This window comes from Mesorhizobium sp. M0698 (assembly GCF_040320455.1).
In the GTDB taxonomy this organism is placed as follows: domain Bacteria; phylum Pseudomonadota; class Alphaproteobacteria; order Rhizobiales; family Rhizobiaceae; genus Mesorhizobium.
On record NZ_JAMYPQ010000001.1, the window covers coordinates 162,342 to 220,012 of the forward strand.

Consider the following 57,671-nt stretch of genomic DNA (forward strand, 5'->3'; position numbering starts at 1 on the left):
TACATAAGCGACAGCTCATGCTTGTTTATTATGTATAATATGATAGTTTTTGTGGGACTAGCCGGGCAGCAAAGGAGGGGATCGGGTCGGCATTCGGCCACCTGAACGCGCGACGGGTACGGCGGGAGGTGCCGGGCCGGAAACGCGCAAATTCATCGGCGTAACAACAAACAAAACTGCAACTGGGAGGAATATCGATGATCAAGTCACTCGTTGGCGGTATCGTTGCCGCCACTGCTTTCGTCATGCTGAGCTCGTCGGCGATCGCCGATCCTGAAATCGTCAAGGGGCCATCGGCCGAGCCTGACTGCTTCGCGCCCTGGTCGGCCGATACGCAGTTCTTCAAGTTCCCCAAGAAAGACGGCCCGTACCGCATCGCTCTGGCCAACGGCTATATCGCCAACACTTGGCGCATCCAGATGGTGCAGACGGCAAAGGCCTATGCAGCGCAGCCGGACGTCGCGGCCAAGCTCAAGGAATTCAAGGTGGTCTCGACCGGCGAAGACGTGCCGGCCCAGATTTCGGCGATCAACAATTTCATCGATTCCGGCTATGACGCGATTGTCGTCAACGCCCAGAACCCGACCGCATTCGGTCCTGTCATCAAGCGGGCCAAGGAAGCCGGCGTGGTGCTGGTCGCCTTCGACAACATCCTCGACACCAAGGATGCCATCAACGTCAATGTCGACCAGAAAGGCCTTGGCGAATTGTGGGCCAACTGGCTGGTCAAGCACGTGCCGAACGGCGGCAAGGTGCTGGAAGTGCGCGGCGTCGCCGGCACGTCCGTCGACACCGATCGCCATAACGGCATCCACGAGGTTCTCGACGCTTCCGGCAAGAAATGGGATGTCACCGAGGTCGTCGGCAAGTGGGATGACGGCGTTGCGCAAAAGGCTACGGCCGATGCCATTGCCACCAACGGCCCCTTCGACGGCATTACCGGACAGGGCGGCGATACCGGCATCGTGCAGGCGATGATCGATGCCAAGCATCCGTTCGTGCCGTTCGGCGGCGAGACGGAGAACGGCTTCCGCAAATTCTGCGCCAAGTTCGCCGCTGACGGCCTGAAATGCTCGTCGGCCGGCACCGGCCCGGCTCAGGTCGCGGTTGCCATCAAGACGGCGATTGCAGCACTTGAAGGCCAGGTCGTGCCGCAAGCGGTCAAGCTGCCGCTGGCGATCGTCGAGGATCCGAACTTCAAGGCAGGCCAGGATTTCTTCCCCGATCAGTCCGACAATTTCTTCGTCGGCAATTCCTTCCCGACCTGCGGCATCAATTTCACGGCGCAGGAAATCATGGGCCAGAGCAAGGAAAACCAGTAAACTCCGACAGCCCGACGCCGCGGGAATCCCGCGGCGTCGGCGCTCGACATCCTGATTGCCAAGCGCCTGGGGAGGGCCGATGGACGGTGCGGTTCCGCTCTTCCGCATGGAAGGCATATCCAAGCGCTATGGCGGCGTGCGGGCGCTGGAGAAGGCCGAACTGTCGGTCACTCCAGGCAGCATCCACGCCATTCTCGGCGAGAACGGCGCCGGCAAATCGACGCTGATCAAGGTTATGGCGGGGGTCGTTGCGCCCGACGAGGGCCGCATGATGCTGGACGGAAGCGAAGTTACCTTCGCTTCGCCGGCCGCTGCCAATCAGGCCGGCATCGTCTGCATCTTCCAGGAACTGTCGCTCGTCCCCGAACTCAGCGTTGCCGACAACATCGTCATTTCCGATCCGCCGAAGCGTTTCGGCATGATCGACCGCAAGGCGCAGCGCCGCATCGCCGAAGAAGCCCTTGCTCGCGCCGGCGCTTCCGATATCCATCCGCTGGCGCTGGTCAAGGATCTTCCCCTTTCAAGAAGGCAGATGGTCGAGATCGCCAAGGCACTGGCGCGCAAGCCACGCATCCTGATCCTCGACGAGGCGACCTCGGCGCTGACTGCGGCTGACGTCGCCAGAGTTTTCGCCGTGTTGAAGCGGCTGCGTTCGGAAGGGCTGGCGCTGCTCTATATATCGCACCGCATGAACGAGATCGCCGAGCTGGCCGATCAGTGCACGGTGTTCCGCAATGGCCGCAATGTCGCCAGCTACGCGGCCGGCACCAAGAGCGACAATGAAGTCGTCGAACTGATGATCGGGCGCGAATACAGCCACATCTTTCCGCCCAAGCCCGCACGGGCGGCTGCCGCAGCCGCGCCGGTTCTCGAGGCGCGCAGCCTGTCCTGGACGGATCGGCTGCACGATGTCTCGCTGTCGGTCGGGGCGGGCGAGGTGGTCGGCCTTGGCGGCCTCGACGGCCAGGGTCAGCGCGAATTGCTGCTCGCCTTCTTCGGTGTGCTGCGCGGCCTGTCAGGCCAGATCCTGATCGACGGCAGGCCGGTGGCGATCGCCAGCCCGGCCGCCGCGCGCGATGACCGGATCGGCATGGCGTTGATCCCGGAGGACCGCAAGACGGAAGGGTTGATGCTGCCGATGACGGTGCGCGAAAACCTCTCCTTTGCCGCCCTCGACCGGCTGTCCAGGGCCGGCATCATCGATCGCGCCGCCGAGCAGCGGCTGATCGACGACATGGTTGGTCTCCTGGCGATCAAGACGGCCGGGCTCGACATTCCGGTCGGCGCACTGTCCGGCGGCAACCAGCAGAAGGTCGTCATCGCCAAATGGCTGATGCGGCAGCCGCGCATCATCCTGCTCAACGATCCGACGCGCGGCATCGATGTCGGCACCAAGCAGGAGCTTTACCAGTTGATGCGCAAGCTTGCCGACCAGGGCGCGGCGATCCTGTTTTATTCGACCGACTATGACGAGCTGATCGGCTGCTGCGACCGCGTGCTGGTGCTCTATGACGGCGCGGTCAAGCGCGAACTGGTCGGCGCCGAAATCACCGAGCGGGCGCTGATCGCCAGCGCGCTCAACATTCACGAAGAGATGCCAAAGCAAGGAGCGGACGCGTGAAGGATTGGCGCTACTGGCTTGCCGAACAGCGCGGAACGCTGCTGGCGTTCGGCATCTTCGTTGTCATGTTCGTCATCTACACCTCGAACCATCCGGCGGGCTTCACCGCCAACGTCGTACAAACGGCCTCGAACAAGGGCGTGCTGCTCGCCTTCGTCGCCATGGCGCAAACGCTGGTGGTGATCACCGCCGGCATCGACCTTTCGGTCGGTATGATCTTCACGCTGACCAACTGCCTGGCCTCGTGGCTGGTCGTCGGCACCGGCATCGAGACCGCCTTCGGCGTCCTCGCCGTGCTCGGCACCGGGCTGCTGTGCGGGGCAATCAACGGTGCGATCGTCATCTATGGACGCCTGCAGCCGATCGTCGCCACCATCGCCACCGGCGCGGTCTATTTCGGCATCGCGCTGCTGCTTCGGCCGTTTCCCGGCGGCTCGGTCAATGAAGGGCTCGCCGATGCGCTGACCGGGCGCCTGTTTGGTTTTGTGCCGGCGAGTCTGGTGACGCTGCTGGCGGTCGTGCTCGTGGTCTGGGTGCCGTTCAGCCGTTCGGTGCTAGGCCGCGCCGCTTATGCAGCCGGCTCCTCGGAGATGGCGGCCTACATGTCCGGCGTGCCGATCCGGCGTGGAAAGTTCGCCGCCTATGCGCTTGCCGGTCTGCTTGCCGCGATCGGCGGGCTGTTCCTGACGTTCTTCACCTATACCGGTGATGCGGCCTATGCCAGCGGCAACGCCTATACGCTGTTTTCGATTGCCGCGGTCGTGCTTGGCGGCGTGTCGCTGTTCGGGGGCAAGGGCAGCGCCATCGGCGCGATCTTCGGCGCGCTTGCCTTCCGCACCATCGGCGACCTGCTGTTCGTCTTCGATTTCGATCCGCTCTGGCAGCCCCTGTTCCAGGGCGTCATTCTGCTGATCGCGGTCAGCCTCGGCGCGTTCGCTCTGTTTCGGGTCCGCAACCGGCTGGAGTGGTTCCTGTGAGCGAAACGACTGTGAGTGGTCTCGCAGGCCGCATGCCGAAATTCCTCCGCCGCGCCGACCCGGCGGTGCTGACGGCGTTCGCCTGTATCGTGCTGCTGCTGTTCCTCGGCAGCCTCTATTCGCGCAGCTTCCTGTCGCCTGAATACCTTTTGCAGCAGCTCAAGGTGGCGTCGTTTCTCGGCGTCATCGCGACCGGCATGATGCTGGTCATCCTGCTCGGCCAGATCGACCTGTCGGTGCCCTGGTCGGTGGCGGCCGGCGCCATGATGGCCTGCGCCGCGGCCGCATACGGTACCGTCGGCGTGGCGCTTGCCATTCCGTTCGGCATCTTCTGCGGTGTTCTGATCGGCATCGTCAACGGCATCGGCGTCGCCTATCTGCGCATTCCCTCGATGATCATCACGCTTGCCACCAACGCCGTCGCGCAGGGGCTGATGGTGGTCTACACGGGCGGTTTCTCGCCGCAGGATTCGGCGACCGGTGCGATGCGCTATCTGGCGACCGGCTTTGCCGTTCCTGGCGTGCCCAACGCCGTCCTCATCTGGGCGCTGATCGGCGCCGCAATGGTGTTCGTGCTGACCCGCACCGGCTTCGGCCGCACCGTCTACGGCATCGGCAATCGCGAGCGTGCCGCCTATCTTTCCGGCATCGATACAAGGCGCGTGGTGATGATCGCCTTTGCGGTTTCGGGCGGGCTCTCCGCCTTCGGCGGCGTGCTGTTGGCCGGCTATGCCTCCAAGGCGGCACAGTCGATGGGCGATGCCTATCTGCTGCCGTCGATCGCCGCGGTGGTGCTCGGCGGCACCTCGATCCTCGGCGGGCGCGGCTCCTATCTCGGCACCGTCGCCGGGGTAATCCTGATCACCCTCTTGCAGTCCATTCTCTCTGTCATGCAGATGCCGGAGGCGGGACGGCAGATCATCTACGGCGTCGTCATCGTAGCCATGCTGCTGCTCTATGGCCGCGCGCCGGCAAGCCGCTGACCTGCATGACCGGTCAAGACGTGGCATATAAGCCGGCGAGCACTGTTCGAACGACACCCGCCATCGTGGTGATGGGCGTCGCCGGCTGCGGCAAGTCGGTCGTCGGCGAAGCGCTTGCAGCGGCATTGGGCGCCGTCTTTATCGAAGGTGACAGGCTGCATCCGCCCGAAAACGTCGCGCGCATGGCGAGCGGGCAGCCGCTTACCGACGCGCTGCGCGAGGGCTGGCTCGACGCGATCGGCCAGCGGATGGCCGCGTCGGTCGCAAGCGGGCAAGGTGTGGTCGCCGCCTGCTCGGCGCTGAAGCGCAGCTACCGCGATCGCCTGCGCGGCTTTTGCCCGGATATCGTTTTCGTTTACCTGGAGATCGACCCGGCAACAGCAAAACAGCGCGTCGGCAATCGCAAGGGTCATTTCATGCCGGCAAGCCTGGTCGACAGCCAGTTCGCCACGCTCGAGGCGCCAGCGGCGGACGAGGCGGCGATAACCCTGGATGGCACGCGTCCGGCCGCCGACACCGTCGCGACTGCGTTGAGCCTGCTCGCGCGCTAGATTTGCGACGTCAGTTCGACCGGGAAATCGTCATTGTCGGCGTCGCGCATGGCCGCGAGGCTGCGGTTGTCCAGCACCTCGGCGATCGCCTGCCGGACCTCCAGCATCATGTGCCGAACCTGGCAGGTCGCCTCGTCGCAATCCTCGCAGCGCTGGTATTGCGTGCGGCTGGCGCAGGGGATCGGCGCCAGCGGCCCGTCGAGGACACGCACGACATGGCCGATCTTGATGTCGGAAGCCGGCCGGGCAAGGCGGTAACCGCCTTCCTTGCCCTTGCGGCTCTGGACGAAGCCGGCGTTACGCAACTCGCCCAGGATGGCATCCAGGAATTTCTTGGGGATGTTATTGGCGACCGCAATGTCGTTGACGAATGCGAGCTGGCCGACCGGCAGGCCCGACAGATGCACGAGGGCCTTGAGGCCGTATTTGCCTTTTTTGGTAAGCATGCCCCGAGTCAACCCATGAAGCCCCAACCACCCGCGTCTGGCGGCTGTTTGTGTGCAAATCATGACGGTTTGATCACGCGAAGCCGTTCGCGAAAACAAGCCGTCCGTTCTCACGGTAGGCACAAACGCGTTGATTCTTTGTAACGTTTTGGACGGAATGCGCCCGGAAAGTGCCAGAAATCACCTTTCGCGGCGCGAAAGCAAAGAAGCCGGCAAAGCCGGCCTCTGTCAAAGTTGGAAGATCGCCTCAGCGGCTGCCATAAGTCTGCTCGAGCAGGCCGCCCGCTGCAAAGTGGTCGGCCTGGACCTTGGCCCAGCCGCCGAAGACGTCCTCCACCGTCAGCAGGCGGACATCGGGAAACTCAGCCTTGTATTTGGCGGCGACCGCCGCGTCCCGGGCCCGCAGGCCGTTGCGGGCGGCGATGTCCTGGCCCTCCGGCGTATAGAGGAAGTCGAGATAGGTCTTGGCGAGATCGCGCGTGCCATGCTCGTCTGCAACGGTGTCGACGATCGCCACCGGAAATTCCGCCAACAGGCTGACCGAAGGCGTTACCTGCTCGAACTTGTCCTCGCCATACTCCTTGCGGACGCCGCGCGTTTCCGACTCGAAGGTGATGAGTACGTCGCCGATTTCGCGCTGCACGAACGTGGTGGTCGCGGCGCGCCCGCCGCTGTCGAACACCGGCACGTTGTTGAACAGCTTTGTCACAAACTCCTTCACCTTGGCATCATCGCCCTTGAAGGCTTCCTTGGCGTAGGCGGTGGCCGCAAGATAGGTGTAGCGCGCATTGCCCGAGGTTTTCGGATTGGGGAAGATCACCTGGACGTCGTCGCGCACGAGATCGTTCCAATCCTTGATGTGCTTCGGATTGCCGGCGCGCACCAGGAAGGACGGCAGCGAATAGAACGGCGAGGCGTTGTCGGGAAAGTCCTTCTGCCAGTCGGCGGAGATGAGGCCCTTCTTGACCAGGAAGTCGATGTCGATGACCTGGTTGAAGGTGACGACGTCGGCGCCGAGGCCTTCGGCGATGGCACGCGCCTGCGCCGACGTTCCGGCATGCGACTGATCGATGGTCACACCGGGGTGCCCGGCGACGAACGCTTTGTTGACCTGCGCAAACAGTTCGCGGCCGACATCATAGGAAGCATTGAGCAATCTGTCGGCCGACCAGGCTTGGGAGGATGCGAGGACCAGGCCGGCCAATGTGGCGACGCCAAGCAAAAATCGCTTCATGAAAACAGGCTCCAATGCCATGAGCTTAATGCCGGACCATAGCGGCAAGGCATCGTGCGCGACGAGGCACGCAGAGCGGCCGCTCCACGTTGTCGATAGAAGAAATATTCCCGCTGTGGTCGATTTCTAGTTTTTTCTTTCAAGCAGAGTCTCAGGACAGCTTGGCAGCGGCGCCGATGCCGTCGGCGTTGCGTCAAGAAAAGATCAGCCAAGTTGCACAAGAAGGTCGAGGAATTGCTGGCTGAGATTCCCGTCTTGCCGCTCGATGTGCCGGTGGATGCCGAGTACGGCGCGATTCGCGCAGAACTGGAAGGCAGGGGCCAGACCATCGGCCAAAATGACCTTTTTATTGCTGCCCACGCCCGTGCGCTTGGAACTACCCTGGTGACCGCCGACACCGGGGATTTCAACCGGATCAAAGGCCTGAAGGTCGAGAACTGGCTGGTGTAGCGCCTGATAGAGGATCAAGCAGCCGGAAAAAGCTTCCAGCGCCGCGGCCGAAAAGCCACTCGAGTTTTCTGCGCCGCCGGATGGTCGACCGGCAATTCGATCTCGACCCGCTGACGTTCGCCGCCGATTTCGAGCTCGACCCGCCTGGTGCCGGCGACGCGGCGGCTGGCGGCGACCGTGCCGGCGATGCAGCCGTTGCATTCTTCCACCAGATCGACGTCGTGCGGGCGAAAGAACAGCGTCGCTTCGCCTTGCGGTGCGTGCGGCGCGGAAAGCCCGATCGGCCGGTCCGCGATCCAGACCTGGCCGTCCTCGACCTTGACCGGAAGCGAACTCGATTCGCCGATGAAGCCGTAGACGAAGGGCGAGTTCGGAGTGTCGTAGATTTCGTCGGCGGTGCCGACCTGCTCGATGCGGCCCTGGCTCATCACCACGACGCGGTCGGCAAGCTCCAGCGCCTCTTCCTGATCATGGGTGACGAAGACCGTGGTGTGGCCGGTGGCGTCGTGGATGTCGCGCAGCCAGCGGCGCAGTTCGCGGCGCACCTGCGCATCGAGCGCGCCGAACGGCTCGTCGAGCAAAAGCACGGCCGGTTCGATCGCCATGGCGCGGGCCAGCGCCACGCGCTGGCGCTGGCCGCCCGAAAGCTGTGCCGGATAGCGTTTTTCCAGACCGGAAAGCTGAACGAGGTTGAGGAGTTCCGAGGCGCGGCGGCGGATTTCCTTCGCCGACGGGCGTGACGGCCCGTGCCGGACCTTGAGTCCGAAGCCGATATTGTCGGCGACCGTCATATGGCGAAACAGCGCGTAGTGCTGGAAGACGAAGCCGACATTGCGCTCCTGAATCGACTTTTGGGAGGCATCCTCTTCGCCGAAGAAGATCTTTCCGCGGGTCGGTCGCTCCAAGCCGGCAATCAGCCTGAGCAGCGTCGTCTTGCCGGAACCGGAAGGTCCCAGCAGGGCGATCAGTTCTCCCGACTTGATGTCGAGCGAAACGTCGCGGAGGGCCGGAAACCGCTCAAACTCCTTGCGCACGTTGGCAACGCGAACTTCCATGCAAATCCCTTTTGTAGTTGATGCATGCCGTTATCCCAAAACCGGTTCCCACTTTTGGGCGACATCAAATCTTTATTTTATGCATGTCGTTGTCCAAAAAACGCTACACACTTTTGGGCGACATGCATTTGTCAGTGTCCGCGCGTCGCGGCGATCTCGGCGCCGTAGCGCATCTCGAGAAGTGTTTTCAAGACCAGCGTGACGAGCGCCAGGCCGGCAAGCAGCGAAGCGACGGCAAAGGCGGCGGCGGCATTGTACTCGTTATAAAGGATTTCAACATGCAGCGGCATGGTGTTGGTTAGCCCGCGTATGTGGCCCGACACGACCGAGACCGCGCCGAACTCGCCCATGGCACGGGCATTGCACAGCAACACGCCGTAGAGCAATCCCCATTTGACGTTGGGCAACGTCACGTACCAGAACGCCTGCCAGCCGTTGGCCCCGAGCGACAGGGCAGCCTCCTCGTCGCCATTGCCCTGTTCCTGCATCAGCGGGATCAATTCGCGGGCGACGAAGGGGAAGGTGACGAAGACGGTGGCCAGCACGATGCCCGGCACGGCAAACAGGATGACGATGCCATGCGCCTTGAGCCAGGCGCCGAGCAGGCCTTGCGCGCCGAACAGAAGTACATAGACCAGGCCTGAAATGACCGGGGAGACCGAAAACGGCAGGTCGATCAGTGTGGTCAGGAACGCCTTGCCCTTGAACTCGAACTTGGCGATCGCCCAGGCGGCGGAAATACCGAAGACGATGTTGAGCGGCACCGAGATCGCCGCGACCAGAAGCGTCAGGCGGATCGCCGAGCGCGTGTCCGGTTCGCTCAGCGCCTGTGTGTAGGCCTCGATACCTTTGGCGAAAGCTTCCTTGAAGACGATTATCAGCGGCAGGAGCAGGAAAATGCCGAGGAAGGCAAAGGTCACGATCATCAGCACGGTTCTCGCCGTGCGGCTCTCGGTCACCGCCGGCGACTGGCTTTCATGGTGCGGCGCGTAGGATTTGATCTCCGGGTCAGCCATAGCGCTTGCGGCTCCAGGTCTGCACCAGGTTGATGACCAGCAGCATGACGAAGGACAGCGCCAGCATGATCGCCGCTATCGCGGTCGCCGCGGCGTAATTATATTCCTCCAGCCGGATGACGATCAGAAGCGGCGCGATCTCGGATTTGAACGGCAGGTTGCCGGCGATAAAGATGACGGAACCGTACTCGCCGACGCCGCGCGCGAAGGCCAGCGCGAAACCGGTGACGATGGCAGGCGCCAGTCCGGGTAGTAGAACGCGGCTGATGATCTGGAAGCGATTGGCGCCGAGCGTGGCGGCCACTTCTTCTACCTCCTTGTCGATCTCCTCCATGATCGGCTGCACGGTGCGCACGACGAAGGGCAGACCGATGAAGACCAGCGCGATGACGATGCCGAGCGGCGTATACGCGACCTTAATGCCGAGCGGCGTCAGCAGGCTTCCGATCCAGCCGTTCGGTGCGTAAAGCGTGGTCAGCGCGATGCCGGCAACCGCCGTCGGCAGCGCGAAGGGCAGGTCGACCATGGCATCGGCGATGCGGCGGCCTGGAAAGCTGTAGCGCACCAGCACCCACGCGACGATCGTGCCGAAGACGACGTTGACGGCGGCGGCAACGAAGGCGGTGCCGAAGCTGATTTCAAGCGCGTTGATGGTGCGGCGGTCGGTGACGATCGCCCAGAAGTCGGTCCAGCCGAGCGCCGCCGAGCGCCAGATCAGCCCGGACAGGGGGATGAGGATGATGAGGGTGAGGTAGGCAAGCGAGAAGCCGAGCGTCAATCCGAAACCCGGAATGACGCTCGGCTGCCTGAATCGCCACCTCGCCTTGGCGGGTGCTGTGGTCATGTCGTCCTGATCTAAATGCTACTGGGCCGGCTTGTAGATCTGGTCGAATATACCACCATCGCCGAAATGATAAGGCTGTGCCTTCTTCCAGCCGCCAAAAAGCGGGTCGTCGATGGTGATCAGCTTGATCTCAGGCAGCTTGGCCAAGTCCTCCGCCGGCACCAACTCGGGCTTCGAAGGGCGATAATGGTTTTTGGCGATGAGCGTCTGGCCTTCCTTGGAATAGAGATAGCTCAGATAAGCTTCGGCAACTTTCCGCGTGCCTTTGGCGTCGACATTAGCGTCGACCACGGCGACCGGCGGCTCGGCCAGGATCGAGGTCGGCGGGTAGACGATATCGAAATTGTCGGCGCCGAACTCGTCGAGCGCCAGATAGGCCTCGTTTTCCCAGGCGAGCAGCACGTCGCCCAGCCCTTTTTGCGCGAAGGTCACGGTTGCGCCGCGCGCACCGGTGTCGAGAACCGGGACATGCGCATAGAGATTGCCGACGAATTCCTTGGTCTTGGCCTCGTCGCCGCCATCCTTGGCGCTGGCATAGGCCCAGGCGGCGAGATAGTTCCAGCGCGCACCACCGGAGGTCTTGGGATTCGGCGTGATCACCTGGACGTCGTCCTTGACCAGATCGCCCCAGTCATGGATGCCCTTGGGGTTTCCCTTGCGGACGAGAAAGATGATGGTCGAGGTGTAGGGCGCCGAATTGTTTTCGAATTTCGTCCGCCAGTCGGGATTGATCCTCTTCGCTTTCGAGACAATGGCGTTGATATCGCCTTCGAGCGCCAGCGTCACCACGTCGGCGTCGAGGCCGTCGATCACGGCGCGAGCCTGCGCGCCCGACCCGCCATGCGACTGCTGGACGGTGACCGTCTCGCCTGTCTCGGCCTTCCAGTGGGCGGTGAAGGCCTCGTCGAATTGTTTGTAGAGCTCACGCGTCGGATCATAGGACACGTTGAGAATGGTGGTGTCGGCAAACGCGAAACCGAGCGTGCCGAACTGGACAGACGTGGCGACCAGTGCGCCGAGCAGTTTCCTGAAATGAGGTTTGGTCATTTCCGCCTCCGTTGAACTCGCGCCAATCTACCGAATTGATAGAATTTAGATGCATTCAATGTTGCCTTTTTTGGCCTATTGAAGCAATTTTTCGCCTAGTTTCGGCGATGCGAGAAACTATTTTCCCCGCATGGACCATGATCGCGCTCCCGACGCGATTATCTAGAGACGGCTAGCTTTTCGGCAATGGCTGCGTCGCGCCCGAAGGTTTCGGCCGGCTATTCGGCGGTAACGGGAAAGTTGAAGCGCTCTTTTGGAAACGGCTCGTTCTCCAGCGTGAAGTGCCACCATTCGCGGGCGTAATTCTTGAAGCCGCCGGCACGCATCGCCTCGACAAGTCTTTTGCGGTTAGCCGCCGCTTCACTGGCTATGGATCGGTGAGCCGTTTCGCTCGCTGGATCGAAACAGTCGAAACCCGTGCCGAAATCGAGCGTGTCGGCATCGGTCGCGCCGCAGGACGGTTTCGGAGCGCTCTTGCGGTCGGCTCGCGCGATCGCGACATCGACCGTCGATCCGCGCGAATGGGTGGACAGTTCGCCGATATAGCCCTTGGCGATGAGATCCTTGCGCTTGACCTTTGGGTACCACTGCGGGTCCGGTGGTCCACTCGTTTTTGTCCAGTCACCCATGTCGGAGACAGCCCGCGCAGGGCGATAGCAGTCGAACACGACCAGCGTCAGCCCTTCGGCGGCAATCGCTTTCTGCACTGCCGAAAGCGCTTGCGCCGCTTGCCTGGTGAGGACGCATACCGGCGCATCGTAGCCGCTTACCTTGCGATGCAGGAAATTTTCGAGGCCGGCATAGCGGATATCCTGCCGGATATTGGGATCGATGTCGGCTAGCCGAACAAAGCTGGCGGGCAGCGCGTCAGCAGACGCCGAGAAAGTACCGGCGGCCGAAAGCAAGACGTAAAACACAATCCCCTGAATCACCTGCCGGAAATTATTCAAGGGAAACTTTCACTCGACGAAAACCTTCACACTGGCCGCGCGTCCCGCCGCGTCGATCACGGTTAGGGTCGAATAGCCGGCGCCGTCCGGCTGCCAGGTCGCGGTGCGCCGCCGGTCGATGCCGACCAGCGGCTTGCCGTTGGCCAGCCAGCGGAATGGTGCGCGGCCGCCTTGCAGCTTGAGCACCAGCGGCGAGGGGTCGGCCGAGGAAGTGCCGAGATCGACGCGAGCGCCGTCGGGCGGAAAGATGATGGTTGGCGCAGGTTCGGTCGGCATCGCCTGTACCAGCCCATCGGCGCCGGCGCCGAAGCGCGTCAGCGTCACCGGCAGCTCCTCGCGCTTCGGACGCCGGACGCCAGACGGCTGGCTCGGCAGCGGTACGGCGGCCAGGCTGGAACGGACAAAACCTTCGAACAGGATGGGCGCAGCCGAGACATAGCCGGACAGGCCGGGCACAGCGCCGGCGTCGGGGCGGCCGACCCAGACGCCGAGCACGTAGCGGCCGTCGAAGCCGACCGACCAGGCGTCGCGATAGCCGTAGGAGGTGCCGGTCTTGTAGGCGATGCCGCGTTGGGCGGCACCCTGGGGAGGCTTGACGCCTGACAGGATGTCGGTGATCTGCCAGGTCGCCTGCCCGTCGAGGATGGTGGTGGTCGAGCGTTCGGCATTCGCCGGCTCGGTGCCGTCATGCAGCGTGTGTGCCTTGCCGCCATTGGCAAGGCCGGCATAGAGTTGGACCAGGTCGCGCAGGGTCACCCCGACGCCGCCGAGGCCGATCGCCAGGCCGGGCGCTTCGTTGACGGGCAGGATAGGGGTCACATCGGCCTGGCGAAAGCGTGCCATCAGCCGGGCCGGGCCGACCGCGTCGAGCACGCGGATCGCCGGCACGTTGAGCGACAATTGCAGCGCCTGCCTGATGCTGACATCGCCCTGATAGCCCATGTCGAAGTTCTTCGGCCGATACCCGGAGAAATCGGCTGGGCTGTCCTCGATCAGCATCTCCTGCGCCACCAGGCCCTGTTCGAAGGCGAGGCCGTAGATGAACGGCTTCAGCGTCGAGCCAGGCGAGCGAACGACCTTGGTCATGTCGATCCAGCCCGAACGGCTGGCATCGAAGAAATCGGCAGAGCCGACCTCACCAAGAATATCGCCGGTACGGGCATCGGCCAGTACCATGGCCACCGAGAGGCGAGGGCCGAGCCTGGCGGCCGCATCCTTGGCCACCTGCTCCAGCCCTTCCTGGACACTCTTGCGGATCGTCAGTTGCAGCTTCTGGCCGGGAATGGCCTTGGACAGCATCGTATAGGCCGCATGGGCAGCGAGCGCCGGCAAGGTCCGCCGCAGCCCCGACACATCGTCGAGCGCGGCACGCGCGGCCTCACGTTCGCCGAGCAGGCCTGCCGAGACCATGCGGGTCAGCACGCGGTCGCGGGCGGCATGGGCGACGTCGAGGTTGCGGTCAGGGCGCCGCTTTTCCGGCAATTGCGGCAAAGCGACGAGCAGGGCCGCCTCCGAGACCGTCAGCCGTTTCGGCTCCTTGCCGAAATAGGCAAGCGAAGCCGCGCGCACACCTTCGAGATTGCCGCCATAGGGCGCCAGCGTCAGATAGCGTTCGAGGATCTCGCGCTTGGAAAGCCGCCGTTCGATCTGGAGGGCGCGCAGCATCTGCTTGATCTTCGAGCCGAGGCTGCGGCTGTCGCGCGGTTCGATCAACCGGGCGAGTTGCATCGGCAGCGTCGAGCCACCGGACACGATATGGCCGCTGGTCGCGAACTGGCCGGCGGCACGCGCCAGTGCCAGCACGTCGACGCCTTGATGATCCCAGAAACGCTTGTCCTCATAGGTGACCAGCATGTCGACGAACTGCTTGTCGACCTGGTCCAGGCTGGTAGCGAGCCGCCAGTAGCCATCCGGCGTAGCGAAGGCGCGCAGCAGCTGGCCGTCTCGGTCCTGCACCTCGGTCGAGACCGTCAAAGCAGCCGGCAGCGGCGGCGGAAATGCGCGGTCGAGCTGCCAGAGGGCGGCGGCGGTGATTGCAGCGAGACCGGCCAAGGAAATGCCCGTGATGGCCGCTCGGCGCAGGAATTTTCTGGAGAGCATGGCGCCGCCCCTCATCCGCCTGCCGGCACCTTCTCCCCGTTTAGTGACGGGGAGAAGGGGGCTGTCGCGACCCTTGGCGCCTTTTCTGCGACGTTAAAGGTCGGCGAAAACTTCGGCGCATGGCTCTTTCTCCCCGTCTCTATACGGGGAGAAATGCCCGGCAGGGCAATGAGGGGCAGCGCCATCGCCATATTCCTATCCGCCATTTTTTGCCTTACGGCGCCTTGACCTCCATCATGCCGGTGGCGGTGCGGGCCGAATATTGCGGCCGGTACATGTCCTCGATCGTTGCCGCCGGGTGGGCATAGGTGCCCGGCGTCACCGCGCGCACGACGTAGGCGAGCGTGATGTTGCGGTCGCCGTCGCCGTCGTTGGGATTGAACGCCGCGACGAAACGGTCGTCGCGGAATTCGAGATGGGCGGCATCGGTCTGCGCCAGCCAGGAGAAGTTCGTCAATTGGGCGCTGGAGACCAGGCCCGGATTGTCGATCTCGAAGCCGGCCGGCAACAGGTCGGTGATCAGTAGCCGCGAAGGCCAGGTGTTCTGCTCGTAAACCTTGAGCACGACGACATAGCGTTCGTTCTGCTTGACCTCCGTCACGTTGGCCTCTGTGCCGTCTAGATTGTAGTAGGTACGGCTGATGGTAAAGCCGTTGCCGCCGGCCGGCAGAGGCTGGATCGGCGAGGCCACGGTGGTGACGACCGCCTGCAGCGGATTTCTGCCGGTGTTGACGATGGTCAGCGGACTGTCGGCCAGGTCGCCACCGGCGATCTGGTCCGAATAGCCGCCGGCATGCGGTGCGCCGTTGACGGTCAGCGCGATCGAATCATTGCCGGCCTTCAGCGCGCGGGCGGCCAGCAGCATCCAGGACTCGTCCTGTGTGCTGGTCCACCTGGCGTCGGCGCGTTCCCTGGTCACCAGCTGGATCAGCGCCGGCACGATGGTCGGCACCGGCTTGCTTTCCGCGGCAAGCGCCAGGATCGCCGCGCCGTCGCGCAGTGGCGAGCCATAGTCGGACCGGTAATAGTCATATTCGGGCGTCGACTTGGCCAGTTGCAGCGCGGCCTGGAAGGTTGCCTCCGAGCGCTGGGTGTCACCGTAGAGCGCGAGAGACGCCGCCAGTTGGGCGACGGCCATCGGGCTGGTAAAGGCTTCGAGCTGGGTGTCGGCATAATAACGCAGATCGCCGACCGAGGCCTTTTTGTTGCGGGCAAGCACATAGAGCGCATAGGCGATCTCGCTGCCGCGATCCTGGACGTCCTGATCGTAGCCGATCGCGTTCTGCAGATTGCTCAGCGCCTGGTTCATCGCCAGGGCCGGTACGTCGTATTTCTGCTCGCGCGCCCGGGTGAGGAAATCGGTGACATAGGCGTCGAGCCACAGATCGCCGGAACCCGGACCCCACAGGCCGAAGCTGCCGGCCGATGCCTGGTAGCTCAGCACCTTGTAGATGGCGTCCTGGACGCGGCCATGCAGATCGGGGACGCTGGCCATGCCGATGCCGGAAGCCATCTCGTTGACGTAGAGAAGCGGCATGGCGCGGCTGGTGGTCTGTTCGGCGCAACCATAGGGATAGCGGTCGAGCGTCATCAGCAGCGACGGTACATCGAAGGCAGCCGCCTGCGAAACGCCGACGCTGACCGAAGCGCCATCGAGCAGGCTTGCCGCCAGCAGTTCCTTGTCGACGCGCAGCGCGCCGCCATTGCCCTTGAGGTCGACGACCATGCGGGTGGTCACCGGCAGTTGCGCTGGGCGCACCGGCACATAGAGCGTCTGCTCGACGGCGGTGCCGTCGGCATGCGCAAGCTTGATGGTGATCGAGGCGTTGCCCGCGGTCTGCGCAATCAACGGCACGGTCAGCGTCTGCCGCTTGCCTTTGGCCAGCGTCAGCTTTTCAGGCAAGGCGGCACTGCCGGTAGACAGGTCGCCCGTCGTGTCGATGGTCAGCTTGTAGTCGCCAGCGGGGCCGTCGGTGTCGGCGACGTCGAGCCGCATGACGGCGGAATCGCCGGGCGCCAGGAATCGCGGCAGGCCGGCGGTGATCACCACCGGATCGCGAACGATGACGTCGGACTGGGCATGGCCGACTGCTTCCTTTGTCCAGGCGACGGCCATGACGCGCACGGTGCCGTTGAACTGCGGTATGTCGAAGTCGATCCGCGCCTTGCCGTCGGAGTCGAGCTGGACCGGGCCGGAGAAGAAGGCGACCAGCTTTTCGGTCGGCGGACTGCCTTGCGATTGCATGTTGGCGCCGTCGCCGCCGGTGCGCAGCTTACCGGTTGTGCCCAGCGAGCCGTCGATCAGCCGGCCATAGATGTCGCGAACCTCGAGACCGAGCATACGCTGGCCGAAGAACCAGTTCTCCGGATCCGGAACCTTGTAGTTGGTCAGGTTGAGGATGCCGACGTCGACGGCCGCGACCATGACATAGGCGTTGGTGCCGGGCTGCACGCCGGCTACGGCCACCGGGATCGACAGCTGCTGGCGCGGCATGGTCTTGTCCGGCGGCGCCAAGCTGACGGCAAGCTTCCGCGCGCCGGGATCGAGCTTCAGCCATTTGACGCCGATGGCGCGCGCCGGCATGCGTGTCTCTTGCGCATCGCCCGGCCTGAAGAGCGTTGCCGTGACGTAGGCGCCGGCACCCCAGTCGTCGCCGACCGGGATGTCGACAGTGCTGCCGCCGGCCGGCACGCTGGCGGTGACGGTCTTCAGGAGCTTGTCGGCGCCGATGGTGACGAGCAGCTCGCCGGCAAAGTGCGACGACACTTTGAGCTTGGCCACTTCACCCGCCGCATAGGTATCCTTGTCGAGGGCGATCTCGAGGCCGTCGGGCGTTTCGGTGGTGGTGGAACTGACATACCAGCCGGCGTCGAACTCGTAGCTGGTGGCCGGGCCTTCCGGATCCGCTGTCTCGATCTCGAGCCGGTAGCGGCCCCAGTCGACCGGCAGCGACACCGTAGCCTCGCCATCGGCGCTCAGGTCGACCTGGCCGTTGGCCACCGCCTTGGTGAAGGTGACCGGCTCATAGTTCCAGGAGTTGCTCGAGCGGTACCACTGGTAGCTGCGCTCGACCTTGACCAGCGACCACTGTGCGCCCTTCAGCGCCTCACGCTTGCCGTCTGGGTCGACGGCGATCAGGCTGAACTTGGCCGTGCCGCCTTGCGGCACCTCGTCGTCGTCGAAATCCGGGCGGATGCCGATCATGTGGCCCTGCGGGCGGATGCCGATATTCAGCGAGCGCTCGACGGCACGGCCGCCGGTTTCACGCATCCTGACAGTGACCTTTGCATCGACCAGCTTGGTGGTGGATGGCAATTGATCGACGGAGACCGGGAAGATCGCCTTGCCGTCCTCGCTGACCACCGGCAGGCCGGTGAAGGGCGTCACCGTCGGTTCCGCCGACTGTTCGTCGGCCAGACCGAAGGAATAGCCTTTGAAGCGGTCCCAGTCACGGGCGGTCGACAGCGTCAATTCGCCTTCGAGCGCGAGGCCCGCGGCCGGCGCGCCGTAGAGAAAGCGGCCGTCGACGGTAATGTTGGCGGTCTCGCCCTGCGCGATCTCCTGCTTGTCGGAGGACAGGTCGAACTCGATGCGGTCCGGTACGAAGTCCTCGACCAGGAACATCTGGCTGGCGACCGCCGCCTGCTTGGGATCGGTATGGATCGCCACCGTCCAGGTGCCGCGCATGGCGTTGGGTTCCAGCGGCAGGTCGACCGCGTGACCACCGGCCGATGCGCCATCGCTGACGATGCGGCGGTCCTCGACCCCGTCGGGCCGCGAGAAGATGAAGGTCAGCGGCAGGTTCTCGACCGCCTTGGCGGCACTGTCGCGGGCAAGGGCCGCGACATGGACATCTTCGCCGGCGCGGTAGATGCCGCGCTCGGTCCAGGCATAGACGTCGAGCGCGCCAGGTGCCGGCCGTCCGGCGACGCCACGGTCGGACAGGTCGAAGCCGGCGCGGCCCATATCGAGGAAGACGAAATCGTGGTCGTCCTGTTTGGCCATCAGCACGGCCGGGGCCATGCCGCTGTCGCCGCGCGTCAGGCCGGGATTGAACACCGCCCGCCCTTGCGCGTCGGTGGTCGCGGTGCCGAGGATTTCATTGTTCCTGGCCAGCAGCGTCAGCTCGGCGCCGGCGATCGGCTTGGCGGTTGCGAGCGAACGGGCAAAGACGTTCAGCCCATCCTGTCCGGTATAGGTCGACAGGCCGATATCGGAGACGACGAACCATTGCGTGGCGTGCGAATCATAGTCGTCGCTGCGATCGTTGACGGCTTGTGCGGTCAGCACATAGACGCCGGGCTTGCGCTTCGGCAAAGCCTCGTCGATTGGGAAGGAGGTGGTGACTTCCTTGTTGAGGTCGTTGGCGATGTCGAGCTGGCCTTGCCAGACCGGCTCGCCCATCTGTTCGGAGATGTTCGAAATGTCGTAGCCGTCAAGCTGGCGCAGGAACTGATATCCCGACAGAAGCTGGGCCAGCGAGCGGTCGCCGATGCGGAAGAGCTTCATTTCGGCGGCATTCATGTTGACGGTAACGACCGGTATGCCGCGGCGTGCGCCTGCGGGCAGCACGAAGCTGTCGCCGGTGAAGCGGGCCGAAGGCGCGCGGTCCTGCACGTAGATCGACAGAACCACCGGTGCCGCGGTGACTTCGCCAATGGCGGCCGGCAAGCCGGCGCGGAAGGTCACGTCATAATGTTGGCCGTGCTCGAGTCCTTCGACGCAGATCTGCTTGTCCTTGGCTTCGACGCCCTTGGGAGCGGCGTTGTCGACAGTAACGAACTGCGAGTAGTCGACGCCGGTCTTGACCAGTTCCTCGGAGAACTGCGCGCAGATGCGTGGCGCGCTGGTGTCGGCATCGACGGTATGATCGATGACGCGGAAGCCCTTGCGGGCCTTGAGATCCTGATAGGCGGCCCTGACTGCCGGCGAATTGACGAGAGCGAGGCTCGCCTCGTAGGCCTGCAGGGCCGGCCTGTAGAGATCGCGGCGATCAAGGCCGTCCCCGAGCAGCGCCAGCACGTCGGCGCGCGTCTTGGTGGTGCGCAGCAATTTGTAGGCGTTGAAGGCGGCGGAAGTGGCGTTCGCGGGTAGGGTCGACGGCTCCGAGCTGTTGGCGGTCGGATGGACGGCAAGCGTTTCGCGCGCCAGCTCGAGCCAGAGCTGGCCATCATCAGGCAACACCGAAACCGCCGCTTCGTATTTGTGCATGGCCGAGCGATGATCGCCCGTCAGCGCCGACTGTTCGGCGGCGGCCCTCAGCGCCGTCAGCCCTTCTGTCGGCTTGGTGTAGGTCGGGCCAGTGAGCTTGTTGCGGTATTGCTGGGCCTGGTCGGCCATCCAGTTGGGGAAGAAGGCGAGTTCGGGTGGCGCGCCGATGTCGGGATCGCCATCGATGTTGACGATCTTGCCGGCGACGGCGCCGCCGAAGGGTTTCAACGAATTGTAATCGGATTTAAGGAAGCACCATTTGGCCTTGAGGTTGTAGGTGAAGGCGCGGCAGGCCGGGTCGCCGAGGCAGGTGGTCTTGCACTGGTCGAGGCTGACATTCTGGTCGGATCTGAGATCGAAACCGAAATAGTCGGAATTGTCCGATGTCACCACCCGCCGGGCTTCGGCCGCTTGCGCGACACCGCTCCAGGCAAAAAAGAGAAGGAAAAGAATCGATAGACCACGAGCCGCGCGCATTGCCATAAACCCCTCCAGACAAGTGCTTACGTCCAGAAATCTTCAAGCTTCAGTCGCGCTTGTCAACATCGGGACGCGGCAGGATCCGCCTGCCAACGGTTTGCTTTCCGGCCGGTGACCGGTAGTAGCTCCATAGGACAGGGGATCACGCTTTCTTGCGGCGACGCAGAAGGTGTGAGTTCCAAGCCCTGTCTATTTCAGCAATTGGATTGTGGCCCCTTTACGAGTGCTTCAGAACTTCATTCCAATTTTAGGTTTGCGAGCTAGGCTAGGAGCGTAATGCCGGCGTATGAAAGGCAGATGTCGGGAGGAACCGCGCCACGGCGCGCGCTTTCGCGCGCCCTGCTTTTCGCATTGTTGTGCTCTACGGCACTTGTTGCCGAAACCGGAAGTGCGGCAGCCTTCGAGATTTTCGGCATCAAGCTGTGGGGATCCAAAGACGAAGATGCCGATATCGTCGACCCGCTGCGCTATGCGGTGACGATCGAGGCGCCGGACGCCGACAAGGATCTCGCCGAGAAGCTCGAAAACGCCTCGGCGCTGAAGGCCGACGAGGAACACCCGGTATCCGGTTCTCTCGGCCTGCTGGCCAAGGCGCGCAGTGACCGTGAGCAACTTGTTGCCGCACTCTACACTGACGCCCGCTACGAGGGTGTCGTCACCATCACTATTCAGGGCAAGCCGCTCGACGATCTGCCGCCCGATGCCGAGTTTTCGGGTCCGCAGCCGATACCGGTGGGGATAAGCATAGCAGCCGGGCCGAAATTCACGCTTGGCAACATCAAACTGGAAGGCGATGCGGCGGGGCTGGCAAGTGCCGATTTCGGCCTGATCGCCGGCGGTGACGCCAGTTCGGGCGCCGTGCTCAAGGCCGAGGCGGCGATCGTGCGGGCACTCAAGCAAGAAGGCAGGCCGCTGGCCAAGGTGACGGGCCGCGAGATCGTCGCCGAGCACGCCGGTTCGACGCTCGACGTGACGCTTGCCGTCGCCGCCGGCCCGGTCGCCGGCTATGGCGACACCACTGTCGAGGGCACCGAAAAGGTCGACCGCGACTTCACCGAATATATGACCGGCCTGAAGCGCGGCCGCCAGTATTCGCCCGATGAGATCGACGACGCGCGCGACCGGCTGCTCGGGCTCGAGGTCTTCAACAGCGTGACGGTGAAGGAAGCCGACGCGCTCGACGCCGAGGGCAACATCCCGATCGGTGTCGAGGTCAGCGAGCGCAAGCCGCGCTATTTCGGCATTGGCGGCAGCTTCTCAAACACCGAGGGGCTGGGCCTCGAAGGCTATTGGGGGCATCGCAATCTGTTTGGCCGCGCCGAAAAGCTGCGCATCGACGGCAAAATCAGCGGCATCGGCAGCAACGACTTGACCCAGCTCAATTACAATGCCGGCGTCATGTTCGAAAAGCCGGGCGTGGTCGGGCCGGCGTCGAAATTCATTGCCAGCGTCAATACCGTGCTGGAGCACCCCGACGCCTACGACCATTTCTCGGTCAAGGGCAGCACCGGCCTATCCTACGAACTCGACAAGAAGCAGACGGTTTCCGCGCAAGTCGCGCTGGATTATTCGAGGATCCACGACGCTTTCGGCAAGCACACCTATCTGATCGCCAGCATTCCACTGCAATATGTCTACGACAATCGCGACAGCAAGCTCAATCCGACCCGGGGCTTCAGGGTGCTGGCCTATGGCGAGCCGAGCTACGACATTTTGAGCGGGGCTGCGTTTGTCAAGCTGAAGGGCGAGGGGTCGGCCTACCAGTCACTCGATTCGGCCTCGAAATTCGTTTTCGCCGAACGTGTCGCCATCGGCTCTATCATCGGCGCCAGTCTTCAAGATGTTCCGGCAGATCGACGCTTCTACTCAGGCGGCGGCGGTTCGGTGCGCGGCTATGCCTATCAAGGCATCGGCCCGAAGGACAGCAATGGAGAGCCGATCGGCGGGCTTTCCTTCTTCGAGACCTCGGTCGAGATGCGCATCGCCGTCACCGACAAGATCGGCGTCGTGCCGTTCGTCGATGCCGGCACGGTGTCGACCAGGCAGGTCCCCGATTTTTCGGACATGAAGGTCGGCGCGGGTGTAGGCTTGCGCTATCTGACGGCGTTCGGGCCGCTGCGCGTCGACGCGGCGGTGCCGCTCAACCGCGGCCCCGACGATCCTCATTTCGGCATTTATGCCGGCATCGGCCAGGCATTCTGATGGCAATATTCAGGCGCATCCTCCGTATCCTTTTCTACACGCTGCTCATCGTCGTGGCAGCGGCGGTGGGGGCGCTCGTCGTGCTGACCAAAACCGAGCGCGGCCGCGAAAACCTTGCCGGCATCATCTCGACCATGGCCTCGACCGGTGATCGCAAGGTCACTGTCGTCGGCATCGACGGCATCTGGTCGGGCGCGCTGAGGGTCGATCATGTCGTTCTGGAGGATCGCGAAGGCGCCTGGATGGTGGCGCGCAACGTGGCCGTCGATTGGTCGCCGCTGGCACTCCTGTCGAAGAGCTTCAGCGCCGATCGCATTGGGGCCGAGCGTATCGAGTTGGCAAGGCTGCCGGTGGCCAATACACAGTCGAGCCAAAGCGGAGCGACGACGCTGCCGGTTTCCATCGACGTCAGGCAACTCGACCTTCCCGAAATCGCGCTCGGGCAGGCTCTGGCCGGCAGCGGTGTCGCCGAACTTGCAGCCAAGGGAGCGCTCAAGGCGGACGCCTCACCATTGGCGATCGAGACCAACCTCAACATCGTTCGCCACGACGGCAAGCAAGGCACGGTCGACGCCAAAGCCCATTTCGCGCCGGCCGACAACAAGCTCGACCTCGACCTTAAGGCATCCGAGCCGGCCGGCGGCATCATCGCCAACCTGCTCAACCTGCCGGGCGCGCCGCCGGTCAACATTGTCGTTTCCGGCACCGGACCGCTCGCCAACTGGAATGGCATAGGGACCTTCGTTGTCGACGGCCGGATCGTCACCCAGCTTACCGGTCGCCATCAGCTCACCGACAAGGGTCATTATGTCGAGGCCAACGGCGATGGCGAATTCGAGCGCTTCCTGCCCGAAACCCTGAAACCGCTGTTTGCCGGCAAGACCACCTTCGACCTCGCCGGCACAGCGACCGCGGCCGGCGGCGTCGATGTCGAGCGCGCCAATATCGACAGCGGCGCCGTGCACGCGACCGCCACAGGCATTGTCGATCCGAACGGCGCCAGCGACCTTTCGGTGAAGCTCGCCGCAAAGGGGCCGCCGATCGTGCTCAGCCTCGGCAGCGAGGCGCAGCCGATAACCGTGGCGATCAAGGATGCCACGGCCCGCGCTTTCGGCGGTGGCAAGGCGCCGATGGTCGATATCGGCGCGTCGCTGGTCTCGGTGGTGGCGGGCGGCACGCGGGTGGACGACCTGATCGGGCAAGTGCATTCCGATGGTTTCGACATCCAGAACCGTAGCGGGCCGGTCACCATCAAGCTGACGGCGGCCGACCTGAACACCGACGTCGCGACTTTGGCGCCGCTGATAACGGGCAGGGTCAGCGCCGGTCTCGCCGGCTCCGTCAGCAAGGAACAGATTGTCGTCGACGACGGCACGCTACGCAGCGACGCGCTCAATGCGTCCGTAACAGCCACAGTGGCGCTTGCCGATCTGTCGATGACGCTCAAGATGAATGCCGACGCGGCTTCGACGGCGCTGCCGCCGCAAATCAGCTCGGTTCTCGGCGAGCGCGTGCAGTTTTCCGCAACCGCGACACGCGACCCGGACGGTGCGTTCGCCGCCAACGCATTGCAACTCACCTCCGGCACGCTTAGCGCCAGCGGCACCGCCAGTGCGCAAGGCACCGATATCCGGGCCGACATCAAGGGTACGCTGGGCGACGTATCGGTGCTGTCGCCGCTGGTCGGCGCCAAGGTCGGCGGCGCCGTCGGTTTCGCGCTGACCGCAAGCGGCGCGCGCAGCGCTCCGGATTTCTCGGTTTCGGCCAACAGCGACAGCCTGACGGCGTCCGGTCATATGGTGAAACAGATCAAGCTGAGCGCGAGCGGCAAGGCCGATATCGCCAGTCCAGCCGCCGATGTCTCGCTGACCGGCTCGGTCGACGACCAGCCGCTCGACCTCAAGGCATCGCTGGTCACAACCGACGGCAAGCGCTCCATCAATGGACTTGCCGTCTCGTTAGCCGACAACAAGGTCTCCGGCGACCTCGGGCTCGACGACAACCTGCTGCCGCTCGGCACGTTGACCCTCGATGCCGCCGATATTGCTCCGCTGGCCGCACTCGCGGGCCAGTCGGTAGCCGGCGACGTGCGCGGCACCATCCGCTTTGCGAACGACAACGGAGCGCCGACGGTCGCGATCGATGCGACGAGCGCCGTGATTTCGCGCGGCGAACTGGCGGCGAAGACAATCGCCGTCAACGCGCTGGTCGCCAATTATCTCAAAGCACCGGCAATCGCCGGCAAGATCAAGGCCGACACGATCACCTCCGGAACCACGGTGATCAGCGGCATCGATGTCGACCTGAAGCGCGATGGCGACTGGACCGGCTTTAGCGGCGGCGCCACGGTCGCCGGCATTCCGGCCAGCGCGTCCGGGCGGGTCAGGGTTGCGAACGGCACCACCAGCATCGAGCTTGCCTCGGGCGAGGCGACCATCCGCGGCATCAAGGCAGCTGTCGCGCAGCCATCAGCGCTGACAATCGCCAATGGCAGGGTGAGCATAGAGAAATTGGCGCTCGGTGTCGGCGGTGGTTCGGTTGCCGTGTCGGGTACGGCCGGCCAGACGCTCGATCTCGCTGCCACCTTGTCGGCGGTGCCGGCAGCGCTTGCCAATGATTTTTCACCGGGTCTCGATGCCGTCGGCGCGCTCAGCGGCACCGCGCAGGTCACCGGATCGTCGGCTGCCCCAGATATTCGCTTCACCGCCCGCCTCAGCGGCGCCGAAACCAGCCAGACCCGGCAGGCTGGCCTCGGGCCGCTGGATCTCGACGCGGCAGGCCGTTTCTCGTCGGCCAGCGGCCTGGCCATCGAGCAGGCGACGCTTGCCGGCGAGAAAATCTCCGGCAAGGCAGCCGGCACCATCAATCCGAACGGTGCCAGCGATTTTTCGCTCGACCTGGCCTCTACCGGTCCGAGCCTGCCGTTGTCACTTGGCAGCAAGGAGAGCCCGATCAAGCTCGAGCTACAGGCGATATCGCTAACGGCGGCCGGGCAGGGCGCCCAGCCGAAGCTCGACATTTCCGCGACGCTGCCATCGGCCGCCACCAATCTGGCTAAGATCGAGGGCATCACGCTTGCGCTGCACTCCGATCGCTTTGACGTGAAAGCCCGGAGCGGGCCGATCTCCGGCACCGTGACTGCCGAAAAAATCGGCCTCGACAATCCGACTATCGCGCCGCTGATCGCCGGCAAGGTCACCGCCAAACTCGCCGGCAGCCTTGCCGCCGATGCCATCGTCATCGATAGCGGCACGGTGACCAGCGACGCGTTGAACAGCGGCTTCAACGGGCGGGTCTCGCTGGCCGACGGCGCCATCGCCCTCAATGTCAAGGCGGACGCCGCCTCGGCGGCACTGCCGGGGTCGGTACGTGGCGTGCTCGCCGAGCGAACGCAATTCAGTGCCGCGCTGAAGCGGGACGCCAATGGCAATGTCACCGCCAATACCGTCAGGCTGTCGTCCGGTTCGCTGACGGCAGACGGCCAGGCGAGCCTTGCCGACAACAAGCTCAGCGCCGACGTCAAAGGCGCGCTAGGCGACGTCTCGCTGCTATCCAAGGACGCCAAAGGCGCCATCTCTTTCGCGCTGAATGCGCAAGGCGCCAGCACCGCGCCGGATCTGTCGCTGAGTATCAACAGCGACAGGCTTTCGGTCGCGGCGCGCGAGATCACCGGTCTGAAGCTCACTGCCACCGGCAAGGCTGATGCCGCCAACCCGGCTGCGAATGTGCAACTCACCGGAAATGTCGGCGGCCAACCGCTGCAGGGCAGCGCCGTGCTGGCGACATCGGACGGCAAACGCGCCATCAATGGACTTTTGCTGTCGCTCGGCAAGAACCGTATCTCCGGCGACCTGGCGCTCGACGATGCCTTCCTGCCGGCCGGCACCGTGGCGCTCGACCTGCCCGATATCGGTCCGCTTGCGGCCCTGGCACTGGAAAAGGCCGATGGCGATGTGCGCGGCACGATCGCCTTCTCCAAGGCGGGTACCGTGCCGCAAGTCGCCGTCAAGGCGACGACGGCCTCGATCTCGCGCGGCGATGTCTCGGCCAAGGCCGTGAGCATCGACGCGCTGATCGCCAACTATCTGGCGGCACCGGTGATCTCGGGCAAAATCCGTGCCGACAGCGTAACTTCCGGCGGCACGGCTATTCGGGGCGTCAACGTCGATCTCAAGCGCGACGGCGAATGGACCGGCTTTTCCGGTGGCGCTACCGTCAAGGATATTCCGCTGAGGGCGGCCGGCCGGGTCAAGGCGGTCAAGGGCACGACGACGGTCGAACTTGCCTCCGGCGAGGCGACCATCCGCGGCATCAAGGCGGCCATCGCCCAGGCCTCGACCATCAACATCGCCAATGGAGTGACCAGCCTCGACAGGCTGGTGCTCAACCTCGGCGGCGGCACGGCGACGGTCACGGGCAAGGCTGGGCAGGCGTTCGACCTCAACGCGACGCTGGCCCGCATCCCGATCTCGATAGCCAACAGTTTTTCGCCGGGCCTCGATGCCGCCGGTTCCATCTCAGGCACGGTGAAGGTGACGGGCGCGCCGGCCAATCCGGCCGTTGCCTTCAAGATCGACGCCGCAGGCGTTCAGACGTCGCAGACCCGTGGTGCAGGTTTCGGCGGCATGGGCGTTTCATCCTCAGGTACGTATTCGGGCAACAGACTGACGTTCGACGCCAACATGAGCGATGCCGCCGGCCTCGGCCTCAAGGGCGGCGGCACGATGACGACATCAGGCGGGCCCACCCTTGATCTCAACTTTTCCGGCAAGGTGCCGTTCGCCTTCCTCACCAGGACACTCGCCGCGCAAGGCCTGTCCCTGAGCGGCACGGCCGACGTCGATGTGCAGGTGCGCGGCCCGGCGACGTCGCCGGTGATCTCAGGCACGGTCCGCACGTCAGGCGCCCGCCTGCTCGACGCGCGCTCGGGGCTTGCGATCAACGACATCACTGCCGATGTCGCTATCGGCAATGGCGTGGCCAGGATCAATCGCCTGACCGGCACGCTGTCGACACGCGGCAGCCTTTCGGCCAGCGGCACCGTCGGCATCGATCCGGCTAAGGGTTTTCCAGCCGATCTGTCGATCAAGCTCGTCGACGGCCGCTATACCGACGGCAAGGTGGTCACTGCCAATCTTGGCGGCGACCTGACCGTCAAGGGACCGCTCATCTCCGCGCCGGTGATTTCCGGTACCGTCAACTTGGCCAAGACCGTCATCACCGTACCCGAAAAGCTGCCCGGCTCGCTGGCCGAGCTCAACGTCAAGCACAAGAATGCGCCGGCCGCCGTACGTGCGCAGGACAAGGCGTTGCGCCCGGCCGCTGCAAGCAGCGGTGGCGGCGGCAGCGGCCTCAATCTCGACGTCACAGTCAATGCGCCGAGCCAGATCTTCATCCAGGGCAGGGGTGTCGACGCCGAGCTCGGCGGTTCGCTGCGGCTGACCGGCCCGGCATCGTCACCCCAGGCGGTCGGCACCTTCACCTTGCGGCGCGGGCGGTTGACGATCCTTGCCAAGCGGCTGACCTTCACCGAAGGCACCGTCGGCTTTTCCGGCTCTCTGGTGCCCTACCTCAATCTCACGGCGCAATCGAAGACGACCAGCGCCACCGTGACCATCGTGGTGTCGGGCGAGGCGAACAACCCGAAATTCACCTTCTCCTCGGTACCCGCGTTGCCGGAGGATGAGGTGCTGGCGCAGCTGATCTTCGGCCGTTCGATGTCGAACCTGTCGCCGCTGCAGATCGCGCAGCTTGCCGAGGCTGCCGGACAACTGGCCGGCGTCGGCGGCTCGACCTCCCTGCTGCAGAACCTGCGCAGCGCAATCGGCGTCGACGATCTCGACGTAATCACCGATGAACAGGGTGGCACCGCCGTCTCGGCGGGCAAGTATCTCAACGACCGTACCTATGTGACGATCCAGAAGGGCGACAGGCCGGGCTCGGGTAAGGCAACCGTCGATCTCGACGTTGGGCGCGGCGTCAAGCTGCGTGGCGAGGCAACCGACGCCGGCGAAGCCAAAGGCGGTGTTTTCTACGAACGGGAATATTGAAACCGGCCGTTCGCGCAGAACAACTGGTTGCCTGAAGAACGAGCGGCGCAGCGGCGAATGTCCCAGTTTAATTGCCCGTTGAGATTTCAGACGAAATCCCTGGCGCAGTAGCAAATTTGCGCCAAGACTGTCGTTATCGCGCGAACCGCCCTGCTTTCAAAGTTGCACATTCCTTGGCATGTTCCCAATCCGTGCCGTCTTTGACATCATGGCGCGGATGCGGAATGTTAAAAGGCAGAAAGCCAACAATGGGAGTTAGTCATGACGATCTACAAGAGTAACGGCGACCGCGTTCCCGATCACATCCTGGCCATGGCCGAAGATGCCAAGGCAGGCAAGATGGATCGTCGCGAATTTCTGGCTCTCGCCAGCGTCTTCGGCGCCTCGACGGCGATGGCCTATGGCATGCTTGGCCTTGCAGACCCGACGCCGGCCAAGGCGGAAGAGGTGAAGGGCAAGAAAGGCGGGATACTGAAGGTCGCGCAATGGATTAAGGATCCGAAGGATCCGCGCAAGTCCGACTGGTCGGAAATCGCCAATGCCGAGCGCCAGGCGCTCGAGCCGCTGGTCAAATACACCACCGAATACACGTTCCGCCCCTATCTGCTGGAGAGCTGGGACGTGAATGACGACGCCACCGAATACACGCTGCATGTGCGCAAAGGCGTCACCTGGAACAACGGCGATCCGTTCACCGCAGACGACGTCATCTTCAACCTCAAGCGTTGGGCCGACAAGAAGGCCGAAGGCAATTCCATGCCGGGTCGCCTCGGTTCGCTGGTCAAGGACGACAAGCTGGATGAGAGCGCGGTGACCAAGGTCGATGACCACACGATCAAGCTGACGCTCAGCAAGCCGGATATCGCCCTCATTCCCAACGTGTGCGACTATCCCGGCCTCATCGTCCACAAGACGTTCGACGAAAAAGGCGGCGACTTCAAGTCCTGCCCGATCGGCACTGGGCCGTTCGAGCTGGTCTCCTACGATGTCGGCCAGAAAGTGGTCTACAAGCGCCGCGAAGACAACAAATGGTGGGATGGTGACGTCTTCCTCGACGGCATCGAGTTCATCGACTACGGCACCGATCCGGCGGCGATGGTCAGCGCTTTCGAAGCAGGCGAAGTGCACACCAATTTCGAAACCTCGGCCGACTATGTGTCGATCCTCGACGGCATGGACTTGGCGAAGTCCGAGGTCGTCACCGCCTCGACGATCGTCTGCCGCACCAATGTGGCCAACAAGCCTTACGGCGACCAGAAGGTTCGCAACGCCCTGCAGCTCGCGGTCGACAACGCTGTCGTCCTCCAGCTCGGCTACGGCAATGCCGGCACGGTTGCCGAGAACCACCATGTCGCCCCGATCCATCCGGAATACTACGAATTGCCGAAGGTTGCTCGCGACCCGGCGAAGGCAAAGGCGCTGATGGCGGAAGCCGGCCAGGCCGATTTCGAGCACGAGCTGATCACGGTCGACGAGGACTGGCACAAGAACACAGGCGATGCGATCGCCGCGCAGATGCGCGACGCCGGCATCAAGGTCAAACGTACGGTGCTGCCGGGTTCGACCTTCTGGAACGACTGGACGAAGTATCCGCTGTCGATGACCAACTGGAACATGCGGCCGCTCGGCGTCCAGGTTCTGGCGATCGGGTATCGTACCGGTGAAGCCTGGAATGAGACGGCTTGGTCGAATCCGGAGTGGGATGCCAAGCTCAACGCTGCGCTCGCGGTTGCCGACGCAGCCAAGCGCAAGGAAATGATGAAGGACATCGAGCAGATCCTGCAGGATTCCGGCATTATCATCCAGCCTTATTGGCGCAAGCTCTACAGCCATTCGGTCAAGGCGGTGCAGAACTACAAGATGCACCCGACCTTCGAGCGCGACTACGGCAAGGTCTGGCTCGAGCAGGCCTGACCGGACGATCCGGAAAGGGGCGTCTCGCCCCTTTCCCTCGCTCTTTGCATGGTCCTTGGACCGGAAGTCGGCGCAGCAAAAAGTTGCGGACTCTTCGGCCTGGGTCTGCAATAAAAAGGGTATTGCATCTGGGACTGGTCTGAAGGCTTGTTCTGCCGCTGGCGGCAGCGCACGGCTTGCAAACCGGTTCCACCCCCCAACCCGACCGGCAGGGGACCGCCATGCTTTCTTTCGTTATCAGGCGTCTCGGCACCATGGCATTGACGATGCTGTGCCTGACGATGATCGTCTTCTTCCTGGTCAATCTCGGGCCTAATCTGAAGAAGCTCGCGATCAGCCAGACCGAAATGCACACATCCGCCGAGCAGCTTGAGGCTTGGCTGGTCAACCATGGCTATCGGCAGAATTTCTTTATCCGCTACGGCCAATGGCTGGGCATCATGCCCAAGCAGCCGGTGACCGACCCGGCGACCGGCAAGCCCGCACAGCGTTTCTCCTTCTGCAACGATCCGGTCGTGCCGACATTCTCCGGCATCCTGCAAGGCGATTTCGGTTGCTCGACCAAGTTCAAGACGACGGTCGCTTCGAAACTCTTTCCGGCGCTCAGCGCCACCGGCATCCTGATGCTCTGCGTGCTGGCCGTAATGGTGCCGATCTCGCTTTTGATCGGTATTCTCGCCGGCATGCGCGAGGGTTCACGCACCGACCGCACATTGTCGGTGGCTTCGATCGCCTCGACGGCGACGCCCGAATATGTTTCGGGCGTTATCTTCACCGTGATCTTTGCCTCCTGGCTTGGCGTGCTGAACGGTTCGGCGGCCTCGGCCAGCCAGGGCATCACCTTCTATAATTTCACCTTACCGGTGATGACGCTGGCGATATACGGCATCGGCTACATCGCTCGCATGACCCGCGCCTCGATGGTGGAGGTGATGACACAGCAATATATCCGAACCGCCCGGCTGAAGGGCCTCTCCTTCGGCAGCGTGGTGATAAAGCACGCTCTGCGCAACGCGCTGATCGCGCCATTCACGGTCATCATGCTGCAGTTCCCCTGGCTGCTCACCGGCGTCGTCATCGTCGAGGTGATGTTCCGCTACCAGGGGTTCGGCTACACGCTGGTCGAGGCCGCCGGCAACAACGACATCGATCTTCTGCTCGGCTGCTCGCTGGTCTCGGTGTTTATCGTCCTGATCACACAGCTCATCTCCGATGTCGGCTACGCGTTCCTCAATCCGCGCATCAGAGTTCAATAGGAGACCGGCGGATGCAGGTCGAATATCTCAGCGCCTTCAACGTCGTACTCGGCGTGCTTACCCGCTTCTGGCCGGTCTGGATCGCTCTCGCCCTGGTGATGGGGGCGAGCTTCGGCTACAAGAAGAAGCTAGGCCTTTACGGCCAGCTTTTCGACAGCGGCGTCGGCATCGTCGGCGTCGGCATCTGCCTGTTCTGGCTGTTTACGGCGATCTTCGCGTCGACCATCTCGCCCTTCGATCCGCTCGCCCAAGTGCCGATCATGAAGGACGCGCTGCCGGGCGCAATCGAGCCGGCGTCGAAACTTGTATACTATTTCGGCGGCGACAAGCTCGCCCGCGACGTGTTCTCCCGCATGGTCTATGGCAGCCAGATCGTGCTGATCATCGCGCCGGCGGCGACCGGTTTTGCGCTGATGGTCGGCATTACGCTCGGCCTGCCGGCCGGCTATTATGGCGGCAAGATCGATACGGTGCTGTCCTTCCTCGCCAACCTTGTGCTGGCCTTCCCGGTGATCCTCCTGTTCTACCTGCTGGTGACGCCGGGCATCATGGACACGCCGATCCCCTACGCGATGGCAGGGCTGTTCTTCCTGTTTCCGATCATCTTCTTCAGTGTGCTGTTCTGGACGCGCTACAAGAACCGCCCCGACCGCCTCTATATCCTGCTTGGCCTGACGTTGGTACTTGGCGGCTGGATCTATGCAGGCCTTGTCTTCGATGCCGATCCGTTCAAGATCATCCACATCGATCCCAACCAGCTCAACATCTTCGTGGCGGTGGTGTTCGCCTCCAGCCCCGGCGTGTTCCGCATCGTGCGCGGCCTGGTCATGGATATCAAAACGCGCGACTATGTTGCGGCGGCACAAACGCGCGGTGAATCGCCCTGGTACATCATGCTGTGGGAGATATTGCCCAATGCGCGCGGGCCGCTGATCGTCGACGCCTGCCTGCGCATCGGCTACACCACGATCCTGCTCGGCACGCTCGGCTATTTCGGGCTGGGACTGGCGCCGGAAAGCCCGGACTGGGGCACGGCGATCAAGGATGCCAGCCGGCTGCTGCGCTCCTTCATCCACCCGGCGCTGCCGCCGACGATCGCATTGATGTCGTTCGTGCTCGGCCTCAACCTCCTGGCGGATTCGCTGCGCGAACAGTCTATGAAAGATTGATGCCGGGAAAGATTGACGCCGGGAAGATCGATGCCGGGTTCGGCCCGATATGCCTGAAGAACAAGGATTGGAGCGACCCATGAATGAGGCAGTTCGAAATCCCGCCAAGCCGACCAATGGCCCGATCATCGAGATCGAGAACCTGTCGATCTCCTTCTTCACCCGCAAGGGCGAGATCCCGGCCGTCATGGATTTTTCCTGCACGGTCATGCCTGGCGAGGCGATGGGTATTGTCGGCGAATCCGGCTGCGGCAAGTCGACCGTGTCGCTCGGCATCATGCGCGACCTCTCCAACATCGGAAAGATCGTCGGCGGAAAGATCAAATTCCAGGGCAAGGACATGGGAGAATTGTCCGACGAGGAACTGCGCGCCATCCGCGGCAACAAGATCGCGATGATCTACCAGGAACCGATGGCCAGCCTGAACCCGGCGATGAAGGTCGGCCACCAGCTGATGGAAGTGCCACTGATCCACGACAAGGTGTCGAAGGACGAAGCTTACAAACGCGCCTTGGAAATGGTGCGCGCGGTGAAGCTGCCGGATCCCGAGCGCATGATGCGTTCCTACCCGCACCAGCTTTCCGGCGGCCAGCAGCAGCGCATCGTCATTGCCATGGCGCTGCTGTCGAAGCCGGCGCTGCTTCTGCTCGACGAGCCGACGACAGCGCTCGACGTGACGGTGGAGGCCGGCATCGTCGACCTGGTCAAGGGGCTGGGCGAGAAGTTCGGCACCTCGATGATCTTCGTGTCGCACAATCTCGGCCTGATCCTGGAGACCTGCGACCGCATCACGGTGATGTATTCGGGCGAAGCGGTGGAGACCGGGAAGATCAAGGACGTCTTCGACCGGATGCGCCATCCCTACACGCAAGGCCTGTTCCGCTCGATCCCGCTGCCGGGCGCCGACAAGAATTCGCGGCCGCTGATATCCATCCCGGGGCAGTTGCCGCTACCGCACGAGCGGCCGAAGGGCTGCAATTTCGGCCCGCGCTGCCACCATTTCGTCGAGGGCGTCTGCAACGCCGCCGAAATTCCGATGATCGCGGTCGAAGGCCATGACGGGCATTTCTCGCGCTGTGTGCGCTTCAACGAGATCGACTGGGAGGCGCTGCCACCCGGCGCCAAGAAGGTCAACGAGCGGGTGGTGCCCGGTGCGCCGGTGCTCCAGATCGAAGACCTCCGGAAGTACTACAAGGTCGGCGGCAGCGAAGTGTTCGGCTCGAGCGAGGGCCGTGTCGTCAAGGCCAATGAGACGATCTCGTTCATGGCGCGCGAATCCGAGACCGTCGCTATCGTCGGCGAATCCGGCTGCGGAAAATCGACCCTGGCCAAGGTGCTGCTCGGCCTCGAAACGGCAAGCTCCGGCCGCGTCAAGCTCGGCAACAAGGAGATCCAGTCGACCGGGATCGAGAAGCGCAGCGTCGACACGGTGTCATCGATCCAGATGGTGTTCCAAAATCCGTTCGACACGCTCAATCCCAGCCATTCGGTCGGTTCGCAGATCATCCGTACGCTGGAAAAGTTCAATGTCGGCGACTCGGTGGCCGACCGCCGCAAGCGGATGCTGGAATTGCTCGACCTGGTGAAGCTGCCGAGGGCATTCGAGACACGCAAGCCGCGCCAGCTTTCAGGCGGCCAGAAACAGCGCATCGGCGTTGCGCGTGCCTTTGCCGGCGACGCCAAGGTGGTGGTGGCCGACGAGCCGGTCTCGGCACTGGATGTGTCGGTCCAGGCCGCGGTGACCGAGCTCTTGATGGACATCCAGCGCAAGAACAAGACGACGATGCTGTTCATCAGCCACGATCTGTCGGTTGTGCGCTACATCGCCGACCGCGTCGTCGTCATGTATCTCGGCTATATCGTTGAGCAAGGCACGACCGACCAGATATTCGCGCCGCCCTATCACCCCTATACCGAGGCATTGCTGTCGGCGATCCCGATCGCCGACACAAGCGTGGTCAAGAAGCACGTCGTGCTGGAGGGCGACATCCCTTCGGCGATGAACCCGCCGTCCGGCTGTCCGTTCCAGACGCGCTGCGGCTACAAGAAACTGGTGCCGGACAACCTTTGCGAAACCAAGGTGCCGCCAGTCAAAAATCTCGGCGACGGCCATATGAGCTTGTGCTGGCTGTCCGACGACGTGCTGGCGAAAATGGAGCCGGTGATCAAATTCGACAAGGAGCACGCCGCAAATGAGGGCGTGCCGGATGATGCAAACCACGGTGTTGGCCCGGGCTTTGCCGGAGATCCGCCCAAGCGCCCGCATGGCAAGACTGGCAGCGTTGAAGCCGATGCCGAGGGTCAGGCAGTGGAGAATGCCGAAGCGGTCGCCAAAGCCCGCCGTCACGAGGTTCGCGACGAGGTTTCAGAGACCGGCACCTCAAGCTCTGCCGACAGCCAGGTGGCACCAATCATGCCGCCGACTGTCGGCGACGGCCGACAGGCCGAGGACGCCACGCGCAAGCCGCGCAAACCCAAGGGCGGCTGAGAGCCGTTAATAGGCTAGGGCGCGCATTGCCGTAGCTGCGCGGCGTAGTCCTGCGCCATCTGTTCGGTGGCATGCGCATAGCGCTGCACGTCGGCGTCGCCGCGATTGCCGCGCTTATAGGCATTCCAGCCGAGATAGTAGGCGAGATACAGATTGTAGGTGTCGTTGCGGGCGACGCCGAGGGTCTCGGCGGTCTTGGAATGATACCAGCCGACGAAATCGACGGCATCGGCAAACCTGGTGCGGCGCGCCGCCCAGCTGCCGGTCTCGTTCTGGTATTGCGCCCAGGTGCCGTCGAGCGCCTGCGAGAAGCCGGTGGCGCTGGAGATATGTTTCCAGGGAATGAAGCCCAGCAGCTTGGTGCGCGGCGGCCTGGCGTTGCTCTTGAAGCCGGATTCCTTGCGCACCGTCGCCATCAGCACGGGAACCGGCACGCCGTATTTCTGCTCGGTGCGTTGTGCCGCCGCCTGCCAATTGTCGAACCAGCCGTCATTCTGGTCGAAAACGGCGCAGACATCGTTGATGTGGTTCGGCGGCGTCGCGCAGGCCGAAAGCGCCAGCGGCACGGCAATCGCTACAATTTTACTAAAACTCAACCTACGCATTGCAAGAGCATTAGGCCGAAAACATAAAAGGAATCTTGCTGCGTTCCTTAACGGCTCATCGGCCGCTTTGCCTGACGCGGAACAAGTATAACCATTCCGACGTTTGTTGTCGCTTTTACCGATGTGAAATTCCCGGAATGCCGCCTTGGCTAAAATCACGCCCGCAGGTGGCGGATTCTTGACAGCTCGATCCTCGTGCCGGCGCTTTGATGCGCGGCATGAGCGAACCAAGACGCAAGCGCGGCGCCGAGCGAACCAGCAACAGGGGACCGACCGCCATCCCGCAACTGCCGTTGCGCCGCGTCACCAATCCCTATCCGCCAATGGCGATGCTCTCGGCCGACCAGATCGAGGCGATCCACCAGGCGTCGATGCATATCTTGGAGAATTTCGGCATCGAGGTGATGAGCCCGCGGGCGCTGTCGCTGTTCGAGAAGGCCGGGGCCAAGGTCGATCATGCAACGATGAACGTCCGCATCGATCGCGGCATGATCGAGGAAGCGCTGAAGACGACGCAGTCCAGCTATACGCTGACGCCGCGCAATCCCGCCCATGCCGTCCACCTCGGCGGCAATACCATCAACTTCACGCTCGTCGCCGGGCCGCCGAATGTGCACGACATGGAGCGCGGCCGCCGTGCCGGCAATTTGCGCGATTATTCCGATCTCGTCCGGCTGGCGCAGCATTTCAACTGCATCCACATGCTAGGCAACCAGGTCTGCGCGCCGGTAGAATTGCCGGCGAATTCCCGTCATCTCGACACCTATTTCGCCAATCTGACACTGACCGACAAAAGCTTTCACGTCTCGGCCATCGGCCGCGGCAGGGCGCTCGACGGCATCGAAATGATGGCAATCGCGCGCGGACTGACGCTTGACGAGATGCGCGACGATCCCGGCGTCACCACGATCATTTCGGTCAATTCGCCGCGCCGCTTCGACGAGATGATGGCCGAGGGGCTGATGACGATGGCCGAGTTCGGCCAGTCGGTGGCGGTAACGCCATTCACGCTGATGGGGGCGATGAGCCCGGTGACGCTTGCCGGCGCGCTCGCCCAGCAGAATGCCGAGGCGCTGTTCGGCGTGGTGCTGACGCAGCTCGTCCGCCCCGGCGCGCCGGTGATGTATGGCGCCTTCACCTCCAATGTCGATATGAAATCGGGAGCGCCGGCGTTCGGCACGCCTGAAAACACCAAGGCGAATATCGCGTCCGGACAGTTGGCGCGGCGTTACAACCTGCCTTATCGCACAACGCCGGGCTCGGCTTCCAATGCCGCCGACGCGCAAGGCGCCTATGAGACGCTGATGGCGCTGTGGGGCGCGGTGCTCGGCCATGGCAACCTCGTCTACCATGCCGCCGGCTGGCAAGAGGGCGGACTGACAGCGTCGTTCGAAAAGTTCATCATCGACGTCGAGATGATCCAGCACATGATGGAGTTTTTGCGCCCGATCGAGGTCAACGAGGCCGAGCTTGCTGTCGAGGCTCTGGGTGCGGTTCCGACCGGCGGCCATTTCTTCGGCGAGCCGCACACTCTGGAGCGCTACGCCACAGCCTTCTACCAGCCGATGCTGTCCAACTGGCAAAATTTCGAGGCCTGGCAGGAGGCTGGCGGGCTCGATGCCACGGCGCGGGCGACGAGGCTTTGGAAGAAGGCGCTGGAGGACTATGTCGAGCCGGTGATGGAAGTCTCCAGGCGCGAGGCGCTTGAGACGTACGTGGCCAAGCGCAAGGAAGCGATCGGGCAAAGCGAGCCGTGATGATCGAAGGCTTGCGCTCGTGGGGCTCCTCCCCGAATTCATCGTTCCCATCCAACTCGTTGACGTCAGAGAGAATCCCATGAAATCGCATGCAAAGGTCGTGGTTATCGGCGGTGGCGTTGTCGGGTGCTCCGTGCTGTTCCATCTGGCCCGTCACGGCTGGACCGACATCGTGCTCCTGGAGCGCAATGAATTGACCTCCGGCTCGACCTGGCACGCCGCCGGCGGCATGCACACCATCAATGGCGATCCCAATGTCGCCAAGCTGCAGAAATACACAATCTCGCTCTACAAGGAGATCGAGGAACTGTCCGGCCAGGCGACCGGCGTGCATCTGACTGGCGGCGTCTTGCTGGCGGCGACCGAGGCGCGCCTCGACTGGCTGCGCGGCGTCGTCGCCAAGGGCCGCTATCTCGGCATCGACCTCGAAGAAATATCGCCTGATGAGGCGGCCGAGCTGATGCCGTTGCTCGACCCCAAGCAGTTCGTCGGCGCCGTCCGCAACAAGGAGGACGGTCATCTCGACCCCTCCGGCGTCACTCACGCCTACGCCAAGGCCGCGAGGAAGCTTGGTGCCGAGGTCGAGCGTTTCACCAAGGTCGAGGACATCGTGCGGCGCGCCGACGGGTTGTGGCGTGTCATCACCAACAAGGGTGAGGTGGTGGCCGAGCATGTCGTCAACGCCGGCGGCCTGTGGGCGCGTGAGGTCGGCCGCATGGTCGGGCTGGAGCTGCCGGTGCTGGCGATGGAGCACATGTACCTGATCACCGAGGACATGCCGGAAGTCGCCGCCTGGAACCAGAAGACCGGTACCGAGATCATCCATGCAGTCGATTTCGATGGCGAGCTGTATCTGCGCCAGGAGCGCGGCGGCATGCTCATGGGCACTTACGAAAAGGCCAACAAGCCATGGTCCGAGTTCCAGACGCCATGGAATTTCGGCCACGAGCTGCTCGAACCCGACATCGACCGCATCGCACCGTCGCTGGAGGTTGGCTTCCGGCATTTCCCGGCGTTCCAGAACACCGGCATCAAGCAGATCATCAACGGACCCTTCACCTTCGCGCCGGACGGCAATCCGCTGGTCGGGCCCGTGCGCGGCCTGCCGGGGTTCTGGGTGGCCTGTGGTGTCATGGCGGGGTTCTCGCAGGGCGGCGGCGTCGGCCTGGCGCTGTCGAACTGGATGATCGAGGGCGATCCCGGCGCCGACATCTGGGCGATGGACGTTTCGCGCTACGGCGACTGGGCCACGATGGCCTATACCAACGCCAAGGTGCGCGAGAACTATTCGCGGCGGTTTTCGATCCGCTTCCCGAACGAGGAACTACCGGCCGGCCGGCCGCTCAAGACGACACCGGTCTATGATCTGTTGTCGGCCGAGGGCGCGCAATGGGGCGTCGCCTATGGGCTGGAAGTGCCGCTGTGGTATGCGCCCGAAGGGGTCAAGGACGAATTCTCCTGGCGCCGCTCGAGCGATTTCGAGCATGTCGCAAATGAGGTCAAGACCGTTCGTGAAGGCGTTGGCTTATCGGAGATTTCGAGCTTCGCCAAATACAAGGTGACGGGCGAGGGGGCGGCGGCGTGGCTTGATCGTCTGCTGGCCTGCAAGCTGCCAAGGCCCGGCCGCATAACGCTGGCGCCGATGCTGAAGGAAGACGGCAGGTTGATCGGCGATTTCACGCTGGCCAATCTCGGCGGTCCAAATTCTGCAAGTAAGGATTGGTTCCTGGCCGGCAGCGGTGTCGCCGAGCAGTACCACATGCGCTGGTTCGAAGCGCACCTGCCGAAGGACGGCTCGGTCAGTATCGAAGCGTCGGGAGCAAAACTCACCGGCCTGTCGATCGCCGGGCCGAGCGCGCGGAACCTTCTTGAAAAGGTCACACGGTCGGACGTGTCGAATGCGGCGTTTCCGTTCATGGCCATCAGCAAGATGGACATCGGCATGGCGCCGTGCCTGGTCGGGCGGGTCAGCTACACCGGCGACCTCGGCTACGAAATCTGGGTGGCGCCGGAATATCAGCGCGCCGCCTATCAGGCGCTGATGGCGGCGGGCGAGGAATTCGGTATCGGCCTGTACGGCTCGCGCGCGCTCAACGCATTGCGGCTTGAGAAGAATTACGGCTCATGGGCGCGCGAATACCGGCCGATCTATGGGCCGCTGGAGGCCGGCCTCGACCGCTTCGTCGCCTACGGCAAAGAGGCCGATTTCATCGGCAAGCAGGCGGCGTTGGCCGAGCGCAAGCAAGGCGGCAGACTGCGGCTGCGGGCCTTTGTCGTCGATACTGTCGATGCCGACGTCATCGGCGACGAGGCAATCTGGTACGGCGGTGCCGTGCGCGGTTGGGTCACGTCGGGCGGCTACGCGCATCATTCGAAAAAGTCCGTCGCCATCGGCTATGTGCCGAAAGAGATTGCCGACGAAGCCGACGGCTTCGAGATTGAGCTTCTGGGCAAACGCCACGCTGCGCGCATGCAGCCGATCCCGCTGTTCGACGCGAATTTCGAGCGGATGCGTGGGTGACGTTTCAGGCACCGCGGCGGTTGTCCAGCGCCAGGGCGCCGGCGCCGGCAAACACCAGATAGAGGAAGATGAAGCAGAACGAGATCGCGGCATCGCCGCCGTTGTTGACCGGGAAGAAGTCGCGCGGCATGTGCGCCATGAAATAGGCGATCGCCATCTCGCCGCTGAGAAGGAATGCCACCGGTCTGGTGAAAAGCCCCAATACCAGCAGGATGCCGCCTCCGAATTCCAGGATGGCCGCGGTCAGCGATAGCCCGCTCATGGTGCCGGCATGGTCGCCGACGGGGAAATTGAACAGTTTCTGGGTGCCGTGCTCAATGAACTGCAGCGCCGTCATGATGCGCAAGGCGGCAAGGGCGAACGGTTGATATCCGGCGAGGCCTTCGAAAAGCTTCATCTACGACTCCATTTTCACCTAGCCCGGCCATAGGTCATCGCCAAAGGCCGGACCATTCACATAGTCCGGCCTGCATTCAACTGTCGGTGAGTGAGTCGTGAGGCGTGCTGTAGCCTTGGGGCCGCACGATGGCGGCCCCGCGATCAGCGCGGCCGTTAATGCCCGGGCGCTGTCAGAGCAAAGTGCGCGCCTTGCGGGTCTGTGCACTGTACGATCCAGCTGCCGCCGGGGACCTCCATCGGACCCATCAGGATCTTGCCGCCATTGTCGGTGACGCGCTTGGCTGCCGCGTCGATGCCGGGCACGTTGAAATAGAACTGCCAGACCGGCGCCGGGATCTGCTCGGGCTTGTTCATCATGCCGCCAACGGGCTCGCCGCCGAAGGCGAAAAGCTGGTAGACGCCCATCGGACCCATATCCATGGCGTCGCCCTTCTCCCAGCCGAACTGGCTGGAATAGAAATCGAACGCCGCCTTCCAGTCTGACGTGTAGAGCTCATGCCAGCCGATGTTGCCGGGGGTCGCCAACGGTAGCGGCGGCTGGTCGGGGCCGCTGGGCTGCAGGAAGTTGAACATCGCGCCTTGCGGATCTGCAACGACGGCGAAGCGGCCGACGCCAGGAATGTCGTCGGGCTCGCGGTGAACCGCGCCACCAGCCTTCTTGAGGGAGGCCGTTGCGGCATCGACGTCCCTGGTGAGGATATAACCGACCCAGGCCGGCGGCATGCCCATCTTGCGCGCGTCATCGGGCAGCGTCATCAACCCGCCGACGCCGCGCTCGCCGACATTCATGACGATATAGCGCGGCATGCCCTGGGCCCCTTCGAAAGGCTGCCCCCTCCAGCCTACCACGGAGGTGTAAAACGCCTCGGCGGCATCGAGATCGGTGGTCATCAGCTCGTACCAGAAGAAGGGCATGGGGGACTGTGGCATTGTCGTGCTCCTTGCGGTTTGTACATCGATCATGCGCGATCCATTCTAGGACGATCTTCACGACGAAAATCCGACAGCCAACCAAAAAAGATGATGGCAAATTGGAAATGTTACCGGGTTGCGCGCCCTGCGGTTTTCGACTTTGCTCGCAGTCAACGAGGGGTTGTTGATCCATGCGCCGGATGTCGCTCACTTCCCTGACCAGAGCGGACCATCACCAGTCTAAGGGCTATCCCGCTGCCCGGAATGGTTGTGGAAGGCGTGGTGTGAAGCGAGGGGTCAGATCCAAGCAGCTATGGCTTCACGAGCAATCACCTCTACCGTGCATTCGAGACTGAGCAATAGAAAATGCGAACAGTCGTTTGTCGGCCCGGGTATTGATCGCAACCAGTGCGAGTTCTCGACTCGGAGGAGGGGCCATCTATAGGAGGCTTGCCTGCCAGAGCCAATCAACGGGATTGAGCTGCTAGCGCTGACATGGGTCACTCCCAACATGTCGTCATGAGCCGAAAGTGCTAGCACTCCGTGGAAGTTGATCTTGAGGGTTCGTTCGGATGCCCCGACGAAGAAGTCGCCTTCGACGGCCAATTCAAAGTAGTTGTCGGATTTCAGACGCCACACCTGACAGGCAGCCAGCGGTAAATCTTCCACAGGCTCCCACCGCTGAACCGCCTCCTGAACAATGTCCATTACCTTCTCCAATGTTTGAAAATCGCGCACGATGCTCAAGCGCCTACCGCCTGGTAACGCTTTCGAACAGCTTGTCGCCACTTGGTAGCCAATTCTGGGCGCCGCATCCATTGAGGCGCAACGGACAGTGCTCAAAAACATGAGTGCGTTTATCATGTTTTTATCGAGCGGTTTCAGCGGTTTGCGCCGAAAATTGACCAATTGATAAAAAAATAAAACGTGCTAGCCTTCCCCAAAACAAGAACATGGGGAACTGACGATGCCAGAAGGCCAGTTCAAGCAAGGCATTGCCGGCGGGCGGCTTTCGCCGGAACAATATGCCGATAATTTTGCCGACCTGCACCCGCCGCTCGATCATCACGAGGCGCTGGTCGAGTCCGACCGCTGCTATTTCTGCTATGACGCGCCGTGCATGAATGCGTGTCCGACCTCGATCGACATCCCGCTGTTCATCCGCCAGATTTCGACGGGCAATCCGATCGGCTCAGCCAGGACTATTTTTGACCAGAACATTTTGGGCGGCATGTGCGCCCGCGTCTGCCCGACCGAGACGCTGTGCGAAGAAGTCTGCGTGCGCGAGGTGGCCGAAGGCAAGCCGGTGCAGATCGGTCGCCTTCAGCGCTACGCCACCGATGTCGCCATGGCCGAAAACAAGCAGTTCTACAAGCGCTCCGAACCGACCGGCAAGACGGTCGCCGTGGTCGGCGCCGGACCGGCCGGGCTTGCCGCCGCGCATCGGCTCGCCCGCTACGGCCACGACGTGACCATCCTGGAAGCCCGCCCGAAGCCCGGCGGCCTCAATGAGTACGGTATCGCCGCCTATAAAAGCGTCGACAATTTTGCCCAGGCCGAAGTCGACTATGTCACGTCGATCGGCGGCATCGACATCCAGAACGGCAAGGCGCTCGGCCGTGATTACCAGCTGTCGGACCTGACCAGGAATTACGATGCGGTGTTCCTCGGCATGGGGCTTGCCGGCGTCAATGCCTTGCGAGCGGATGGCGAGGAAGCGCAAGGCGTCACCAATGCCGTCGAGTTCATTGCCGAGCTTCGCCAAGCCAGCGATCTGGCCAGCCTGCCGGTCGGCCGGCGCGTCGTCGTCATCGGCGGCGGCATGACGGCGATCGATGCGGCGGTGCAGTCGAAGCTGCTCGGAGCCGAAGAGGTGACGATCTGCTATCGGCGCGGCCCGGAGCACATGAACGCCTCCGAATTCGAGCAGGACCTGGCCGCTGCCAACGGCGTCATCATCCGGCACTGGTTGCAGCCGAAGCGGGTCATTGCCGACGGCGGCAAGGTGTCGGCGATCGAGCTCGAATACACCGCGATGGACGGCGACCGGCTCGTCGGCACCGGCGAGCGGCTGACGTTGACCGCCGACCAGGTGTTCAAGGCGATCGGCCAGAGTTTTGTCCCGGCTGCGCTCAACGGCAGCGGGGCTTTGCTTGACCTGGAAGCCGGCCGTATCAAGGTCGACGCCGAAGGCCGCACCTCGCTGCCAAACGTCTGGGCCGGCGGCGACTGCATCTTTGGCGGCGACGACCTGACAGTCTCGGCCGTCGCACAAGGCCGCGACGCGGCGGAAAGCATTCATCGGGCACTGACCTCGAACGGGAGGGCATGAGCATGGCAGACATCCGCAACAATTTCGTCGGCATCAAATCGCCGAACCCGTTCTGGCTAGCCTCGGCGCCGCCGACCGACAAGGCCTATAACGTCATTCGCGCCTTCAAGGCTGGCTGGGGCGGCGTTGTCTGGAAGACGCTCGGCGAAGAAGGGCCGCCGGTGGTCAACGTCAACGGGCCGCGCTACGGCGCCATCTGGGGCGCCGATCGTCGCCTGCTTGGCCTGAACAATATAGAGCTGATCACCGACCGCGACCTGCAGGTCAATCTGCGCGAGATCAAGCAGGTCAAGATGGACTGGCCCGACCGGGCGATCGTCGTCTCGCTGATGGTGCCTTGCGAGGAGCATGCCTGGAAGGCGATCCTGCCGGTGGTCGAGGAGACCGGCGCCGACGGCATCGAGCTCAATTTCGGCTGCCCGCACGGCATGTCGGAACGCGGCATGGGTGCGGCAGTCGGCCAGGTGCCGGAATACATCGAAATGGTGGTGCGTTGGTGCAAGGCCAATACGCGCATGCCGGTCATCACCAAGCTGACGCCCAACATCACCGACATACGCAAGCCGGCACGCGCTGCCCTTGCCGGCGGCACCGACGCGGTGTCGCTGATCAACACCATCAATTCGATCACCGGCGTCAACCTCGACAATTTCGCGCCGGAGCCGACGATCGACGGCAAGGGTTCGCATGGCGGCTATTGCGGTCCGGCGGTGAAGCCGATCGCCATGAACATGGTGGCCGAGATCGCGCGCGATCCGGAAACGCATGGCCTGCCGATCTCCGGTATCGGCGGCATCACCACCTGGCGCGACGCCGCCGAATTCATGGCGCTCGGCGCCGGCAATGTGCAGGTGTGCACGGCGGCGATGACCTACGGCTTCAAGATCGTGCAGGAGATGATCGCCGGCCTGGAAAACTGGATGGACGAGAAGGGCCATGCCACGCTCGACGACATCGTCGGCCGTGCCACGCCCAACGTCACCGACTGGCAGTATCTCAATCTCAACTACGTCGCCAAGGCGCATATCGACCAGGATGCCTGCATCAAATGCGGCCGCTGCCACATCGCCTGCGAGGACACTTCGCACCAGGCGATCACCGCAATCGTCGACGGCGTCAGGCATTTCGAGGTGATCGAGGCCGAATGCGTCGGCTGCAATCTCTGCGTCAATGTCTGTCCGGTCGAGAACTGCATCACCATGGAGGCGTTGGCGGTCGGCGTGATGGACCAGCGCACCGGCAGGCCGGTGTCGCCGATCTATGCCAACTGGACGACGCATCCGAACAATCCGATGGCCAAGGTGGCGGCGGAGTAGCGCACAGCCCGTTGTGGAAAAGCGGCACCTGCGGGCGCCGCTTTTTTCAAATGGCTATTGCGGACATAAATTATCCAGGATAGTATATCTCCATGAATTGGAGATCAGAACAATGAAGCTGGGCGAAGGCGTCGAAGCGGCCATCCACTGCGCCGCGATGCTCGCCGGCGTTGATGGCGCCGCGACCTTGCCAGGTGCTGCCATGGCCGAGGCGTTCGGGCTGTCGCCGAGCTATCTGCTTAAGCATCTCAACGCGCTGACTGCGTCCGGCATTCTGGAATCAGTGCCGGGGCCGTCCGGCGGCTATCGGCTAGCACGGCCGGCCGAGCGCATTACGCTGCTCGATATCGTGCTGGCCGTCGAGGGGCGTGAACCGGCGTTCCGCTGCGCCGAAATCCGCCAGCGCGGCCCAGCGAAGCTCGATGCCTCGGTCTATGTCAAACCCTGCGGCATCAACGTAGCCATGCTGAAGGCCGAGCGTGCCTATCGCGCCGCGCTCGCCGACGCCCGGCTGTCCGACATCGTTGCAGAATACACGGCCGATGCCGATCCCCGTTCGGTCGCCGCGAACTGCGCCTTCGTCGAGCGCCATCGGCGGCCGCAGAAATCAAGTTCAACCAAGCAAGCATGAAAGGCTAAAGACGATGAAACAGAGGCTGCAATTTTTCGGCGCGGCGCCGGAGATCATGAAGGCGGTGTCGGCGCTCAACAAGGCAGTCGACGAATGCGGGCTCGAAAAAAGCCTGTTGCATCTGATCAAGTTCAGGGCGTCGCAGATCAACGGCTGCTCGTATTGCGTCGAGATGCATAGCCGCGAAGCGCGCCGCGACGGCGAAAGCGAGCAGCGGCTCTATCTCGTCTCCGCCTGGAAGGAATCGCCGCTGTTTTCAGAGCGCGAACGCGCGGCCTTGGCCTGGACCGACGCGCTGACCAGGATTGCCGACAACGGTGTGTCGGACGAACTCTATGCAAGGACGCTCGAATATTTCTCGGAAGAGGAGCTGGTCAAGCTCTCGGTGGCGCTCGGCATGATCAACACCTGGAACCGGCTTTGCGTTCCGTTCCATGCAATCCATCCGATGCCAGCGGTCTTGGCCGCCTGAGGACCAGGTGCGCGGCCTTGCGCCGCGCGCCTCTTTTCTGCCCAAGGACACCCGACAGCATGTTTTTAAACTTTGATAGTGAGATCCTATTCGCCGCCCGCCTGCTGCTTGGCGGCGCCTTTGTCTTTGCCGGCCTGCGCAACATCCAGAATGCGGCGTTGGTGAGCCAATTGATGACGACGCGCGGCGTGCCGCAGGCGCGGCCGGTGCTGTGGCTGGGGATCGTCCTGCAGATCATCGCCGGAGCGTTGGTGATCGCGGGCATCTGGACCGCTCCGGCGGCGGCATGCCTGATCCTGTTCCTGGTTTTTGCTACGCCGATGTTCCACAATTTCTGGGATCATCAGGGGCCCGAGCGCGCGTCCCGCATCAACGGCTTTGTCGGCAACGTCGCGCTGACCGGAGGATTTCTGGCGCTGATCGCGCAGTCGCTTTGACACGCCTCGTGGAGGCAGCCGCCTTAGGCCGCATACCGCAAGCCGCCGTCGCAGGTCAGCACCTGGCCGGTGACGAAGCTGTTCGAAACCAGGAACGCAATCGCCTCAGCGACGTCCTCGGCGCGGCCGATGCGGCCGACCGGCGTCTTGCCGGCATACTCGGCAAACACCGCATGGCGCTGTTCATCGGGCAGGAAATCCCACCACGGCGTGTCGATGACGCCCGGCGCCACGACATTGACGCGTAACGGCTTCAGCTCCATCGCCAGGATCGGCACCACGGTCAGCAGCATGCCGTTGACGGCGGCGATGCCGGCGATACCCGGCGCTGACAATTGCGCCGACACCGCCGAGATGAAAGTCACCGAGCCGCTCTTGTTCAGCGTCGGCAAGGCGGCCTGCAGGCAGGAGAGCTGTGGCCGGACCTTCTCGTCGACGCCGCCGCCGATGTCGGTCAGGTCAAGCGTTTCGAACGGGCCGAGCCCCTTGCCGCCGCTGGCGGCCAGCACCAGGTGATCGAAAGGGCCGAGTTCGCTGAAGAACCGGCGAACCTCGTCCGGCTTCGCGGCGTCGAAGGCAGCTTTTTCGACCGCGCTGCCAAGGCTTTGCCATGCATTGTCGAGCCTTTCCCTGCTGCGCCCGGTGATCGTCACCTTCATCCCCGGGCCAAGCAGCTTTTTCGCGGTGGCGAGGCCAATGCCGGAGGAGCCGCCGACGATCACGGCGTGCTGCGTTTTCTCGATCATGAATTTTCTTTCTTCGATGTGGCGGAAGCGGGTGCGAGCCTGACAAGACCGAGGCTCAATTCACGCAACTGCTGCCTCGCCTTCGCGTCATAGGCTTGCGCATCGGCGCGGGATTCCCTTTGGCCGTCGAAATAGAGGCCGCTTCGCCCTTCCAGCGTGGGCGATGTGGCGAGATTGATGATGGCTTCGGCGCCGGTTTCGACCGAACTCCAGGGTGTGACGCCCGCCTGCCGCACCATCGTGGTGTTCATGTAGCTTGCCGGATGCAGGCTGTTGACCGTGACGCCGGTGCCGTTCAGCTGCTCCGCCAGATCGATGGTGAACATGATCTGCGCCAGCTTGCTCTGGCAGTAGGCACGAACGCCGTCATAGGAGCGGGTCAGCATGACATCCCTGAAGTCGATCGCCCGTTGCCCGGCCGAGGCGACATTGACGATGCGCGCCGGCGCGCTGGCCTTGAGCAGCGGCAGCAGCTCCGTGGTGAGCAGGAAGCCGGCGAGATAATTGACGGCAAAGCGCAGCTCGTAGCCGTCGGCGCTGACCTGCCGTTTCGCGTTGGGGCCGGCTGTGCCGACGCCGGCATTGTTGATGAGGATATCGAGCCGGTCAGTCCTGGCGCGCACGGCTTCGGCGAGGCGGCGGACCTCGGCCAGGGAGGAGAGGTCGGCGACAAGCAGCTCGGCCTTGCCGCCGGCGGCTTCGATCTCGGCCACGATCGCCTTGCCCCTTGTCGCGTCGCGGCCATGCACCAGGATGCGGGCGCCGCCGGCGCCGAGCCGTTGCGCCACGACTCTGCCGACGCCGTCGGTCGAGCCGGTAATCAGGATCGTCTTGTCTTTCAGTTCCATGTTCAGAGCCTCCATGTCATCGCTCTGAGCAGAAAGATGGGGCACCAGACGCATGCCAAACAGTTCAAACTTTATCCTGGTATCGGTACTGCTATAATAGCGCCGATGGATTCCACCACACACTCCGCCGAAGGCAGCCGTCGCCGCGAGCTTGGCGCCTTTCTGCGTTCGCGGCGCGAAAGGCTGACGCCATCGGCCACCGGCATCTCGACCGGCCTGCGCCGGCGCACACCCGGGCTGCGCCGCGAGGAGGTGGCGATGATCGCCGGCGTCGGCACGACCTGGTACACCTGGCTGGAGCAGGGGCGCGACGTCAGGCCATCGGTGGAGGTGCTGACGGCGCTCAGTCAGGCGTTGCGCCTGGACACGGCCGAGCAACGGCATCTGTTCATCCTTGCCGGCCGGCCGCAGCCGGAGCGTCGCGTCGACGCCCCGGAAAAAGTCGACGGCCCCTTGCTGCACATGCTGCAAAGCCTGGTCCTGCAGCCGGCCTATGTCGTTGGGCGGCGCTGGGACGTGCTGGCCTGGAATCCGGCGGCGTCAGCCGTGTTCGGCGACTATGGCCTGCTGGAGGGCGATGCCCGCAACATCGTCCATATGGTTTTCACCAGCCCGCAGCATCGGCGCCTGCTCGTTGACTGGGAGGAACTGGCGCGTGCCGTGCTGGCGTCATTCCGGGCGGAAAGCGCCAGATATGTCGGCGATCCGGATTTCGAGCGGCTGATCGCGCTGATGACGCGCTCTAGCCCGGAGTTTCGCGCCTGGTGGCCGCTACGCGACGTGGCCCGCAACCTATCGGGTGTGAAGCATGTCCGGCACCCGATAGCGGGTGCCATGGCGTTCGAGCATATGAGCCTGTCGATCGACGACGGCTCGGACATGAAGCTGATCGTCTACACGCCGCTCGCCGAGCAGAACTCGATCGCCAAGCTCGAACAGCTGCTGGAGACGCTTCCGGCCGAGCGGCGCAGCGCGTGAACCCAGCTTCGTCATCCTGGGGCGTAGCAGCCGCGAAGCGGCGTCGCGGAGACCCTGGGATCCATGCCGTAACCTTAACGGAAGAGTGCAGCGGAGCAGAATCCTGCACCGCAGCAACGCTCTGAGGTCACGGCATGGATCCTGGGGTCTGCGCTGCGTCGCTCCGCTCCTTGCTGCGCCCCAGGATGACGAAGCAATGGGGGAGGTTTGCGACAGCCGAGCTGCCTCAGCCCTTCGGCTTCAGCCCGTCGATGAACAGTTGCTCGAGAAATCTTGCGGCGTCCTCGAAGCGGCCGTCGCCGCCGCGATCGGGGCCGAGCACGGCGCGGACCTGCACGTCGAAATCGGCATAATGCTGCGTTGTCGCCCAGATCGAAAAGATCAGGTGCCAGGGGTCGGTGCGGGCGATCTTGCCGGCGCGCATCCAGCCCTTGATAACGTTGGCTTTCTCGTCGACCAGCGTCTTCAACTCGCCTTCCAGCATCGGCATGATGCGCGGCGCGCCCTGCAGGATCTCGTTGGCGAACAGCCGGCTCTCGCGCGGGAAATCGCGCGCCATTTCGAGCTTGCGCCTGATGTAGCTGCGCAGTTCGGTCAAGGGATCGCCGATATCGTCGAGTTCGCGCAGCGGCGCCAGCCAGGTGTCGAGAAGCCGCTGCATCAGCGTCTCGTGGATGTCCTCCTTACGGCGGAAATAATAGAGCAGGTTCGGCTTCGACATGCCGGCGGCTTCGGCGATCTGGTCGATGGTCGAGCCGCGAAAACCGTTGGTCGAGAAGACTTCGAGCGCCGCCTCCAGGATGAGCTCGCGCTTTTCCAGCTGAATGCGGGTGCGGCGAGGAGCGGAGCTTTCGACCGCCCCCGTCACCCCGCAAAACCTTCGCTGGGAGGAGTGTCTGGACCAATTCTCTGGACCAGTTTTTCCTCGCCCTGTGGAGCGCACTTCGAAAGCCGCATTTCCGCTAGTAATCCCTTGACCGCTGATAAGGCGGTGCTAACGTTTGTCCAACCGGTCAAAAATTTGCGTAGCACGAAAACGTCGCGAAGACCAAGCGTTGGAAAGACCAAGCGTTAGCCGCACCGAAACAGGTTACAAGGGGAAGTCTTGGTCATGTCCAACCGGCTGAAAGTCACGCCGAACGATCTCAGCGCATTCTGGATGCCGTTCACGGCAAACCGGCAGTTCAAGCAGGCGCCGCGCATGATGGTGTCGGCCAAGGACATGCACTACACGACCAGCGACGGGCGCAAGGTGCTCGACGGCACCGCCGGCCTGTGGTGCGTCAATGCCGGCCACTGCCGCCCGAAGATCACCGAGGCGATCCAGAGCCAGGCGGCAGAGCTCGACTACGCACCCGCGTTCCAGATGGGCCATCCGATCGTGTTCGAGCTGGCGAACCGGCTGGTCGACATCGCGCCGAAGGGCATGGACCATGTGTTCTTCACCAATTCCGGCTCGGAATCGGTCGAGACGGCGCTGAAGATGGCAATCGCTTATCACCGCGTAAAAGGCGAGGGCTCGCGCACCCGTCTGATCGGCCGCGAGCGCGGCTATCACGGCGTCAATTTCGGCGGCATCTCGGTCGGCGGCATCGTCACCAACCGCAAGATGTTCGGCACGCTGCTCGGCGGCGTCGATCACATGCCGCACACGCATCTGCCGGAAAAGAACTCTTTCACCAAGGGCGTGCCGGAGCATGGCGCGGAACTGGCCAACGAGCTGGAGCGCATCGTCGCACTGCACGACGCCTCGACCATTGCCGCCGTCATCGTCGAGCCGGTGGCCGGTTCCACCGGCGTCATCCTGCCGCCGAAGGGCTATCTCGAGAGGCTGTGCGAGATCTGCACCAAGCACGGCATCTTGCTGATCTTCGACGAAGTCATCACCGGTTTCGGCCGTCTCGGCACGCCGTTCGCCGCCGACTATTTCGGTGTCACGCCGGATATCATGACCACCGCCAAAGGCGTCTCCAACGGCGTCATCCCGATGGGCGCGGTGTTCGTGAAGAAGGAAATCCACGACGCCTTCATGACCGGGCCCGAGCACATGATCGAGTTCTTCCACGGCTACACCTATTCGGGCAATCCGATCGCCTGCGCGGCGGCGTTGGGCACGCTCGACACCTACAAGGAAGAGGGGCTGCTGACGCGCGGCGAGGAACTGGCGCCGTACTGGGAGGACGCGCTGCACTCGCTGAAGGGCGAGCCGAACGTCATCGACATCCGCAACATCGGCCTGATCGGCGCGATCGAGCTGGCGCCGATCGCCGGCCAGCCGACGAAGCGGGCCTTCTCGGCTTTCGTCAAGGCGTTCGAGCGCGGTGCATTGATCCGCACCACCGGCGACATCATCGCGCTATCGCCGCCGCTGATCATCACCAAGGGTCAGATCAACGAATTGATCGACCATGTGCGCGAAGTGCTGAGGGCTGTGGATTGACGAATGTGCCGCAGCTTTCCCTCCCCCTCGAGGGGAGGGTGGCCGCGAAGCGGCCGGGTGGGGTCGGCGCGGCAACGCGCCAGCCTGACCTTCGGCCGCATAGGTGCCTGTGATGCCCCGGACCCGCGTGAGCTTCGAAATGCGCCAGAAGGCGCGCGCGCTTCGAGTTCATGCGACCAAAGGCGAATCGCTGCTTTGGTATGAACTGCGCGAGCTGAAAACGGCCGGCATCAAGTTCCGCCGCCAGTGCCCGATCGGACCGTATATCGTCGACTTCGCTTGTCTCGCCGTGAAGCTGGTGGTGGAAGTGGATGGCGACTTGCACGAGCACGAGAGGGGCAAACGGCACGATGACGTCCGTGATGCCTATCTGCGTTCGCTCGGGTTCGATATCTTTCGCGTCGATGAGCCCGATGTCATAAACAACGCCTGGCATGTCGCGCAGGTGGTCAAGGAGAAGGTCGCGCGCATGTCAGCCGACCCCACCCGACCGCTTCGCGGCCACCCTCCCCTCGAGGGGGAGGGGGACTCTGGCGTGCCACAACCAATGAGGTTTTAGAATATGGCCGCCCCCGGCGAGAATCTGCGAATCAATTCAGACCGTTTGTGGGATTCGATAATAGAGATGGCGAAGATCGGCCCCGGCATTGCCGGCGGCAATAATCGCCAGACCGTGACTGACGAGGACGGCGAAGGGCGGCACCTGTTCAAGCGTTGGTGCGATGAGGCGGGGCTCGAAATGGGCGTCGACGAGATGGGTACGATGTTTGCCCGTCGCGAAGGCACCGACCCCAGCCTGCCGCCGGTCTATGTCGGCAGCCATCTCGACACCCAGCCGACCGGCGGCAAGTATGATGGTGTGCTCGGCGTGCTCGGCGGGCTGGAGGTCGTGCGCTCGCTCAACGATCTCGGCATCAAGACAAAGCATCCGATCGTCGTCACCAACTGGACCAATGAGGAAGGCGCGCGCTTTGCGCCGGCGATGATGGCGTCCGGGGTATTCGCAGGCGTGCTCGACCAGGCCGACGTCTATTCGCATGTCGACAAGGACGGCAAGAAATTCGGCGAGGAGCTCGAACGGATCGGCTGGAAGGGCACCGAAAAGGTCGGCGAACGCAAGATCCACGCCTTTTTCGAGCTGCATATCGAGCAAGGCCCGATCCTCGAGGACGAGGGCATCGACATTGGTGTCGTCACCCATGGCCAGGGACTGAAATGGCTGCAGGTGACGTTGACCGGCAAGGAGGCGCACACCGGCTCGACGCCGATGCCGAAGCGGCGCAATGCCGGGCTCGGCATGGCGCGGGTGATCGAACTGGTGCACGAGATCGCCATGGACTATCAGCCCGACGCCGTCGGCGCGGTCGGCCATATGGAGGTCTATCCGAACTCGCGCAACATCATCGCCGGCCGCACCGTCTTCACCATCGACATCCGCTCGCCGGAAAAGGAGGTGCTGGACGCCATGGACGGCCGCATCCGCGACGGCATCGACACAATCTGCGACGCGCTCGACATCAAATATCAAATCGATCAGGTCGGCCATTTCGATCCGGTCACTTTCGACGCGGGCTGCGTCAAGGCTGTGCGGGATGCGGCGGAGCGCCTGGGATATACGCATCGCAACATCGTCTCCGGCGCCGGCCATGACGCCTGCTGGATCAACCGCGTCGCACCCACCGCAATGGTGATGTGCCCGTGCGTCGACGGGCTCAGCCACAACGAGGCCGAGGAAATCACCAAGGAATGGGCAGCGGCCGGCGCCGACGTGCTGTTCCATGCGGTGGTGGACACGGCGGTCATTGTCGAATGATGGGATAGCCTCGCAACGCCGCTCACAAGAAGCGCGAAGAGAATAAGGGAACAAGAAAATGTCCAAAGTCATCAAGAACGGAACCGTCGTCACCGCCGACCGGACGTGGAAGGCCGATGTGCTGTTCAAGCACGGCAAGATCATCGGCATCGGGCCGGATCTGCATGGCGACCATGAGTTCGACGCCAGCGGCTGCTACGTGATGCCGGGCGGCATCGACCCGCATACCCATCTCGAAATGCCGTTCATGGGCACCTATTCGGCCGACGACTTTGAATCCGGCACCCGCGCGGCCCTTGCCGGCGGCACGACGATGGTCGTCGATTTCTGCCTGCCGGCGCCGCAGCAATCGCTGCTCGAGGCCCTGCAGATGTGGGACAACAAGACTTCGAAGGCGTCCTGCGACTATTCCTTCCACATGGCGATCACCTGGTGGGGCAAGCAGGTGTTCGACGAGATGGCCACCGTCGTCGACAGGGGCATTACCTCGTTCAAGCATTTCATGGCCTACAAGGGCGCGCTGATGGTCGATGACGACGAGCTCTATTCGTCGTTCCAGCGCTGTGCCGATCTTGGCGCGCTGCCGCTGGTCCATGCCGAGAATGGCGACGTCGTGGCGGCGCTGTCGCAGAAGCTGCTGGCGGCGGGCAATAGTGGCCCCGAAGGGCACGCCTATTCGCGTCCGCCGGAAGTGGAAGGCGAGGCGACCAACCGCGCCATCATGATCGCCGACATGGCCTGCGTGCCGCTCTATGTCGTGCATGTCTCCTGCGAGCAGGCGCACGAGGCCATCCGCCGGGCGCGGCAGAAAGGCATGCGGGTGTTCGGCGAGCCGCTGATCCAGCACCTGACGCTCGACGAGAGCGAATATTTCAACAAGGACTGGGACCATGCGGCGCGGCGCGTCATGAGCCCGCCCTTCCGCAACAAATTGCACCAGGATTCACTGTGGGCCGGCCTGCAGGCCGGGTCGCTGCAGGTGGTGGCGACCGACCATTGTGCCTTCACCACCAAACAAAAGCGCAACGGCGTCGGCGACTTCACCAAGATCCCGAACGGCACGGGCGGGCTCGAGGATCGTTTGCCGGTGCTGTGGACGACCGGCGTCAACACAGGGCGCCTGACGATGAATGAGTTCGTCGCGGTGACCTCGACCAACATCGCCAAGATACTCAACATGTATCCGAAGAAGGGCGCCATCGTCGAAGGCGCGGATGCCGACATCGTCGTCTGGGACCCGAAGCGCAAGAAGAAGATCACGGCCAAGAAGCAGCAGTCGGTGATCGACTACAATGTCTTCGAAGGTTTTGAGGTAACCGGCCTGCCGCGCTTCGTCTTCTCGCGCGGCGAACTATCGATCGAGGAAAACGAGGTCAAGGCGAAGCCCGGCCATGGCGAGTTCGTCGCTCGCGAGCCGAACGCGGCGGTCAACCGGGCGCTGTCGACGTGGAAAGAAATTTCCGCGCCGCGCAAGGTGGAACGGACGGGCATCCCGGCGACGGGCGTTTGAGCTTGGCGAGCCACGGAGCGATTATCTCAATGGCCGCGGTGATCCTTGCCGCCGGGCCGGCGGCGGCTGACGTCCTTGCCGGCTCCGTTGGCAATGAGGTCGGTTGCGCTGGTGTACGGCTCGGTTATCAGGACAGCGACGATTATGTCGTGCTGACCGCCGACGGCGTCGAAACCTATGGCAGCGGCTGCCAGTTCGCACAGCGACTGACGACGGCGCCTGGCACCCTGTTATTGAGCTCCACCTGTTTCGCCGAGGGCGAGGAGGGCACGACCACGGATGTCGTCAAGGTCATCAACAGAGCAGGGGACGGTTTCTTCGTGACCATTCCCGGCCTTGAGGAGATAGGGCCGCTGAAATCATGTTCGTGACGGTGCCGATGACGACCGCCGCCTCGATGCCGGCGTCAGGCGACCAACCCATCCAGTTCCGGCAGCAGGACGACGCTTTCCTGTTCGTTGGGATCGGTGCGGGCAATGACCGCCGAGGCGGGGCCGTCGCTCAGATTGGCCGGCAGATGCGGCATGCCGGGGGGAATATAGAAAAGATCGCCGGCCTTGACCACGATATGCTGTTCGAGCCGGTCGCCATACCAGGTATGGACTTCGCCGGAGAGCACGTAGATCGCGGTTTCATGGTTTTCGTGCATATGCGCCTTGGCGCGGGCACCCGGCGGCATGGTCAGCAGATGCATGCAGATGCCGGACGAGCCGACTGTTTCGGCGGCGATACCGGCGAAATAACTCAGGCCCTGCTTGCCTTCATAAGAGCTTTCAGGGCGGATAAGATGGCAAGTCGGTTTGGGCGACATCGGGGCAACTCCGGGCGTCTATCTGATGGTACAAGGGCGCGTAGAACTGGGGCGCATAGAACTGGGGCGCGTAGAACTGGGGCGAGTAAACTGCGGCGAGTAGGACTGGGCGAGTGGAAAGCAACATCGGGGTAAAATCAATGGGATTCCGGCCGGCGCCGCAGTGGCCGAAAGCGACAGGCTACGGCCGATGACGGGAGTATCGCCAGCCGTTGTTTCGGCAAGCAAGCTTGGCCTGACCTTCCAGACCAATGATGGTCCGGTACAGGCGCTGTCGAATGTCGACCTGACGATCGGCAAGGGGGAATTCGTGTCCTTCATCGGGCCCTCCGGCTGCGGCAAGACGACCTTGCTGCGCGTCATCGCCGATCTGGAGAAGCCGACATCGGGAGCCATCTCCGTCAACGGCATGACGCCCGAGCAGGCGCGCCAGAGCCGCGCCTATGGCTATGTCTTCCAGGCGGCCGCACTTTATCCGTGGCGCACGATCGAGCGCAATGTGGCACTGCCGCTGGAGATCATGGGCCTGTCCAGGGCGGAGCAGGCGGCGCGCATCAAGCGCACCCTCGACCTTGTCAACCTCAGCGGCTTCGAGAAGAAATACCCCTGGCAGCTTTCGGGCGGCATGCAGCAGCGCGCCTCGATCGCGCGGGCGCTCGCCTTCGACGCCGACCTTTTGTTGATGGACGAGCCGTTCGGCGCGCTGGACGAGATCGTGCGCGATCACCTCAACGAACAACTGCTGGAGCTTTGGGAGCGCACCAACAAGACTATCTGCTTCGTCACCCATTCGATCCCTGAGGCGGTCTATCTGTCGACGCGCATCGTCGTCATGTCGCCGCGCCCGGGGCGTGTCAGCGACGTCATAGAATCGACGCTGCCGAAAAAGCGACCGCTCGATATCCGCGAGACGCCGGAGTTCCTGGCCATCGCGGCACGCGTGCGGGACGGGCTGAGGGCGGGGCACAGCTATGATGATTGAGGCGGCGGAAGATGAGCTCCCTCCTCTCCCCAACGGGGAGAGGGTGGCCGGAGCGAAGCGGAGGTCGGGTGAGGGGGCCTTGGCGGATCCGACCAAAAGAAAGATCGGGGCGACCGCTCGCGCTCGAAAGCTGCGGTTTGACGAGACCGAGGCTGAATACAGGCTTTGGGGGGAACTAAGAGGGCGCCATCTCAACGGCTACAAATTTGTGAGGCAAGTGCCGCTTGGGCCGTTCTTTGCAGATTTCGTCTGTCGTGAGAGCGCGCTGATCGTGGAAATCGACGGCAGCCAGCACGCGGAATCTCCAACCGATGCCGCGAGAACTGCTTGGCTGAATGGTCACGGGTATTCCGTTCTTCGGTTCTGGAACCATGAAGTCTTGGCCGAACGCCGAGCGGTCCTTGATACGATCTTGGCTTGCCTCGACGGAAAGATTTCTACCCCCTCACCCGGCCTCCGCTTCGCTCCGGCCACCCTCTCCCCGTTGGGGAGAGGAGGGCACCCATCCTGCGAGGCCTGCTAGATGGACTCGTTTCGCGACAAGATCGTTCCGGTGACCTCGATCCTTCTGGGCGTCGTCGTTGTCTGGTACGTCATGGCTGTCATCCTCAACGCGCCGTTCCAGCGCGATCTCGACCGCCGCGCCAATCAGACACCGGGTATTGTGGAATTCATCGGCAAGACGCTGGCGCAGCCGAAGCCGACGCTGCCGGCGCCGCATCAGGTGGCGGTGAATTTTTTCGAAAACACCTTTCTGCGCAGCATCACCTCGAACCGCAGCCTTGTCTACAATG

At 63.3% G+C, this 57,671-nt stretch carries 44 protein-coding genes and 1 pseudogene (1 of these 45 only partly in view); 28 read left to right on the top strand and 17 right to left on the bottom strand.

What is annotated here, in order from left to right; all coding sequences use genetic code 11:
- Positions 1–197 precede the first annotated feature (197 nt).
- The 5 genes from NKI16_RS00940 to NKI16_RS00960 all read left to right on the top strand — a co-directional run bounded on the left by NKI16_RS00940 (position 198) and on the right by NKI16_RS00960 (position 5,454).
- Positions 198–1,322: a sugar ABC transporter substrate-binding protein gene (locus tag NKI16_RS00940; protein ID WP_352571765.1), complete on the top strand. Its 1,125-nt coding sequence runs from the start codon at positions 198–200 to the stop codon at positions 1,320–1,322.
- A gap of 79 nt (positions 1,323–1,401) precedes the next feature.
- Positions 1,402–2,943, top strand: a complete 1,542-nt coding sequence (locus NKI16_RS00945) for a sugar ABC transporter ATP-binding protein (protein WP_352705128.1) — start codon at positions 1,402–1,404, stop codon at positions 2,941–2,943.
- A complete protein-coding gene (locus tag NKI16_RS00950; RefSeq protein WP_023675830.1) occupies positions 2,940–3,920 on the top strand; it encodes an ABC transporter permease in 981 nt (326 codons plus the stop codon). Before NKI16_RS00945 ends, NKI16_RS00950 begins: the two co-directional genes overlap by 4 nt.
- Entirely contained in the window at positions 3,917–4,903 is a 987-nt protein-coding gene (locus NKI16_RS00955) for an ABC transporter permease (RefSeq protein ID WP_023675831.1), read from the top strand. The genes NKI16_RS00950 and NKI16_RS00955 overlap by 4 nt, the downstream gene beginning before the upstream one ends.
- 71 nt (positions 4,904–4,974) lie before the next feature.
- The gene (locus NKI16_RS00960) at positions 4,975–5,454 is read left to right on the top strand and encodes a gluconokinase (RefSeq protein ID WP_031211547.1); all 480 of its coding nucleotides are present in this window, start codon (positions 4,975–4,977) and stop codon (positions 5,452–5,454) included.
- On the opposite strand, the gene NKI16_RS00965 is transcribed toward NKI16_RS00960, so the two are convergent.
- Together NKI16_RS00965 and NKI16_RS00970 are read right to left on the bottom strand one after the other, a co-directional pair.
- Entirely contained in the window at positions 5,451–5,900 is a 450-nt protein-coding gene (locus NKI16_RS00965) for an RrF2 family transcriptional regulator (RefSeq protein ID WP_023675833.1), read from the bottom strand. The two genes, NKI16_RS00960 and NKI16_RS00965, sit on opposite strands and share 4 nt — an antisense overlap.
- Before the next feature lie 247 nt (positions 5,901–6,147).
- Positions 6,148–7,134, bottom strand: a complete 987-nt coding sequence (locus NKI16_RS00970) for a sulfate ABC transporter substrate-binding protein (protein ID WP_352922207.1) — start codon at positions 7,132–7,134, stop codon at positions 6,148–6,150.
- 180 nt (positions 7,135–7,314) lie between these two features.
- Here NKI16_RS00970 and NKI16_RS00975 point away from each other — a divergent pair.
- Positions 7,315–7,584, top strand: a pseudogene (locus tag NKI16_RS00975) (PIN domain-containing protein); the annotation flags it as partial.
- Positions 7,585–7,598: 14 nt separating this feature from the next.
- On the opposite strand, the gene NKI16_RS00980 reads toward NKI16_RS00975, so the two are convergent.
- The 7 genes from NKI16_RS00980 to NKI16_RS01010 all read right to left on the bottom strand — a co-directional run bounded on the left by NKI16_RS00980 (position 7,599) and on the right by NKI16_RS01010 (position 20,291).
- Positions 7,599–8,639, bottom strand: coding sequence for a sulfate/molybdate ABC transporter ATP-binding protein (locus NKI16_RS00980; protein ID WP_023675837.1), 1,041 nt, complete (start codon positions 8,637–8,639; stop codon positions 7,599–7,601).
- Between the two features lie 131 nt (positions 8,640–8,770).
- The gene (cysW, locus tag NKI16_RS00985; protein ID WP_352621239.1) at positions 8,771–9,655 is read right to left on the bottom strand and encodes a sulfate ABC transporter permease subunit CysW; all 885 of its coding nucleotides are present in this window, start codon (positions 9,653–9,655) and stop codon (positions 8,771–8,773) included.
- Entirely contained in the window at positions 9,648–10,499 is an 852-nt protein-coding gene (cysT, locus tag NKI16_RS00990) for a sulfate ABC transporter permease subunit CysT (protein WP_352621238.1), read from the bottom strand. The genes cysW and cysT overlap by 8 nt, the downstream gene beginning before the upstream one ends.
- An 18-nt stretch (positions 10,500–10,517) precedes the next feature.
- Entirely contained in the window at positions 10,518–11,546 is a 1,029-nt protein-coding gene (locus NKI16_RS00995; protein ID WP_023675840.1) for a sulfate ABC transporter substrate-binding protein, read from the bottom strand.
- Between the two features lie 218 nt (positions 11,547–11,764).
- Positions 11,765–12,463 carry a M15 family metallopeptidase gene (locus NKI16_RS01000; protein ID WP_352621236.1) on the bottom strand — a complete coding sequence of 233 codons (699 nt, stop codon included), beginning with the start codon at positions 12,461–12,463 and terminating at the stop codon, positions 11,765–11,767.
- Between the two features lie 42 nt (positions 12,464–12,505).
- Positions 12,506–14,596, bottom strand: coding sequence for a penicillin-binding protein 1C (pbpC, locus tag NKI16_RS01005; protein ID WP_352637284.1), 2,091 nt, complete (start codon positions 14,594–14,596; stop codon positions 12,506–12,508).
- Between the two features lie 214 nt (positions 14,597–14,810).
- Positions 14,811–20,291 (bottom strand): alpha-2-macroglobulin family protein, encoded by a 5,481-nt coding sequence (locus NKI16_RS01010; RefSeq protein WP_352842453.1) that lies wholly within the window; start codon positions 20,289–20,291, stop codon positions 14,811–14,813.
- Between the two features lie 273 nt (positions 20,292–20,564).
- On the opposite strand from NKI16_RS01010, the gene NKI16_RS01015 reads away from it, so the two are divergent.
- The 6 genes from NKI16_RS01015 to NKI16_RS01040 all read left to right on the top strand — a co-directional run bounded on the left by NKI16_RS01015 (position 20,565) and on the right by NKI16_RS01040 (position 35,367).
- On the top strand, positions 20,565–22,490 hold the full coding sequence (locus tag NKI16_RS01015; protein WP_023675844.1) for an autotransporter assembly complex protein TamA: 1,926 nt from the start codon (positions 20,565–20,567) through the stop codon (positions 22,488–22,490).
- The gene (locus NKI16_RS01020; protein ID WP_352621232.1) at positions 22,490–28,540 is read left to right on the top strand and encodes a translocation/assembly module TamB domain-containing protein; all 6,051 of its coding nucleotides are present in this window, start codon (positions 22,490–22,492) and stop codon (positions 28,538–28,540) included. Before NKI16_RS01015 ends, NKI16_RS01020 begins: the two co-directional genes overlap by 1 nt.
- Positions 28,541–28,801: 261 nt before the next feature.
- Entirely contained in the window at positions 28,802–30,454 is a 1,653-nt protein-coding gene (locus NKI16_RS01025) for an ABC transporter substrate-binding protein (RefSeq protein WP_023675846.1), read from the top strand.
- Positions 30,455–30,675: 221 nt separating this feature from the next.
- On the top strand, positions 30,676–31,710 hold the full coding sequence (locus NKI16_RS01030; protein WP_023675847.1) for an ABC transporter permease: 1,035 nt from the start codon (positions 30,676–30,678) through the stop codon (positions 31,708–31,710).
- A gap of 11 nt (positions 31,711–31,721) precedes the next feature.
- Positions 31,722–32,879 (top strand): ABC transporter permease, encoded by a 1,158-nt coding sequence (locus tag NKI16_RS01035; RefSeq protein WP_023675848.1) that lies wholly within the window; start codon positions 31,722–31,724, stop codon positions 32,877–32,879.
- A gap of 79 nt (positions 32,880–32,958) precedes the next feature.
- Positions 32,959–35,367 carry a dipeptide ABC transporter ATP-binding protein gene (locus tag NKI16_RS01040; RefSeq protein ID WP_352621229.1) on the top strand — a complete coding sequence of 803 codons (2,409 nt, stop codon included), beginning with the start codon at positions 32,959–32,961 and terminating at the stop codon, positions 35,365–35,367.
- A gap of 14 nt (positions 35,368–35,381) precedes the next feature.
- On the opposite strand, the gene NKI16_RS01045 is transcribed toward NKI16_RS01040, so the two are convergent.
- Positions 35,382–35,972, bottom strand: a complete 591-nt coding sequence (locus NKI16_RS01045) for a transglycosylase SLT domain-containing protein (protein WP_023675850.1) — start codon at positions 35,970–35,972, stop codon at positions 35,382–35,384.
- A 218-nt stretch (positions 35,973–36,190) separates the two neighbouring features.
- Between NKI16_RS01045 and NKI16_RS01050 the strand changes: the two genes are divergently transcribed.
- Together NKI16_RS01050 and NKI16_RS01055 are read left to right on the top strand one after the other, a co-directional pair.
- Positions 36,191–37,729 carry a trimethylamine methyltransferase family protein gene (locus NKI16_RS01050; RefSeq protein ID WP_023675851.1) on the top strand — a complete coding sequence of 513 codons (1,539 nt, stop codon included), beginning with the start codon at positions 36,191–36,193 and terminating at the stop codon, positions 37,727–37,729.
- Positions 37,730–37,808: 79 nt separating this feature from the next.
- Positions 37,809–40,250 (top strand): GcvT family protein, encoded by a 2,442-nt coding sequence (locus NKI16_RS01055; protein WP_352621226.1) that lies wholly within the window; start codon positions 37,809–37,811, stop codon positions 40,248–40,250.
- Between the two features lie 4 nt (positions 40,251–40,254).
- Here the strand turns inward: NKI16_RS01055 and NKI16_RS01060 are convergent, their stop codons facing one another.
- The 3 genes from NKI16_RS01060 to NKI16_RS01070 form a co-directional block, all read right to left on the bottom strand.
- The gene (locus tag NKI16_RS01060; RefSeq protein WP_023675853.1) at positions 40,255–40,647 is read right to left on the bottom strand and encodes a DoxX family protein; all 393 of its coding nucleotides are present in this window, start codon (positions 40,645–40,647) and stop codon (positions 40,255–40,257) included.
- 155 nt (positions 40,648–40,802) lie between these two features.
- Positions 40,803–41,579: a VOC family protein gene (locus NKI16_RS01065; RefSeq protein ID WP_352456224.1), complete on the bottom strand. Its 777-nt coding sequence runs from the start codon at positions 41,577–41,579 to the stop codon at positions 40,803–40,805.
- A 279-nt stretch (positions 41,580–41,858) separates the two neighbouring features.
- Positions 41,859–42,308 carry a hypothetical protein gene (locus NKI16_RS01070; RefSeq protein WP_156937309.1) on the bottom strand — a complete coding sequence of 150 codons (450 nt, stop codon included), beginning with the start codon at positions 42,306–42,308 and terminating at the stop codon, positions 41,859–41,861.
- 220 nt (positions 42,309–42,528) lie between these two features.
- On the opposite strand from NKI16_RS01070, the gene NKI16_RS01075 reads away from it, so the two are divergent.
- The 5 genes from NKI16_RS01075 (at position 42,529) to NKI16_RS01095 (ending at position 46,749) form a co-directional block, all read left to right on the top strand.
- Complete coding sequence (locus tag NKI16_RS01075; protein WP_352621224.1) at positions 42,529–43,893, top strand: NAD(P)-dependent oxidoreductase; 1,365 nt, start codon at positions 42,529–42,531, stop codon at positions 43,891–43,893.
- A gap of 2 nt (positions 43,894–43,895) precedes the next feature.
- A complete protein-coding gene (gene preA, locus NKI16_RS01080; RefSeq protein ID WP_352578713.1) occupies positions 43,896–45,209 on the top strand; it encodes an NAD-dependent dihydropyrimidine dehydrogenase subunit PreA in 1,314 nt (437 codons plus the stop codon).
- Positions 45,210–45,321: 112 nt separating this feature from the next.
- Complete coding sequence (locus tag NKI16_RS01085) at positions 45,322–45,840, top strand: RrF2 family transcriptional regulator (protein ID WP_352453193.1); 519 nt, start codon at positions 45,322–45,324, stop codon at positions 45,838–45,840.
- A 13-nt stretch (positions 45,841–45,853) separates the two neighbouring features.
- Positions 45,854–46,312 carry a carboxymuconolactone decarboxylase family protein gene (locus NKI16_RS01090; RefSeq protein ID WP_352621221.1) on the top strand — a complete coding sequence of 153 codons (459 nt, stop codon included), beginning with the start codon at positions 45,854–45,856 and terminating at the stop codon, positions 46,310–46,312.
- 59 nt (positions 46,313–46,371) lie between these two features.
- Positions 46,372–46,749, top strand: a complete 378-nt coding sequence (locus NKI16_RS01095; RefSeq protein ID WP_352621219.1) for a DoxX family protein — start codon at positions 46,372–46,374, stop codon at positions 46,747–46,749.
- A 23-nt stretch (positions 46,750–46,772) separates the two neighbouring features.
- Here NKI16_RS01095 and NKI16_RS01100 read toward each other — a convergent pair whose 3' ends face one another.
- Entirely contained in the window at positions 46,773–47,495 is a 723-nt protein-coding gene (locus NKI16_RS01100) for an SDR family oxidoreductase (protein WP_352784173.1), read from the bottom strand.
- Positions 47,492–48,343 (bottom strand): SDR family NAD(P)-dependent oxidoreductase, encoded by an 852-nt coding sequence (locus tag NKI16_RS01105; protein WP_352784175.1) that lies wholly within the window; start codon positions 48,341–48,343, stop codon positions 47,492–47,494. The genes NKI16_RS01100 and NKI16_RS01105 overlap by 4 nt, the downstream gene beginning before the upstream one ends.
- A gap of 105 nt (positions 48,344–48,448) precedes the next feature.
- On the opposite strand from NKI16_RS01105, the gene NKI16_RS01110 reads away from it, so the two are divergent.
- Positions 48,449–49,321, top strand: a complete 873-nt coding sequence (locus NKI16_RS01110) for a helix-turn-helix transcriptional regulator (RefSeq protein ID WP_352784176.1) — start codon at positions 48,449–48,451, stop codon at positions 49,319–49,321.
- A 226-nt stretch (positions 49,322–49,547) separates the two neighbouring features.
- Here the strand turns inward: NKI16_RS01110 and NKI16_RS01115 are convergent, their stop codons facing one another.
- On the bottom strand, positions 49,548–50,189 hold the full coding sequence (locus tag NKI16_RS01115; protein WP_254819042.1) for a TetR family transcriptional regulator C-terminal domain-containing protein: 642 nt from the start codon (positions 50,187–50,189) through the stop codon (positions 49,548–49,550).
- A 243-nt stretch (positions 50,190–50,432) separates the two neighbouring features.
- Between NKI16_RS01115 and aptA the strand changes: the two genes are divergently transcribed.
- From aptA to NKI16_RS01140, 5 genes are all read left to right on the top strand, one after another.
- Positions 50,433–51,761 (top strand): omega-aminotransferase AptA, encoded by a 1,329-nt coding sequence (aptA, locus tag NKI16_RS01120; RefSeq protein WP_352922212.1) that lies wholly within the window; start codon positions 50,433–50,435, stop codon positions 51,759–51,761.
- A gap of 139 nt (positions 51,762–51,900) precedes the next feature.
- Positions 51,901–52,320, top strand: a complete 420-nt coding sequence (locus tag NKI16_RS01125; RefSeq protein WP_352784180.1) for an endonuclease domain-containing protein — start codon at positions 51,901–51,903, stop codon at positions 52,318–52,320.
- A 3-nt stretch (positions 52,321–52,323) separates the two neighbouring features.
- Complete coding sequence (locus tag NKI16_RS01130) at positions 52,324–53,574, top strand: Zn-dependent hydrolase (RefSeq protein WP_352784183.1); 1,251 nt, start codon at positions 52,324–52,326, stop codon at positions 53,572–53,574.
- A gap of 58 nt (positions 53,575–53,632) precedes the next feature.
- Positions 53,633–55,084 carry a dihydropyrimidinase gene (hydA, locus tag NKI16_RS01135; RefSeq protein ID WP_352784185.1) on the top strand — a complete coding sequence of 484 codons (1,452 nt, stop codon included), beginning with the start codon at positions 53,633–53,635 and terminating at the stop codon, positions 55,082–55,084.
- 29 nt (positions 55,085–55,113) lie between these two features.
- Positions 55,114–55,455 (top strand): hypothetical protein, encoded by a 342-nt coding sequence (locus NKI16_RS01140; RefSeq protein ID WP_352784186.1) that lies wholly within the window; start codon positions 55,114–55,116, stop codon positions 55,453–55,455.
- Positions 55,456–55,490: 35 nt separating this feature from the next.
- Here the strand turns inward: NKI16_RS01140 and NKI16_RS01145 are convergent, their stop codons facing one another.
- Positions 55,491–55,895: a cupin domain-containing protein gene (locus NKI16_RS01145; protein ID WP_352922216.1), complete on the bottom strand. Its 405-nt coding sequence runs from the start codon at positions 55,893–55,895 to the stop codon at positions 55,491–55,493.
- A gap of 190 nt (positions 55,896–56,085) precedes the next feature.
- Here NKI16_RS01145 and NKI16_RS01150 point away from each other — a divergent pair, with 190 nt between their 5' ends.
- The 3 genes in view from NKI16_RS01150 to NKI16_RS01160 are tightly spaced (each overlapping or abutting the next) and all read left to right on the top strand, a layout consistent with a single transcriptional unit that may run on beyond the window.
- Positions 56,086–56,877, top strand: coding sequence for an ABC transporter ATP-binding protein (locus NKI16_RS01150; protein ID WP_352453396.1), 792 nt, complete (start codon positions 56,086–56,088; stop codon positions 56,875–56,877).
- Positions 56,870–57,400, top strand: coding sequence for an endonuclease domain-containing protein (locus NKI16_RS01155; RefSeq protein ID WP_352700637.1), 531 nt, complete (start codon positions 56,870–56,872; stop codon positions 57,398–57,400). Before NKI16_RS01150 ends, NKI16_RS01155 begins: the two co-directional genes overlap by 8 nt.
- Positions 57,401–57,671 carry the 5' end (the start) of an ABC transporter permease gene (locus NKI16_RS01160; RefSeq protein WP_352621208.1) on the top strand. It continues 608 nt past the right edge of the window, so 271 of the gene's 879 nt are visible here — the first part of the coding sequence; its start codon is at positions 57,401–57,403; its stop codon lies beyond the right edge, outside the window.

Coding starts and splice junctions, on each gene's coding strand:
- NKI16_RS00940 (WP_352571765.1), top strand. CDS start 198: ATGATCAAGTCACTCGTTGGCGGTATCGTTGCCGCCACTGCTTTCGTC.
- NKI16_RS00945 (WP_352705128.1), top strand. CDS start 1,402: ATGGACGGTGCGGTTCCGCTCTTCCGCATGGAAGGCATATCCAAGCGC.
- NKI16_RS00960 (WP_031211547.1), top strand. CDS start 4,975: ATGGGCGTCGCCGGCTGCGGCAAGTCGGTCGTCGGCGAAGCGCTTGCA.
- NKI16_RS00965 (WP_023675833.1), bottom strand. CDS start 5,900: ATGCTTACCAAAAAAGGCAAATACGGCCTCAAGGCCCTCGTGCATCTG.
- NKI16_RS00970 (WP_352922207.1), bottom strand. CDS start 7,134: ATGAAGCGATTTTTGCTTGGCGTCGCCACATTGGCCGGCCTGGTCCTC.
- NKI16_RS00980 (WP_023675837.1), bottom strand. CDS start 8,639: ATGGAAGTTCGCGTTGCCAACGTGCGCAAGGAGTTTGAGCGGTTTCCG.
- cysW (WP_352621239.1), bottom strand. CDS start 9,655: ATGGCTGACCCGGAGATCAAATCCTACGCGCCGCACCATGAAAGCCAG.
- cysT (WP_352621238.1), bottom strand. CDS start 10,499: ATGACCACAGCACCCGCCAAGGCGAGGTGGCGATTCAGGCAGCCGAGC.
- NKI16_RS00995 (WP_023675840.1), bottom strand. CDS start 11,546: ATGACCAAACCTCATTTCAGGAAACTGCTCGGCGCACTGGTCGCCACG.
- pbpC (WP_352637284.1), bottom strand. CDS start 14,596: ATGCTCTCCAGAAAATTCCTGCGCCGAGCGGCCATCACGGGCATTTCC.
- NKI16_RS01010 (WP_352842453.1), bottom strand. CDS start 20,291: ATGGCAATGCGCGCGGCTCGTGGTCTATCGATTCTTTTCCTTCTCTTT.
- NKI16_RS01015 (WP_023675844.1), top strand. CDS start 20,565: ATGCCGGCGTATGAAAGGCAGATGTCGGGAGGAACCGCGCCACGGCGC.
- NKI16_RS01020 (WP_352621232.1), top strand. CDS start 22,490: ATGGCAATATTCAGGCGCATCCTCCGTATCCTTTTCTACACGCTGCTC.
- NKI16_RS01025 (WP_023675846.1), top strand. CDS start 28,802: ATGACGATCTACAAGAGTAACGGCGACCGCGTTCCCGATCACATCCTG.
- NKI16_RS01030 (WP_023675847.1), top strand. CDS start 30,676: ATGCTTTCTTTCGTTATCAGGCGTCTCGGCACCATGGCATTGACGATG.
- NKI16_RS01035 (WP_023675848.1), top strand. CDS start 31,722: ATGCAGGTCGAATATCTCAGCGCCTTCAACGTCGTACTCGGCGTGCTT.
- NKI16_RS01040 (WP_352621229.1), top strand. CDS start 32,959: ATGAATGAGGCAGTTCGAAATCCCGCCAAGCCGACCAATGGCCCGATC.
- NKI16_RS01045 (WP_023675850.1), bottom strand. CDS start 35,972: ATGCGTAGGTTGAGTTTTAGTAAAATTGTAGCGATTGCCGTGCCGCTG.
- NKI16_RS01050 (WP_023675851.1), top strand. CDS start 36,191: ATGAGCGAACCAAGACGCAAGCGCGGCGCCGAGCGAACCAGCAACAGG.
- NKI16_RS01055 (WP_352621226.1), top strand. CDS start 37,809: ATGAAATCGCATGCAAAGGTCGTGGTTATCGGCGGTGGCGTTGTCGGG.
- NKI16_RS01060 (WP_023675853.1), bottom strand. CDS start 40,647: ATGAAGCTTTTCGAAGGCCTCGCCGGATATCAACCGTTCGCCCTTGCC.
- NKI16_RS01065 (WP_352456224.1), bottom strand. CDS start 41,579: ATGCCACAGTCCCCCATGCCCTTCTTCTGGTACGAGCTGATGACCACC.
- NKI16_RS01075 (WP_352621224.1), top strand. CDS start 42,529: ATGCCAGAAGGCCAGTTCAAGCAAGGCATTGCCGGCGGGCGGCTTTCG.
- preA (WP_352578713.1), top strand. CDS start 43,896: ATGGCAGACATCCGCAACAATTTCGTCGGCATCAAATCGCCGAACCCG.
- NKI16_RS01085 (WP_352453193.1), top strand. CDS start 45,322: ATGAAGCTGGGCGAAGGCGTCGAAGCGGCCATCCACTGCGCCGCGATG.
- NKI16_RS01090 (WP_352621221.1), top strand. CDS start 45,854: ATGAAACAGAGGCTGCAATTTTTCGGCGCGGCGCCGGAGATCATGAAG.
- NKI16_RS01095 (WP_352621219.1), top strand. CDS start 46,372: ATGTTTTTAAACTTTGATAGTGAGATCCTATTCGCCGCCCGCCTGCTG.
- NKI16_RS01100 (WP_352784173.1), bottom strand. CDS start 47,495: ATGATCGAGAAAACGCAGCACGCCGTGATCGTCGGCGGCTCCTCCGGC.
- NKI16_RS01105 (WP_352784175.1), bottom strand. CDS start 48,343: ATGGAACTGAAAGACAAGACGATCCTGATTACCGGCTCGACCGACGGC.
- NKI16_RS01110 (WP_352784176.1), top strand. CDS start 48,449: ATGGATTCCACCACACACTCCGCCGAAGGCAGCCGTCGCCGCGAGCTT.
- aptA (WP_352922212.1), top strand. CDS start 50,433: ATGTCCAACCGGCTGAAAGTCACGCCGAACGATCTCAGCGCATTCTGG.
- NKI16_RS01125 (WP_352784180.1), top strand. CDS start 51,901: ATGCGCCAGAAGGCGCGCGCGCTTCGAGTTCATGCGACCAAAGGCGAA.
- NKI16_RS01130 (WP_352784183.1), top strand. CDS start 52,324: ATGGCCGCCCCCGGCGAGAATCTGCGAATCAATTCAGACCGTTTGTGG.
- hydA (WP_352784185.1), top strand. CDS start 53,633: ATGTCCAAAGTCATCAAGAACGGAACCGTCGTCACCGCCGACCGGACG.
- NKI16_RS01140 (WP_352784186.1), top strand. CDS start 55,114: ATGGCCGCGGTGATCCTTGCCGCCGGGCCGGCGGCGGCTGACGTCCTT.
- NKI16_RS01145 (WP_352922216.1), bottom strand. CDS start 55,895: ATGTCGCCCAAACCGACTTGCCATCTTATCCGCCCTGAAAGCTCTTAT.
- NKI16_RS01150 (WP_352453396.1), top strand. CDS start 56,086: ATGACGGGAGTATCGCCAGCCGTTGTTTCGGCAAGCAAGCTTGGCCTG.
- NKI16_RS01155 (WP_352700637.1), top strand. CDS start 56,870: ATGATTGAGGCGGCGGAAGATGAGCTCCCTCCTCTCCCCAACGGGGAG.